Consider the following 56,827-nt stretch of genomic DNA (forward strand, 5'->3'; position numbering starts at 1 on the left):
AAGTACCGCCCGATCTGGGAACCACGTTTCCTGCTCTTCGAGAAGAGCGCCGACCTGCCCCGCATCGCGCTGGCGTCAGCTCATGCGGAGGGTTTCCTGGAGGCCCCGGGGCTGCCGAAGTGGCTCCATCGCCGGCGTCTGCAGGACCAGCGCCGGCGGACGTCAGTCCACCCGAAGAAGCCCCAGTGAGTCACCCATGACCCCCATGAGACATTTTAGTCTCATATGAGATATCGTCAACTCGTGCGTTCTGAACCCGGACCGGGAGATTCTCCCCGCACGGCCGCCGATAGCAACCGCGTCCAGCGCCTTGCCTGGCTTGCTGAGGGGAAGACCATGAGCAATCGTCCCGTAGGCATCCCTCCTGTCTGCACCGGCAGTTCCGGTCCGCACGGCAGGCGGTTGAAGTTCCTGGCCCGCACCGGGGACCCCGTGGCCAAGCTCCTTGCGCCGAACTTCCGGGGTGACGCCTACGCGTTGTACGAGCGGATGCGTCCTCAGGGGCCGGTCCACCGCAGCCGCACAGGAATGCTCGCTGTCCTCTCGTATGACAACGGCAGACAAATTCTTCAGGATCCGCGCTTCTGGCCATGCGACTCACTCGCTCACCCCACCGGCACAGATACGCCCCCGCCTCGGGCGACGACTCGGGCTGACGGTCACTGCCCGACACGGGTGAAACGATACGACCAGGCGTACGCAGCCGCCGCAGACCTCCTGCGGCCTGCACTGCATCAGTCCACCGCCTCGATCGACACCACCGCTGACCAACTGCTGCGTCAGCACACCGATGCCGATTCGGTAGACCTGGTGGACGACTTCGCCTTTCCCTTGGTCGTCGCCTGCCTCAGTGCAGTACTGGGCATCCCATCAACTGCCTCAGCACGCTTCGCCACCATTTGCGACGTCCTCGGCCACCCCGTAGATGGGGCGCCCTCAGCCGACCAGGCAGAGGCGGTGCACGATGCGGACGAGGACCTGGCAGCCCTGGTGATCCGGATGGAACGTGAGCGGCGACAGAGCCCCGGAAGCGACCTGATCAGTCGGCTCACTGCTTCCTACGGCGGAACCCGGACAGGGAATGACCTGGCCGGACTGATGGATCACGTGCAACGGCGTGCCCGTCAGGAGACGCCACGTACGAGTTCGGGGCGGCCGGACGTCACCCCCGGCAAGTCGAGTCTGGAGGAGGTCGCTGCGGTATGCAGGACCCTGATCATTTCCGGCCTGGACACCGCCGTCTGCCTGTTCGGCAACGCGGTAGCCGCGCTCGCGGCTCACCCTGACCAATGGCAGACACTCAGAACATCTCCGCAGCTCGCGGGCAAGGCGGCGGAAGAGGCTCTGCGCTTCGATCCTCCGCACCAGTTCACTCTGCGCGTTCCCTCCGAGCAGGTCGAGGTCGCAGGTCACACGGTGCCACCCCGCAGCGGCATTCTGGTGATGCTCGCTGCGGCACACCGCGACCCCCACCGGTTCCCCGACCCTGCCCGCTTCGACCTGGCGCGGAGTTCCCGGCTTGGTCACCTCGCCGCTGATGGCGCCCAGAAACTCGAGAACGCACTGGCCCAACTGGCAGGAGAGGTCGCGCTCCGGACCCTGGCGAGCCGATTGCCACTCCTGCGTCCGGCAGGGCAGGCGGTCCGCCGCCCCGGGGGAGCCGTCAGCGGCTTCGCCCACCTGCCGATCCGCCCGACTGCATGAGGCGCGTCTCCGCTGTGCGAAACGTTTCGAAGGCCCTTATGTTCCGAAAGGTGCGGACGGGGCCCACAGCAGGCGATCGAATGGGTCGGTGAGGACCTGACCGTTCATGCCGCGCCGTTTGTGCGTGCCCGAGTGAGAGGTCGCTTTCGTTCGATGTCTCATCCTGAGATGGCATGTTCTGTGCCTGCTTCTGAACCCCGTGTCAGCGGCCAGTTCGGAATCCCCACGTACGACCAGTCGTGATGTCACTCTTGGTTACGGACCGGGCTCGACGTCTGACCCGACCGGTCACATGCGGATGGACGCGACCGGTTGTCGGGCCACGTCAGTGCCAGGCACAGGCGATCAGCTGTCCGCGGAGTGGGCGTCGGCAAGGGCCTCACCGAAGAGCCGCCCGGCGAGTTCCATGCAGCGCATCCGGGCAGGAGAGAAGTCATAAGGCATCTTGGTGATCGCTGCGGCGGCACTCATCTCTGCGCCCTCCTCCCTTTTCAGGTCGGCGTCGTAGTTCTCGATGATCTTCTCCTCGGCCGCGTCGAGACCAGCTGCCTCGATGGCCTGATTCAGAATCATTAGGTGAGCGCATCGCTGTACGGCGAGCTCTTCGACGCGCGGGTCGTCGGGTTCGACGCCGCCGTCGAGGGCGGCCTCGGCCGCCTCAAGTCGGTCCTCCTCGGCCCGCAGGTCGGGGTGGGTGGCCAGCACGATGAACGTGCCGGCCTGGATGGCGGCGCCCAGCGGCCCGAAGATCCGTTCTGTGACCAGCAGGGCGTCCAGATCGGAGGGGCGCAACGCGCCCGGGGGCAGGTGGCTGAGCCGGTCCGTGACCAGTTCGCAGAGCAGCCCCAGCGGGCTGCCCACCGCCTGCAGGCGCTGGACAGCCGCGCGCCGACGTTTGATGGCGGCCTCCTGCGCCGCCAAGGTTTCCTCAAGCCTGCTCAGGACCGACTCGATATCCGGGGCTTGGTCCAGAGCTTCGTCTCCAGCTTCGTCCCGGGCTTCGCCGAAGGCGGCCCGGATGCCGTCCAGGCTGATACCGGCATCAGCCATCTTGCGGATCCACAGCAGGCGGATCATGTCGTCATAGCCGTAGCGGCGGCGGCCGTCCCCGCCGCGCTCTGGCTCCGGCAGCAGACCGATCTCGTGGTAGTGGCGGATGGCGCGTGGGGTGATCCCGGCGAACGCGGCGGCATCACCGATCTTGACCTGCCGGGGAGGCGTGAGGGAGGGGTACATCGCAGACAGAGCCTTTCGTGCTGTGGTGCCCCGACCCCACCACATGCCGCTACGGCATGTGCAACAGCCCCATCCAGGTGCCACCGGAGCAGGCCCTAGCTGCCGCCGGGACCGATCAAGAACGACAAACCATCCGAGAACGCAGAGTGACCACCGGCGGCCGGATAGCTCCCCGCCAGGTGGCCGCTGCTGGGGAATTCCCACTGGCCGCCGACACTCCGGAGCGGGCGGCTTCGGTAGCCTGATTCCAAGGTGGGTTCCAGGTCAATTGGTGGCCACCACCTTCAGAACGATCAAGGCAGGTCGGTTCGCCGACCGCCTCGCCAGCCCCTGGGGCTTGTTCTCCATGGACAACATTCCGCCCGTCCCAACCGAGTGCATGCGTCCTGGACGCCCAGAGCATCAAGACCTCCGCCAACGTCCCGGCCACCGGCCAAGGCATCGACGCGGGCAAGGAGATCGCGGGCCGCAAGCGCCATATCGGCGTCGACACCCTCGGCCTCCTCCTCGCGGTCTGGGTCACCGTGGCCAGCGTCTCCGACAACCCCGGCGGTATCCATCCGCTCTCGCGCATCGCCAAGGCCCACCCCAGAATCACCAAGGCATGGGCCGACAGCGGTTATCGAACCAAGGCCATCGACCACGGCGCCACCCTCGGCATCGACGTCGAGGTCACCCGCCGCGACCCGGGCCAGAAGGGCTTCAAGGTCGTTCCGCGGCGCTGGGTCGTCGAGCGGACGTTCGGCTGGCTCATAGTTCACCGCCGCCCGCCCGCGACTACGAAACCCACCCGCACCGCTCCGAAGCGATGATCCGCCTCGCGAGGATCGACCTGATGAGCCGCAGGCCCACACGAGAGTCGACTCCGAACTGGAAGGACTCATAGCCGCCGGGCCACACTGGCCCGCGCGTCCTCGCCCCTCATGGCCTGCGGCCAGCGGTCATCAATGACACCCGCCGCTTCCCGGCAAGCGCCACAGGCGTTCCTACGCTGCGGCAGCCACCCGTAATCGGACGCCGACATGCCGGCTTGCCGGACTTCGCACAGCGTCCTGTCGAAGATGCCGAAGGCGTGGGAAACGTCGAGGGGAAGGCCGTCCGCGACCGCCCTTTCCCAGCGCCTCTCCACGGGCAGATACGGCGGCCGCGCGACCTCGAACCACTCGCCGCCCACATGGGTGGCGGCATGGCACCAGGAACAGGACCAGATCTCCTCGTCCCACACAGTCGGCAGCGCCGGCCACCGCCACATCGCCCGTCCACACACATCGCACTCCACAAGCGGATCTTCACACGCCTCCGGGCGTGACCCCAATCCGCTGACATGGCGACTTACCAACCACCCCGGACGGGATAAAACGCCTCCCGATACGGGGCGTCGGCGACGATCCGGTTGATCAACAGCAGGGTGCCGGCCAGGATCACGCACGCCTTGGTCCGCGCGACGCGCGTCCCCTCGGCCAGGGTGGGGCGCGAGCGCGGCCAGCACGTCGACGGCTTCACACCTGTCTCCCCCACGGGCCCGTCCTTAGCGGGTGAGGATGCCGACGGGCTGGTCGTTTACAGTCCGCCGCCAGACTTCTCGTGCTCGGCCAGGCGTTTGTTGCGGCGGACGGAGGAGAGGAAGGAGGCACCTATCAGGACCACGCCGACGAGACCGGTGATGAGTTCGCTGATCTCGTACTGGATGGTGACGAGGAGGATGACCGACAGTGCGCCGATCGCATAGTGCGCGCCGTGTTCCAGGTAGACGTAGTCGTCGAGGGTGCCCTCGCGCACCAGGTACACGGTGAGGGAGCGGACGTACATGGCGCCGATGCCGAGCCCGAGAGCCATCAGGACGATGTCGTTGGTGACGGCGAACGCGCCGATGACCCCGTCGAAGGAGAACGAGGCGTCCAGGACTTCCAGGTAGAGGAACATGAAGAACGCGGCCTTGCCGGCCAGGACGATCGCCGGGCGGGGCTTTCCGCCTGCGCGTTGGGCTTCTTCGTCTGCCGTCTGCTCGCGTTCTTCCTCCGCTTCGAGTCTGTCCTCGAAGTAACCGGAGAGGCCGTTGACGATCATGTAGGTGATCAGGCCGGCGATGCCGGAGAGAAGGACCGTCTCGGCCTTGTCTACGTGGGCGCCACCGTGCTGGTGGGCGTGGGTGGCGAAGGTGAGGGCGGAGACGAGCAGCACGATCAGGGCGACGCAGGCCGAGAGCATGTCGACCTTGCCGAGCTTGGCCAGCGGGCGTTCGATCCGGCGCAGCCACTGGATGTCCCGGTCCTCGAAGATGAAGTCGAGGAAGATCATCAACAGGAAGATGCCGCCGAAGGCGGCGATCGCCGGATGGGCGTCGGTCACCAGTTCCTGGTAGCGGTCCTTGTCGGTGAGGGCGAGGTCGACGGCTTCGATGGGGCCGAGCTGGGCGCTGACGGCCACGATGACGACGGGGAAGACCAGGCGCATGCCGAAGACGGCGACCAGAATGCCGATGGTGAGGAATGCCTTCTGCCAGAAGGCGTTCATCTTCTTGACGATGCCGGCGTTGACCACGGCGTTGTCGAAGGAGAGTGAGATTTCGAGCACGGAGAGGATCGCCACGATGCCGAAAGCGGCCCACCCTCCGTAGAGGACCGCGGCTGTCAGGCCGAGTGCGGTGACCGCGAACGACCAGCCGAAGGTTTTCAAGAGCACTGGTTACCCCATCGTGGAACTACGGGTCGCCCCGTGCCGTGTGGTCAGGTGTTGTCGGGGAGAAGAGCGATGCCGTCGTCGTCGGCGTGCAGGATGTCGCCCGGACGGAAGGTCACGCCGCCGAAGGCGACGGGGACGTCGATGGCGCCGACGGCGTCCTTGGAGCTCTTGCGGGGAATGGTGCCCAGGGCCTTGATGCCGAGCTGGAGGCCGGCGAGGGCCGTGCTGTCGCGGACGGCACCGTGCAGGATGAGGCCGGCCCAGCCGTTGTCCTGGGCGGCGCCGGCGATGAGGTCGCCGACCAGAGCGGTGCGCAGGGAGCCACGCCCGTCGACGACGAGGATGCTGCCGTGGCCGGGGGTGCGCAGCAGGTCGCGCAGCAGGCCGTTGTCCTCGTGGCAGGAGACGGTGCGAACGGTGCCCGCGAAGCCTCGATGGGCGCCGAACTGGCGGAACTGCAGGTCGCAGACGCGCAGAGCGGTGCCGTACTGGTCGACGAGATCGGCGGTGGGGACGGGGGTGATGGTCTCGGGCATGGGGAGATTCCTTCGCTGGGGGGCTGCCGCGCTCGTTTCTTATCCGGCCGTCAGGGGGATGTGGGTGCGAGCGCGGCAGCCTGCTCCGGGGTGAGAGGGCGGGTGGAGTGTCCCCTCAGGAGGAGGTGCAGTTTGGCGGTCTCTTCGAGTTCCTCGATCGCGTCGGCGGCCTGTTCCAGGGTGGCGGCCGCGATGACGGGACCGTGGTTGGCGAGGAGGAGAGCGTGGTGCGTGCGGGCTGTCCGCTCCGCGAGCGGTTCCAGACTGCTGTCGCCCGGGGGGTGGTACGGCAGCAGCGGCAGGGTCCCGACGCGCATGGCGTAGTACGCGGTCAGCGGCGGCAGGACGTCGGCAGGGTCCACGCCGTCCAGGCACGAGACGGCGGCGGCGTGGGTGGAGTGCAGGTGCACGACAGCGTGGGCGCTCGGCCGGGCCCGGTAGAAAGCAGCGTGCAGAAACGCCTCTTTCGTGGGGGGCGGGCCGTGGAGGTGCTGCCCGGCCAGGTCGGCGCGCGACAGATCGGCTTCCTCAACCGTTCCGAGGCTGGAGCCTGTAGGGGTCAGGAGAAGGTTCCCGTCTGCCAGGCGCACGGACAGGTTGCCGGTGGAGCCGTGGGTGAGGCCGCGGGTGAACAGGGAGCGGGCGGTACGCACCATGAGTGCGCGGGCGGCAGTCTCGTCGGTGTAGGCGCTCACTTGGGTTCCTGGGCCGGGGCGTGGAGGGCGCGGGTGAACAGGTCGGGGGAGCCGAAGTTGCCGGACTTGAGCATGAGTGCGAGGTCGCCGGACGGGGTGTCGGCGTACGTCCACGGCACCCCGGGGTCGGCTTCCTCACCGACGAGCACGGCACGGATGCCGAGTGCGGTGGTGACGGCGCCGGAGGTCTCCCCGCCGGCGACGAGCAGGCGGCGTACTCCGCGTTCCACGAGGTGGGCGGCCAGGGTGCCCAGGAGGTCTTCGACCTGTGCGGCGGCTTCGGCGACACCCAGCTGGGCCTGCACGGCGGCCAGTTCTTCCGGTGACGCGGAGGCGTAGATCAGCACGGGGAGCTCGGGGTCCTGCTCGTCGTACCAGGTCAGCGCCTCGGCGGTGACGTCGCGGCCGGTGGCGGCGGCGAGAACGTCGAGGTGGAGGGAGGGAAGGCCGGCGGCGTAGAACTGGGCGATCTGCTCCAGGGTGCGGGCCGAGCAGCTGCCGGCCAGGACGGCGGCGCGCCCGTCGCGGGGCAGCGGCCCGGCGGCGGCCGGGCCGGTGGCGGGGTAGGCATGCCCGAGTCCCTCGGCCAGGCCCGCGGCCCCGCCCACGACAGGCAGTTCGAGCGCGGCGGCGCCGATCACGGCGAGATCCTCGTCGGTAAGGGCGTCGGCGATGACGTGCTGGACACCGGCCTGCTGATGCGTCACGAGAGCGTCGCGGACGGCCTCGACCCCTTGGCGCACGGTTGCCCAGTCGATCAGGGCGACCTGGTGCGGAGTCTGCGCCGACAGCAGACGCACCAGCGCGGCATCGGTCATGGGGTTGAGGGGGTGGTGTCTCAGCGGCGAGTCGGACAGCAGCTGGTCGTGGACGAAGAGGTGCCCCTGGTAGACGGTGCGGCCGTTGGGCGGTGAGGCCGGGCAGTGCAGGGTGACGGCCGCCCCGGCAGCGTCCATCAGAGCATCGGTGACCGGACCGATGTTGCCGTCGGCAGTGGAGTCGAAGGTGGAGCAGTACTTGAAGTAGACCTGCGCCGCGCCCTCGGCCCACAGCCACCGCTGTGCGCCGAGGGAGTCGGCGACGGCCTCGTCGGCAGGGGTGGAACGGGACTTGAGGGCGACCACGGCGGCGTCGCAGTCAGCGGGCAGTGCGGTGGTGGCGTCCGGGGTGCCGAAGACCAGGGCGGTGCGCAGGCCGGCGCGCCGGAAGGCGGCGGCGACGTCGGTGCCGCCGGTGAAGTCGTCGGCTATGCAGCCGATGCGCAGGGTCATGGTCGGTGGTCTCTCCTCGGGCGTGCTGGTGAGCGTGGGGATCCGGAGCGGGCCGTGGTCGGGAGCAGCCCGCCCCGGAAGTGGTGCCTCAGTTCTGGCCGGCGCCGGCGCTGATGGCCTTGATGACGGCGGCGGTGAACTCGCTGGTGGAGGCAGTGCCGCCGAGGTCGCGGGTGGAGACGCCGGAGGCGATCGCCTCGGCCACACCCTTCTCGATGATCCTCGCGGTGGTGGCGAGGGCCTCGTCGCCGTGCTTGGCGGCGAGCCACTCGAAGAGCATCGCGCCGGAGAGGATCATGGCGACCGGGTTGGCCTTGTTCTCCCCCGCGATGTCGGGGGCGGAGCCGTGCGATGCCTGGGCCATGGCGGTGGTGGCGGAGGAGTTGATGGAGGGGGCGGTGCCGAGCGAGCCGGAGATCTCACCGGCGAGGTCGGAGAGGATGTCGCCGAACATGTTCTCGGTGACGATGACGTCGAAGTCCTGCGCGCGGCGCACCAGGTGGACGGTCATGGCGTCGATGTGGAAGTCGTCGACCGCCACGTCCGGGTAGTCCTGGGCGACTTCCTGGCACACGGTGCGGAACAGGCCGGTGGTGAGCTTGAGGACGTTGGCCTTGTGGACGATGGTCAGCTTCTTGCGGCGCGAGCGAGCGAGGTCGAAGGCGACGCGGGCGACGCGCTCGGTGGCCTGGCGGGTGATGATGCCCAGCATGATCGCCGTGTCGGGGGTGGGCATGAACTCGCCTGTGCCGGCGAAGGTGTTGCGGTCGGCGTAGAAGCCCTCGGTGTTCTCGCGGACGATGACGAGGTCGGCGTTGTCGCAGACGGCCTTGGCGCCGGGGAAGCTCTTGGCGGGGCGGATGTTGGCGAAGAGCTGGAAGTGCTTGCGCAGGGTGCCCGAGGGGTTGAGGGCGGACTTGTGCGGCTCGGGGTAGCTGACGGAGTCGTGCGGTCCCAGGTACCAGCCGTCCAGACCTGCCAGGGCGTCCTTGGTCTCTTCGGGGACCGGGGTGCCGTGGGACTCGATCGCGGTGGCGCCGAGCGGCAGGGGCACCCAGTCGACGGAGACGCCGGCGGCCTGGGCGGCGGCGGTGGCGATCTCTACGGAGGAGGGGACGATCTCGGGGCCGATGCCGTCGCCCTCAAGGACGCCGAGGCGGTAGGTCGTGGTGCTCATGGTGAGGGTTCCTCTCAGAACGGGGTGATGGGAAGTCGGAAGAGACGGGTCAGGACAGCACGGCCGCAGCGTCGGTGAGCGCGGTCCAGGAGCGGGCTGCGGCCCTCGGGCTGTCGCCGTCCTGGGTGTGCTCCAGGGTCAGCCAGCCGGTGAACCCGCCCGTGCGCAGTGCCGTGAGCAGGGCGGGGAGGCGTGGGTCACCGAGGGTCAGAGGGCCTCTGGTGGTGGGTGCGGCGAGCTGCAGACAGCCGGTGACACCGGCGTGGCTGGTGACGGCCCGGACCGGGTCGATGCCCTCGGCGTCGAGGTGGTGGGTGTCCAGGACCAACCCGGCCGGTGGACCGAGGGAGTCGACGACGGCGAGGGCTTCCTCGGGGGTGTGCCACAGGGAGGTGTTGGCGTGCGACTGGGGCTCCAGCAGGAGTCGGCTGCCGTGATCCGACGCCTCCTCGGCCAGTTGCCGCACGGCGTCGTCGACCCAGATGCGCTGCATGTCCTCCAGCCCGGGCAGGAACGTGCCGCGAGTCTGGCCGAGGGTGACCGGGACCCCGAGCTCTCCGGCCAGACGGGCCGCGCCCCGCAGGCGGAACAGGGCGTGACGGCGTACGTCCGGCGACGGGTCGGCGAGCGTCAGCCCGTTCTGGGCGGAGACCGGCCCGGTGCCGATGCCCAGCACCTTCAGGCCGTCGGCCTCGACGGTGCGCCGCAGGGAGTCGGCGTCGCGTGCTGTGGTCTCACGGACCTGGACCTCCACACCGTCGTAACCGAGCTCGGACAGTCGGCGAACGGCATCGGTGAGCGGTCCGTCGTAGCCGAGCGGCATCGGCGTACGGCAGTCGTCGCCGGAGACGGTGTAGGCCAGCGGCCAGGGGAGCCCGGCGGTCACGGGGCGACCGCCGTGTGCTCCTCGGTGACGAGCAGGCCGCGCAGTTCACGGGCGGCGGCGCCGGCCCCGTCCAGTACGGGTACGCCCAGGAGGGCCGCGAGTGCGTCACCTGCCGGGGTGAGCGAGTACTGCGCCAGCAGGACCGCATCCACATCCGCGCCCCCAGCGGCGCGCAGGGCGTCCGCCAGGTGACGTGCGGCCGCCTCGGCGTCGGCCGCCCCGGCCGCCTCTTCGCTCAAGGCCGTCACCAGGTCGAGGGGGCGGCCCGGACGGACTGCCGGGACGAGCGCTTCGAGCTGGGCGACGGCGGCCGGTACGGCGGGCGGAGTGGATGCGACGACGGCGATGCGCCGGTATGGGCCCAGCAGGGCGGCCTTGAACATCGACTCGTCGGACTTCAGGACGGGCACGTCCCACAGGGCACGAGCGGTGTCCACGACCTCCCCGTACGAGGAGCAGGTCAGCAGTAGTGCCTGGGCGCCGCTGTCCATCACGTGTGCGATCAGGCGGAGCATGCGCCTGCGCAGCGCGTCGGTAAGTCCGCCGGCCGCGCGGGCGTCGTCCAACAGGCGGTCGTCCAGCACGTTCCACACCGTGGCCTGCGGAAACTCCCGTGTGAACGCCTCATGGGCGATGCGGTGCGCGGCGGGCACCGCGTGGATCATGGCGACCAGGGGATGGGGTTGATTCACCGGGTTTTTCCTCTTCCGGTAGGCGGGGACCGGTAAGGGTCCCGACCGCGGGCCCGCTCCGGTCGGCGAGTGAACGCGTGGTGGCAGCAGGCACGGGATGGGGGACGGCACGATTCGTTCCGTTGCCGCGCCGCCACTGTATGACCAACCGGTCAACCGGTCAACCGGTTCGTCGCGTGGGGCGCCCCCGGCCGCCTGGACAGCTCGACGGCCCGCGGGGGCCCGTGCTACGCGTCGCGCTGTTCGAGGGCTTCCATCAGGCGGCGGGACGCGCCTTCCATGTGCCGGGCCATCGCCGCCCGGGCGGCGTCGGCGTCACCCCGGGCGACGGCCTCGTAGATCGGGACATGGTCGTCGTAGGCCACCTCACGGGACCGGACGGCGCCCGTGCGCTCCACCCAGCCACGCTGGACCATGGCGCGCATGCCCTTCAGCACGTCCCTCAGCACCGTGTTTCCGGCCAGTTCGCCAAGGGCCGCGTGGAAGGCGGTGTCCGCTTCGGGGAACTCCTCGTCGGGGCACTCCCGCATCGCCGCCAGGCGGGCCCGCAGCAGTTCGACGCCGGCCTCGTCGCGCTCCCGCGCGGCCAGCCCGGCGACGACCACCTCCAGTTCCGCGCGGGCCTGCACCATGTCGCGCGCACCCCGCTCACCCAGGACGAGCCCCAGTTCGAACAGCCGGTAGAGCACGTCGGAGTCGGTGCCGCGGAAGTACGTGCCGCTGGACTGCCGGATCTCCAGGAGACCGAGGAAGCCGAGCGACTTGATCGCCTCGCGCACGGTGGGCCGGTTCACCCCGAGCATCTCGGTCAGCCGGCGCTCCGAGGGGATGCGGTCGCCGGGCTGGACCTCGCCTGACATCAGGTAGTCGATCAGGCGGCGGGATACCTCGGCGGCCAGCGGTTCGCGCGGCTCGACCGTGATTCTGGCGAGTTCGGCCATCGAATTCCTCACTTCGGTATTGACGTGATGGCCGGATTCTAGTTACCTACCGGCAATCCGGTAAACCGGTTGTCCAGATGGGTTGCGGGTCGAGCCGCCCTCCGGCCACCGCACCAGCCGCCCCGGAATCCACAGCCATGCCCAGGCGCACACCTGACACTCGCACCGGGCCACTGCCCGCGAGTCTGTGCGCCCGCCGAACCGCCGTACAGGAGCTTCACCTGCCATGACCGACCCGTCGCCCGAGCCGAGCACGGTTCCGCGGGTGCTGCCGGTCGCCTCCCGAACCGACACGCCCTGACCCACGCGCCGTCCTGCGCCGCCACTACGACCGGCGGCTCTCAGCCCTGCCCCTAGGAGCAACGATGCTCGCCCTGCTCGGCTTCGCAACCCTGGGCAGCTTTATGCTGCTCGTGATGCGGAAGTACCTCTCCGCGTTCACCGCCATCATGCTCACCCCGATCGCCGCCGCGCTCATCGCCGGCAAGGGCGCGAAGCTCGGCGACATGATCATGAACGGCCTGGAGACGGTCGCGCCCACCGCGTCCCTGCTGCTCTTCGCCGTCCTCTACTTCGGCCTGATGATGGAGGTCAAGCTCTTCGAGCCGATCGTCCAGGCCATCATCCGCGCCACCAAGGGCGACCCGGTCCGTATCGTGGTCGGTACCGCCGTGCTGTCCCTGTGCGTGGCCCTGGACGGTGACGGCACCACCAGCTACATGATCGTCTGCTCGGCATTCCTGCCCATCTACCGGCGCCTGGGTATCAATCCGCTCATCCTCGCCACCCTCGCCGCGATGGCGCTGGGCACCATCTCCGGCACCACTCCCTGGGGCGGCGCCGCCACGCGCGGCATCAGCGTCCTGCACCTGAGCGCCACCGAGTACTTCGTCCACATGCTCGCCCCCATGGCCCTCACCAGCCTGGCCATCATCGCCGTCGCCTACTGGCTCGGCCTGCGCGAACGCGGCAAGCTCGACGCCGAGAAGCTCAACACCTACAAGCTGGAGATAGCCTCCGGCGAGGCGTTCGAGCCGGTCAAGGCCGACTGGCGCATGTGGTTCAACGCCGCCCTCACCGTGGTCCTGATGCTCCTCCTCGTCCTGGAGGTCGCCGACCTCCTGGTGCTGTTCATGGTCGCCTTCGTGATCGCCCTCCTGGTCAACATCCGTGTCATCGGCGATCAGCAGGAGCTCATCAAGCGCCAGGCCGCCAACGCCGTCCCGGTGATGATCCTGGTCCTGGCCGCCGGTGTGTTCACCGGCATCATGACCGACTCCGGCATGATCAAGGCCATGGCGGACGCCGCCTTGTCGATCGTTCCCGAGGGCTGGGGCGATGTCATCCCGCTGTTCACCGCCGTCCTCGCGCTGCCGCTCGGCTTCTTCATGTCGAACGACGCGTACTGGTTCGGTGTGGTGCCCGTCCTGGCCGAGTCCGCCGCGCACTACGGCATCCCCGCGAACGAGATCGCCCGCGCCGGCGCCATCGGCCAGATCCTTCACATGATGGGTCCGACCAGCGCGCCGCTGTGGGTCCTGCTCGGGCTCGTCAAGGCGGAGCTGGGTGACTTCCAGAAGCATGCCCTGCGCTGGGGCATCCTCGTGTCCTTCGCCTACATCGCCTTCGCCGTCCTCACCGGCGCCATCAGCGTCACCTGAGCCCGCGCCACCCGGGCGCCGTGGCGCTGGGCAGGTACGGCCGGGCATGACGGCGACGACGGAGCGCGGCAGGCCGCCAACTCCGGTCACCGGCGCGGTCGACCCCGTGCCGGGCACTCCCTGCCACCCGCACCCGCGAAGCGACGGCACGACCGAGCCGCCGCCGAGATCCGCCGCACCGTCGAACACACCGGAGGAGCCTCCCGATGATCGTTTCCACCAGCCCGACGACAGACGTCGAGCTCGCCCGCTACACCCCGCAGTCGCCCCAGGAGGTCAACGACATCCTTGACGCGGCGGCCTCGGCCCAGGCCGCCTGGCGCCGACACGACATCACCGACCGCACCTCTCTGCTGCGCGAGACGGCACGCGTCCTGCGCGAGGGCCGGGACACCTACGCGGCGCTGATCACCGCCGAGATGGGCAAGCCGATCACCGAGGCGCGCGCCGAGATCGAAAAGTGCGCCACGACCTGCGAGTACTACGCCGAGCACGCCCCGGCCCAGCTCGCGGACCGTCCGGTCGAATCCAACGCCACCGAGAGCGCCGTCGTCTACGACCCGCTGGGCGTGGTGTTGGCGGTCATGCCGTGGAACTACCCCTTCTGGCAGTTCTTCCGGTTCGCCGCTCCGGCTCTGGCAGCAGGCAACGGCACTCTGCTCAAGCACGCCAACAACGTGCCGCAGTGCGCCCTCGCCGTCGAGGAGATCGTCCGCAAGGCCGGCGCCCCCGAGGGCTTGTGCCGAACGCTGCTGATCGAGGTCGACCAGGTCGCCGGTCTCATCGCCGACCCGCGTGTGGCGGCGGTCACCCTCACCGGTTCGACCGAGGTCGGTGCGATCGTCGCCGCCCAGGCCGCAGCCGTGCTGAAGAAGCAGGTCCTCGAACTCGGCGGCTCCGACCCGTTCGTCGTCCTCGCCGATGCCGACATCGCTCAGGCCGCGGCCACCGCCGTCAAGGCCCGCTACGTCAACGTCGGCCAGTCCTGTGTCAACGCCAAGCGGTTCATCGTCGAGGAAGCCGTGGCCGACGAGTTCGCGGCGGCATTCACCGCCGCGGCAGCGGCCCTCAAGGTCGGTGACCCGACCGACCCGGACACCGCGATCGGCCCCATGGCCCGCGCCAACCTGCGCAACACCCTGCACGACCAGGTACGGCGCACCATCGACGCCGGTGCCGTCCTCGTCATCGGCGGCAAGGTCCCTGACGGCCCGGGCTGCTACTACCCGCCCACCGTCCTGGACCACGTCCGGCCGGGTATGGCTGCCTTCGACGAGGAGACCTTCGGACCCGTCGCCGCCATCACCCGCGTCACATCCGCCGACGAGGCCATAACCCTGGCCAACCAGACGGAGTACGGTCTCGGCGCCGCCCTGTGGACGAGCGACCTGGACCGCGCCCGGCGACTCGCCCGGGTCCTCGACGCCGGCGCCGTCTTCATCAACGGAATGGTCGCCTCCGACCCGCGTCTGCCCTTCGGCGGCATCAAGAGGTCCGGCTACGGCCGTGAACTGGGCGCCGAGGGCATCCGCGAATTCGTCAACACCAAAACGGTCTGGACAGGCCCGGCCGCACCGACCGCCTGAACGCCCCTTTCTCATACCCCACGGAGGTCCCTGTGAACTGCCCTCCCGACGAGCCCTGCTTCGCTGCCTTCCCTCCCGCCGTTCTGCGGCCCGCCGAGCTGACCTCCTTCAGTCGCGGCGGCGGTGCCCGCACCATCCCGTTGGTCACCCGAGCCGTCGGCGCCGAGGTCTACCTCACCGGCCAGACCCTCTTCGAAGGCGGTGCCGGCATAGCCCTGCACACCCACAACTGCCCGGAGAGCGTGACCATCCTCGAAGGCGACGCCATCGTGGAGATCGACGGCGTCGAACACCACGTGACCCGCTTCGACACCACCTACGTCGCCGCCGGAACCCCCCACCGTTTCCGCAACGCCTCCGCCACCGAGCCCATGCGGATCCTGTGGATCTACGCATCCGTCGACGCCACCCGCACCCTCGTCGAAACCGGTGTCACCGCGCGGGTCGACGCCGAGCACGACAAAGCCGCCGAAAGCCGCGACTGACACCCCGACGACCCGAGAGAGCAGGAAGGGAACACCACACCCGTGATCACCGAGATCGCCCAGATCGAGATCCACCCGGGCCAGGAGAAGGAATTCGAGGCGGCCGTCGCCAAGGCCCTGCCCTTCTTCCTGGCGGCCGACGGCTGCGACGGAGTCGACCTTCATCGCAGTGTCGAACACCCCTCCCGCTACCGGCTGACGGTCCGGTGGGAGACGGTCGAGCACCACACCGTCGCCTTCCGCACCTCCGAGGGCTTCGCCCGCTGGCGGGCCCTCGCAGGACCTCACTTCGCAGCGACGCCACAGGTCGAACACGTGTACTCCGTCCTCGCACCACGACAGACCGACGGCTGCGACTCACGCGGCGTCGTCCATGTTTCCCCGTAGGCCCAGCGGCACCGCTCGGCCTGCCGACCTGGTGCCACACGGCTGGCCACACTCGCCTCGGCTCTGTCCCTGACGAACGGCACGGTTCCGGGCGGCACGGGCGCCCTGACGGCTTACGCCGCCAGGCGTCGGCCAGTTCGGCGGGAAGACGTCGGCCACTGCGGGTGAATACGACGCCGGATGAGCGAGTTGCGCTCCCCCGCGTCCACCCCGGCCTGCTTCACCCGGTCCCGCACCGCGGTCTCGGCCGGCTGGAAGTCTCTGGCGACCTGCCCGACCGAGCGGTCGCCCTGTCGGCACAGACCGACGATCTCGGCCTTGAACTCCGGCGGGAACGAACGTCGAGGCTTCTTCTCGGCACCTGTCTGGGGGGCCGGGTGAACGGCGCCCTGGTGGAGATGGCCTGAGAGCGCCTGCACCCTCCGGGGTGGACCGAGGTCAGCGCCGTCTGTACCGCCCGCGACGCACGCGGGCAAGGTCACGCCGCCCGCCTGATCGGTGCGCTCGCGGCCTGCGGCGAACGAGCCTTCCTGCATGTGGCCGAGGCGAACACCGGCACGATCGCGTTGTACGAGCGGTCGGTTCCGAGCCGGGCGTACCTCCGAGGCCGGCCGTCAGGGGGTGCGGAAGCCCAGGAAGGTCACACGCCTGCGGCACTGCCGTGGCGCCCACCCGCGGGGCCTGACTGCCTTTGCGTCGGCTGGACGCCGAACTGTCCCGTGACTGACTCCGCCGCTTCTGTCAGGGCCTGCGCCCGGGCGTAGCCGGTCGACGGTGTGCGCGATGAGACAGGGGGGCAGACGCGGGCGGGGCGTTCAGGCTGTGGAGGACCGATTCGGCCTTCCCGGACTGCCCGATCGCTTCTTACGCCGAGGGCTGTTGCCTCGTACCCGGAGGAGGACCATGGTTCCCATGCCGTCGGGTGCCAGAGGAGAAGGCACACACCAGGGCCGGAGGCCACACCCCGGCGATCAGGCGCGCGTCCGCGCCGCCTGCGCCTCAAGCCGCTTGCTCGACCCTGGCCCGGCAGCCGAGATCGACGTACAGGCCGCCTTGAAGGAGAAGCTGGGCCAGGGGATGGAGGAGTACCTGACCTTTGCGCCTGCACCGCCCCTGGCACACCGGGCGATCGAGGCGGACCGCTCCATCGGCCTGGTGCTGCCTTGCCGTGTCGTCGTCCGGTCCGAGGGCGAACGCATCACCACATCATGGTCACTCGGACAGGACAGGACGGCTTCAAGCCCGTCGCGGAGGAAGCCACTCGTCGACTGGACGCCGCCTGTCGGCGCTCGACGCCGGCAAAGAGCAGCACAAGGCGCCGCCGCGCATCGGCAGGCGTCAACCCTGCTCGGCACGATCGCTGCTGATCGATGGTTCCCGATGGGTGAGGCGGGGCGAAGGTTCGCGCTCGACGGCCGTGGGACCGCAGACCACTCATCCCACAGAGAAGGCGTCAAAACCCCAGGTCACGGATGCCCGGAAGAGCACGAGCACGCAGAACGCTGCGCGTTCGCTGCACCGTTGCGGAGCCCACAGACCCCCAGAAAACGCGTTTCCCCAGGTCAGAACGATTCTGCCTGGGGATGCTGGGTGGGGCGGGTGGGACTCGAACCCACGGCCGACGGATTATGAGTCCGCTGCTCTAACCGGCTGAGCTACCGCCCCGTTACGGCGTGGCGCGTACAAGTGTGCGCGCCTTCTGCCGCAGCATAGCCGGTCATACGATCTCCTGCTGCGGATGGTCGGCTTCGCATGACCATGAAGACCGCGCTGCGTGCTGCCCGGTTCCGGGCCGTGCGGAATCACCCCGAAAGAGTCACGGGCCGCCCTGCGCGGGCACACGAAAAAGGGCCCCGAAGGACCCTCTTCCGTATCGCTCCCCCGACTGGACTCGAACCAGTAACCCTCCGGTTAACAGCCGAATGCTCTGCCAATTGAGCTACAGGGGATCGCGCTCCCCCGACTGGACTCGAACCAGTAACCTGCCGGTTAACAGCCGGCTGCTCTGCCAATTGAGCTACAGGGGATTGCTGCGTTGCCTCGAAACGTACCTGCCTGGCGGCTGCCGAGCGGCGCGCGTTCGCTGCGACACATACATTAGCGCAACCAGGGGGGTGCTCCGCCAATCGGTATCTCCCGGGGTGATCCCGGCGTGTGCGGGTAGGCGGGCAGCACACGTCGCACGGAGCGAAGGAAGGGTGGCAGCCATGCGGTACCGGCTCACGTTCATCGCCGGAGTGGCGCTCGGTTACGTGCTCGGCACGCGAGCCGGGCGCGAGCGTTACGAGCAGCTCAAGAAGGCCGCGCAGACGCTGGCCGAGAACCCCGCTGTGCGGAACGCGGCGGAGTCCGCCGCGCACGGCGGCCGGGACTTCGCCGGCAAGGCGTACCACTCGGTGAGCGAGAAGGTCGGGGACAAGGTCCCCGTCTCCGTCTCCGACCGGGTGCGCTCGCTGCGGGAGCGCAACGGCCACGGCGCCGCCGACGACTGGGGGACGACGAACACCTGAGGCCGGTTCCGTACCGGGCACCCGCCCGGTACGGAACGGTCCGCGTACACGACTGTCTCCGGGTGCGGCAGAATCGTCTCCATGGGCATAGTGGCCGGCTTGGACAGTTCATCCGCCTTCACGCACATCGTCGTCTGCGACACGGACACCGGTGCGGTGCTGCGGCAGGGGTACGCCGCGCATCCCATCGAGGCCAAGTCCTCGGAGGTGGATCCGCAGGCGTGGCTGCTCTCCCTCGGGGAGGCGGCCTCCGGAGGGCTGCTCGAAGGCGTGCAGGCCATCGGTGTGTCCGCGCAGCAGCACGGGCTGGTTCCACTGGATCACCAGGGCAATCTCGTACGGCCGGCGCTCCTCGGCAACGACCGGCGGGCGCAGGCCGCCGCGGCGGATCTGATCGACGGGCTCGGCGGGCGGCAGTCCTGGGCCGAGGCCGTGGGGGCCGTGCCGCAGGCCGCGCAGCCCGTGGCGAAGCTCCGCTGGCTGGTGCGGTCGGAGCCGGAGAACGCCCAGCGCGTCGCCGCCGTCCTGCAGCCGCACGACTGGCTGGTGTGGCAGCTCCTCGGCCGGCCCGCCCGGCGTACGACCGACCGCGGTGCCGCGTCCGGCACCGGTTACTGGTCGGCGGGGACCGGGTCCTACCGGCCCGATCTCGTGGAACTCGCGCTCGGCCACCAGGCCGCACTGCCCGAGGTCCTCGGCCCGGCCGACGCCGCGGGGACGACTCCGGAGGGCCTGCTGATCTCGGCGGGCACCGGCGAGACGATGGCCGCGGCCTTCGGGCTGGGCGTCGCGGTCGGGGACGCCGTGGTGTCGCTGGGCGCCTCCGGTTCGGTGATGGCCGTGCACCACGAGGCGCTGGCCGACCCCACGGGGATGATCACCTCCTTCGCCGACGCGACCGGGATGCATCTGCCGGTCGTCCACACGTCGAACGCGGTACGCGCGCTGCGCGGCACGGCCGAGATGCTGGGCCTGGAGGGCCTCGACGAGTTGTCCGCGCTGGCGCTGAAGTCGACGCCGGGCTCCTCGGGGCTCGTCCTGCTCCCCTATCTGGAGGGTGAGCGCACCCCGCACCTGCCGCACACCGCGGGCACGCTGAGCGGGCTGCGGCGCGAGTCGATGAAGCCCGAGCACCTGGCGCGGGCGTCCTTCGAGGGGATGCTGTGTTCGCTGGCCGATGCCCTGGACGTGCTGCGGGACCGGGGTGTGGAGGTGCGGCGGGTGTTCCTGCTGGGCGCCGCCGCCGAACTGCCCGCCGTGCGGGAGCTGGCGCCCGCGTTGTTCGGGACCCAGGTCGTCGTGCCGCAGCCCGCCGAGTACGCGGCGCTGGGCGCGGCGCGGCAGGCGGCGTGGGCTCTCGGGGTCGCGGAGGGGAAGCTCGACCCGCGTACTCCCCCGGCCTGGCAGGGCGCGGCCGCGCAGGTGCTGGAGCCGGGTGAGGAGCTCGCCGTGGGCCGCGCGGTACGCCAGCAGTACGGGGCGACGAGGGATCAGATCCACCCCGGGGCGTTCGGCGGGACCGCCTGAGCGGAGCGGTCCCGTGATTTGACCGGGACTTGGACAAATGCGTTGGCAGTCGGGGTGGGGGGTGCCGGAGTATGGACCGGCCTCTGCCCTCGCCGACTCCGAGAGACTCGTGTGCTCATAAAACTCCTGCGGACCTGTCTGGGTCCGTACAGACGTCCCATCGTGCTGCTGGTGCTCCTCCAACTGCTGCAGACCTGCGCGAGCCTCTATCTGCCCAGCCTCAACGCGGACATCATCGACAACGGTGTCGTGAAGGGTGACACGGGTTACATCCTGGAGTTCGGCGGCGTGATGATCGCCGTCAGCGTCGCCCAGATCGTCTGCAACGTCGGGGCGGTCTACTACGGCGCCCGGACGGCTTCCGCCCTGGGACGCGATGTGCGGGCGTCCGTGTTCAACAGGGTGCAGTCGTTCTCCGCCCGCGAGGTGGGGCGGTTCGGGGCGCCCTCGCTGATCACCCGTACGACCAATGACGTGCAGCAGGTCCAGATGCTCGTCCTGATGGCTTTCACCCTGATGGTGTCGGCGCCCATCATGTGTGTCGGCGGCGTCGTCATGGCGCTCGGCCAGGACGTCCCGCTGTCGGCGGTGCTGCTGGCCGTGCTGCCTGTGCTCGGCATCTCGGTGAGCCTTATCGTGCGCAGGATGCGGCCGCTGTTCCGCACGATGCAGGAGCGGCTGGACACGGTGAACCGTGTGCTGCGTGAGCAGATCACCGGCAACCGCGTGATCCGCGCCTTCATCCGTGACCGCTACGAGGAGGAACGCTTCCGCGGCGCCAACACGGAGCTCACGGGCGTCGCGGTGTCGACGGGCCGGCTGATGGCCCTGATGTTCCCGACGGTGATGACCGTGGTGAACCTGTCCTCCATCGCCGTGGTCTGGTTCGGGGCGCACCGCATCGACAGCGGCGGGATGCAGATCGGGGCGCTGACCGCGTTCCTCGCGTATCTGATGCAGATCGTCATGTCGGTGATGATGGCCACCTTCATGTTCATCATGGTGCCGCGCGCCGAGGTCTGCGCCGAGCGCATCCAGGAGGTGCTGGAGACCGAGTCGAGCGTGGTGCCGCCCACGGCCCCGGTCACGAAGCTGCTCAAGCACGGTCATCTGGAGATACGGGGCGCGGAGTTCCGCTTCCCGGGTGCCGAGGAGCCGGTGCTGCGCTCGGTCGATCTCGTGGCGCGGCCCGGGGAGACGACCGCGATCATCGGGTCGACGGGCAGCGGGAAGTCGACGCTGCTCGGGCTCGTACCGCGGCTGTTCGACGCGACGGACGGCGAGGTGCTCGTCGACGGTACGGACGTGCGGACGCTGGATCCGGTCCTGCTGGCGAAGACGGTGAGCCTGGTCCCGCAGAAGCCCTACCTGTTCTCGGGGACGGTCGCGACGAATCTGCGCTACGGCAATCCGGACGCGACCGACGAGGAGCTGTGGCACGCGCTGGAGGTGGCGCAGGCGAAGGACTTCGTGGAGCGGCTGGAGCACGGTCTCGACGCGCCGATCGCCCAGGGCGGCACCAATGTCTCCGGCGGCCAGCGGCAGCGGCTCGCGATCGCGCGGACGCTGGTGCAGCAGCCGGAGATCTATCTCTTCGACGACTCGTTCTCGGCGCTGGACTACGCGACGGACGCCGCGCTGCGCGGTGCGCTGTCCCGCGAGACGGCGGGGGCGACCGTGGTGATCGTGGCGCAGCGGGTGTCCACGATCCGTGACGCCGACCGGATCCTGGTGCTCGACGAGGGCCGGGTCGTCGGGACGGGCAGCCATCACGAGCTGATGAACGGCAACGAAACCTACCGGGAGATCGTGCTCTCCCAGCTGACGGAAGCGGAGGCCGCCTGATGGCAGGGCCGGGCGGACGGATGATGGCAGGGCCCACGGAACGGTCCATGGACTTCAAGGGGTCGGGGAAGCGGCTCCTGAGGCGGTTCAGCAAGGAGAAGTCCTCGCTGTATCTGATGCTGGGCGCGGGAACCCTGAGTGTGGCGCTCTCCGTCGTGGGGCCCAAGATCCTCGGCGGGGCCACCGACCTGATCTTCGCGGGTGTCGTCGGACGGCAGATGCCGGACGGCACGACGAAGGAGCAGGCCATCGACGGCCTGCGCGAGCGGGGCGACGGCGGACTCGCCGACATGCTGACCGGGGTGGACTTCACCCCCGGCGACGGCATCGACTTCGGCGCGGTGGGCCAGGTCCTGCTGGCGGCGCTGGTGGTGTACGTCGGCGCCGGGCTGATGATGCTGGTGTCGACCCGGCTGTCGATCCGGGTGATCAACCGGGTCGTCTTCCAGCTGCGCGAGGATCTGCAGACCAAGCTGGCGCGGCTCCCGCTCTCCTACTTCGACCGGCAGCAGCGCGGTGAGGTGCTGAGCCGGGCGACGAACGACATCGACAACATCTCGCAGACGATGCAGCAGACGATGGGCCAGCTCATCAACTCCCTGCTCACCATCGTCGGCGTAGTGATCATGATGTTCTGGATCTCGCCGCTGCTCGCCCTGGTGGCGCTGGTGACGATCCCGCTGTCCGTCTTCGTCGCGGCCCGGGTGGGCAAGCGGTCGCAGCCGCACTTCGTGGCGCAGTGGAAGGTGACGGGCAGGCTCAACGCGCACATCGAGGAGATGTACACCGGCCACGCCCTGGTGAAGGTCTTCGGGCGGCAGGAGGAGTCCGCGAAGGACTTCGCCGAGCAGAACGACGCGCTGTACGAGGCGGGGTTTAAGGCCCAGTTCAACAGCGGGATCATGCAGCCGCTGATGATGTTCGTGTCGAATCTGAACTACGTGCTGGTCGCGGTCGTCGGCGGTCTGCGGGTGGCGTCGGGCGCGCTGTCGATCGGTGACGTGCAGGCCTTCATCCAGTACTCACGGCAGTTCTCGATGCCGCTGACGCAGGTCGCGTCGATGGCGAACCTGGTGCAGTCGGGCATCGCGTCCGCGGAGCGGGTCTTCGGGCTGCTGGACGCCGAGGAGCAGGAGCCCGACCCGGACCCGGCGGAGCGGCCCCAGGAGCGGCGCGGCAGCGTCTCGCTGGAGAACGTGTCCTTCCGCTACGACCCGGAGAAACCCCTGATCGAGGATCTTTCGCTGAGCGTGGAGCCCGGACACACGGTCGCCATCGTCGGCCCGACCGGCGCCGGCAAGACGACGCTGGTCAACCTGCTGATGCGGTTCTACGAGGTGACGGGCGGCCGGATCGTCCTGGACGGGGTCGACGCGGCGAAGATGTCGCGTGACGAACTCCGCTCGGGCATAGGCATGGTGCTCCAGGACACCTGGCTGTTCGGCGGCACGATCGCGGAGAACATCGCCTACGGCGCGTCGCGCGAGGTCACCCGGGAGGAGATCGAGGAGGCGGCGCGGGCGGCCCACGCCGATCGCTTCGTCCGTACCTTGCCCGACGGTTACGACACGGTGATCGACGACGACGGAGCCGGGGTCAGCGCGGGTGAGAAGCAGCTGATCACGATCGCGCGGGCGTTCCTGTCGGACCCGGTCATCCTGGTGCTCGACGAGGCCACCAGCTCGGTGGACACCCGGACCGAGGTGCTGATCCAGAAGGCGATGGCGCGGCTGGCCCACGGCCGTACGAGCTTCGTGATCGCGCACCGGCTCTCCACCATCCGGGACGCGGACGTGATCCTGGTGATGGAGAACGGCTCGATCGTCGAACAGGGCACGCACGAGGGGCTGCTGGCCGCCGAGGGGGCGTACGCCCGGCTGTACGCCGCGCAGTTCGCGGAGGCGCTGGCCGAGATCGACTGACCGGGGCGGGCCGGCCCGGTCCGGGTGGGCGCGGGCCAGTCCGGCTCGGGCCATGGGGCGCGGGCCGGCCCGGGGCTCAGTCGAGGTAGCCGCGGAGCTGGTCTGCGAAGGCGTGGTCCCGCAGCTTGTCGAGCGTCTTGGACTCGATCTGGCGGATGCGTTCACGTGTCACGCCGAAGATCCTTCCGATCTCCTCGAGCGTGCGGGGCCGCCCGTCGTCGAGCCCGTAGCGAAGCTGGACGACCTTCCTCTCCCGCTCCCCGAGGGTGGAGAGCACCGCCTCCAGGTGTTCGCGCAGCAGGAGGAAGGCCGCGGTCTCCACGGGTGAGGCGGCGTCCCCGTCCTCGATGAGGTCGCCGAAGGCGACGTCATCCTCCTCGCCGACGGGGGCGTGCAGGGAGACGGGTTCCTGGGCGAGGCGCCGGATCTCGACGACCCGTTCGGGCGTCAGGTCGAGCTGGGCCGCGACCTCTTCGGCGGTGGGTTCGTAGCCGCGCTCCTGGAGCAGACGGCGCTGGACGCGCACGACCCGGTTGATCAGTTCGACGACATGTACGGGGACTCTTATGGTCCTGGCCTGGTCGGCCAGCGCGCGGGACATCGCCTGGCGGATCCACCACGTCGCGTACGTCGAGAATTTGTAGCCCCGGGCGTAGTCGAACTTCTCGACCGCCCTGATCAGTCCGAGGTTTCCCTCCTGGACCAGGTCGAGCATGGTCAGGCCCCGGCCCACGTAGCGCTTGGCCACGGAGACCACGAGGCGGAGGTTGGCCTCGATGAGCCGGCGCTTCGCCATCCGCCCCATGACCACGAGCCGGTCCAGATCGACGGCGAGCCGGGAGTCGGGGTCCGGGGTGGAGGCTAGCCGCTCCTCGGCGAAGAGCCCCGCCTCGACACGGCGGGCGAGTTCCACCTCCTCGGCGGCGCTGAGCAGCGGTATCCGCCCGATCTCCCGTAAGTACTGGCGGAAGAGGTCGGAGGTCGGGCCGCCCGGTTCCGGGCGGCTGCGCGGTCCCGACGCCTCCGGGGGCTCCACCGGTTCCTCCAGCACCGCTAGGGGCGCGCCCGCCGTCTCCGGGTGACGTGTGACCCGGTTCTGCGCTGGGATCGCCGGGACATGCTCGGTCGTGGTCGGCACGGTCCGGGTCTGCACGGGGGCGACCTCCAGGTGATCGCTGGCGGACCGCGGGGATGGAGGCCCGCCCCGGGCGGACCGGCCGCGCTCCGACGACTCAGGAACCGTCACCCAGTGTGGGGTACGACACATCGCCGCCACGAGGGGCGTGCGGTGACTTTTTGCGTCCGGAACGTAACGGGCCGCCGCCCCGGCTCAGAGTGCGTCGGCGCCGTGGCTCCGCAGCGACTGCGCGTACTGCTGGAGGACCCAGACCTCGTTCTGCGCGGCGGCCAGATGGTCGGGGGCGACATTGCTGCCGAGGCGGGCGAGGCTGCTCTGCACGTCGTCGATCCTGCGGTCGACGGCGCGGAGGCGGACCTTGACCAGGTGCTGGCCCGCGTACGACTCGTCGATGGTCTTGCCGTGGAAGACCTCGACCGCGAGCTCGGTGACGAGCTTGCGCACCGTGTCGTCGGGCGTCGCGTCGAGCACCTGGACCAGATACTCGCGGGTCTCGGCGACGCCCAGCTCCACGCCGCCCGCCTCCGCGATGCACTGGCGCACGGCGGCGTAGGGCGGGGCGGTGAACTCGTCGACCCCGTAGGCGTCGAACGCCGGGGAGACCAGGGCGGGCTTCTGCAGGGCGAGCTTGAGCAGCTCGCGCTCGGTGCGGTGCGCGGGGCTGCGGAGGTTGAGCGCGGGGCCGGACGGCGCCTTCGGGGCCTGCGTCTGCTGCTGCGGGGGCCCGCCCCGGGAGGGTCCGCCCTGAGCGGGCCCGCGCTCGCCCCGGTCGCGGGCCCAGCGGGCGAGCTGCCCGACGCGCTTGACCACGAACTGGGTGTCCAGGATGCCCAGCAGGCCGGCCAGCTGGACGGCGACCTCGTGCTGCGAGGAGCTGTTCTTGATGCGGGCGACCACGGGCCCCGCCTCGTCGAGCGCGGCGGCCCGGCCCGCCGGGGTCTCCAGGTCGTACCGGCCGACGATCTGGCGGAGCGCGAATTCGAAGAGGGGGGTGCGGGGCTCGACCAGGTCCCGCACGGCGTCGTCGCCCTTGGCGAGCCGCAGGTCGCACGGGTCCATGTTGTCCGGGGCGATCGCGATGTACGTCTCGGCGGCGAACTTCTGGTCGTCCTCGAAGGCGCGCAGGGCCGCCTTCTGGCCCGCCGCGTCACCGTCGAAGGTGAAGATGACCCGGGCGCTGCCGTTGTCCATCAGGAGCCGTCGGAGGATCTTGATGTGGTCGTTGCCGAACGAGGTGCCGCAGGTGGCGATGGCCGTGGTGACCCCGGCGAGGTGGCAGGCCATGACATCGGTGTAGCCCTCGACGACGACGGCGCGGCTCGCCTTGGCGATGTCCTTCTTGGCCAGGTCGATGCCGTACAGCACCTGGGACTTCTTGTAGATCGAGGTCTCGGGGGTGTTGAGGTACTTCGGCCCGTTGTCGTCGTCGCGGAGCTTGCGGGCGCCGAAGCCGACGATGTCGCCCGAGGTGTCGCTGATCGGCCACATCAGCCGGCCGCGGAAGCGGTCGATGGGGCCGCGGCGGCCGTCCTGGGAGAGGCCGGAGCTGATGAGCTCCTTGTCGCTGAAGCCCTTGCCGCGCAGATAGCGGGTGAGGTGGTCCCAGCCCGCCGGGCTGTAGCCGACGCCGAAGTGGGCCGCCGCGTCCTGGTCGAAGCCGCGCGAGGCGAGGAACGCCCGGCCGATCTCCGCCTCCGGGCCGTTCAGCTGCTCGCGGTAGAAGTCCGCGGCGATCTTGTGGGCCTCGACCAGGCGGATGCGCTCGCCACGCTGGTGGGAGGGGTTGTAGCCGCCCTCCTCGTACCTCAGGGTGATGCCCGCCTGGCCGGCGAGGCGTTCGACCGTCTCGGAGAAGGTGAGGTGATCGATCTTCATCACGAAGGCGATCGTGTCGCCGCCCTCCTGGCAGCCGAAGCAGTGGAACAGGCCCTTGCCCGGACTCACCTGGAAGGAGGGGGACTTCTCGTCGTGGAAGGGGCAGAGGCCCTTGAGGTTTCCGCCGCCCGCGTTGCGCAGTTGAAGGTACTCGGACACGACGGCGTCGATCGGGACCGCGTCCCGGACCGCCTTCACGTCGTCGTCATTGATCCTGCCTGCCACGTGTGAAGTCTACGGGTGGGGCCGGACGTCCGGGACCGGCGGCAGCGGGGGTGCGTCCCCCGGGCGCCGGCCCGTCCCGGATGTCCGGGTCGCCGGTCAGAGCAGGGATTCCAGGGGCACCGAGGGGTCGCCCAGGGTGTCCGGATCGACCGGCCCGGCGGCCTTGATCAGCTTCTGGATGCTTTCGGTGACGTCCCACACATTGACGTTCATCCCGGCGAGGACCCGGCGGTCCTTCAGCCAGAAGGCGATGAACTCGCGCTTGCCCGCGTCGCCCCTGATGACGACCTGGTCGTACGAACCGGGCGGGGCCCAACCGGAGTACTCCAGGCCGAGGTCGTACTGGTCGGAGAAGAAGTACGGCACCCGGTCGTACGCCACGTCCTGGCCGAGCATGGCCTTCGCGGCGGCCGGTCCGCTGTTCAGGGCGTTCGCCCAGTGCTCCACGCGGAGCCGGCCGCCGAAGAGCGGATGGTCCACGGACGCGATGTCCCCGGCGGCGTAGATGTGCGGGTCAGAGGTGCGCAGGGAGGCGTCGACGACGACACCGCCGCCCTCCGCCCGGCCCGCCATGTCGAGCCCCGCCGCCTCCGCGAGCGAGGTGCGCGGGGCCGCGCCGATCGCGGCGAGCACGTCGTGGGCGGGGTGCTCCTCGCCGTCGTCGGTACGGGCCGCGAGGACCAGGCCGTCCTGTCCGGTGATCTCGGTGAGGCGGGCGCCGAAGTGGAAGCGGACGCCGTGCTCGGCGTGCAGATCGGTGAAGATCTGACCGACCTCCGGCCCGACGACGTGGTGCAGCGGCGTCGGCGAGGCGGCGACGACGGTGACCTCCGCGCCGTAGCCGCGGGCCGCCGCGGCCACCTCCAGGCCGATCCAGCCGGCTCCGGCGATCACCAGGTGGCCGTTGTCCCGGCCGAGGGCGGCGAGGACGTTGCGCAGCCGGTCGGAGTGGGCCAGACGGCGCAGGTGGTGGACGCCGACGAGGCCGGTGCCCGGAATGTCGAGACGGCGGGGCTCCGCGCCGGTGGCGAGCAGCAGCTTGTCGTAGCGGACGACCGTGTTGTCACCGAGCTGCACGGAGCGGCCCTCCCGGTCGATGGAGGTGACCACCTGGCCGAGGTGGAGCTCGATGTCGGCGCCCGCGTACCAGGCGGTCTCGTGGACGAACACGGAGTCCCGCTCGTCCTTGCCCAGCAGGTACCCCTTGGACAGGGGCGGCCGCTCGTACGGGTGGTCGCGCTCGTCGCCGATGAGGATCACCCGGCCGCTGAAGCCCTCCGCCCGGAGTGTCTCGGCCGCCTTCGCTCCGGCGAGCCCCCCGCCGATGATGACGAACGTCCGATGTGCGTCGACCACTTGATGCCTCCTCGGTACTGTGCTGCGCGGCGCCGCCACCTGCGAGCGTCCCGCACGCAGCGTGATGGCGAAAGAGGGTGTGCCCCGATCAGGTCACCGCCGCCGGCATGTGGCCCGGTCATGGTCCAGTCTGCCCAACACCCGTGAGGCTTCCGTGGAGGGATCGTGCGGAGGCGTCCGTCAGCGCGGCGATCTGGTCGACGAGGACCCTCTTGCGGGCCCTGTCGTCGGCTGCCGCCGCGTACAGGGCGCGGAACTGCGGTTCGAGTCCCTCGGGCGCGCGGGCGGTGAGCGCGGCGGCGAGCTCGGCGATGACGATCCGCTGATCGGCGCGGATGACCTCCTGCTCGGCGCGCTGCATGACGTAACGGTCCGCGACGGCCTTGAGCACGGCGCACTCGTTGCGCACCTCGCGGGGGACGATCAGCCGGGCGCCGTACCTGCCGAGCCGGCCGGGTCCGTACGCGGCATGGGTCGCGGTCTCGGCGGCGAGACAGAATCGGCCGATGAGCTGGCTCGTCGCGTCCTTCAGCCGGGCCTGGGCGACCGCCGTGCCGTCGTAGCCGTGCGGCCACCACTCCTGGGCGGTGAGCCGGTCGAGGGCGTCGGCGAGCTCCTGGGGGTCGGTGTCCGCCGGGACGTACCGTCCGACGGCGACGCCCCAGATCTCCGCGCGCTCCGGCTCGGAGAACAGGCAGCCGGGGTCGATGTGTCCGGCGTGCAGTCCGTCCTCGAAGTCGTGCACCGAGTAGGCGACGTCGTCGGACCAGTCCATGACCTGGGCCTCGAAGCATCTGCCGTCCTGCGGCGCGCCCTCGCGGACCCAGGCGAAGACCGGCAGGTCGTCCTCGTACACCCCGAACTTCGGCGAGTCGGGGTCGGTGGGGTGCGCGCCCCGGGGCCAGGGGTACTTCGTGGCGGCGTCCAGGGCGGCACGGGTCAGATTGAGCCCGACGCTGGCGAGCTCGCCGCTGCGGGGATCGCGGACGAAGCGCTTGGGTTCGAGGCGGGTCAGCAGACGCAGCGACTGCGCGTTGCCCTCGAAGCCGCCGCAGTCCGACGCGAAGTCGTTGAGGGCCTGTTCGCCGTTGTGCCCGAAGGGCGGGTGGCCCATGTCGTGGGAGAGGCAGGCCGCCTCGACGAGGTCGGGGTCGCAGCCGAGCGCGGCGCCGAGCTCCCGGCCGACCTGGGCGCACTCCAGGGAGTGGGTGAGCCGGGTGCGGGGGCTGGCGTCCCAGGACAGTCCGCGGGTGCCCGGAGTGACGACCTGGGTCTTGCCGGCGAGCCTGCGCAGGGCGGCGGAGTGGAGCACGCGGGCGCGGTCCCGCTGGAAGGCCGTACGTCCGGGCCGTTTGTCGGCCTCGGGGTCCCAGCGCTCGGTGTCAGCGATGTTGTAGGGCGTGTCCCTGGGGTCGTGCGTACCGTCCATGTCCCTGAGGTTAGACGGACGGGCTGACAGGGCGGGTCAGGCGCTGGCGAGGAGGTGCGGGCGGGCCGGGGAGCCGCGGGCGGGTGCGGTGCGGGTCAGGGCCTGGTCGTAGCGGTGCAGCAGGAGGCGCGCCATGGCGGGGTGCGCGCCGAGCGGGGCGGCGGCGATGCCCGGGGCGGCGGCGGCCGAGACGGTCGCGAAGCGGCCGGGGGCCGTGAAGTACGAGGCGAGGGCCGCCCGGTGGCGGCCACGGGCGGCGAGTGCGCGCAGGGCGGTGGGCACGTCGGGGGTGGCCGCCGAGGCGTAGGCGGGCACGACGGGCACCCCGCCGAGGCGGTCGCTGAGCATGGCGGCGGTGCGGCGCGCGTCGACGTCCGAGTCGGGGTCGCGTGACCCGGCTGCGGCGAGCACGACGGCGGCGTCGCGGCTCGTGCCGTCCTCGTCACGCCAGCCGGCCTCGGCCAGTCGCTCGTACAGGGCCTCGACGAGCAGCGGATGCGGTCCGAGCGGGGCTGCCACCCGGGTCCGGAGGTGACCCGCGGCCGCCGCGGCGAGGGGCAGGTCGTGCCGGACGTGGTGGCCGCGGCCGAGCAGCAGGGGCACGAGCACGGCGTCCCCGTGCCCGATGCCGTCCAGTGTGTCCGGCAGCAGGGGCTCGTTCAGCTCGATGTGACCGAGCCGGACGTCGAGGGCGGGCCGCAGCTCCCGTACCCGGTCCAGGAGCTCCAGGACGGTGCGCAGAGCCTGCGGGTCCCGGCTGCCGTGCGCGACGGCGACCAGGGTGGGTGCGGATCTCCGGATGCGGTACATGGGCCTGCGGGTTCCGTTCGGGGAGACGAGGCTGAGCTGAGTTCCGAGCTGGGCGGTGATACGGGTCAGGAGTTGCGCCGTGCTGTCGAGGGGCAGGGGCTCACGAGGGTGTTCCGGTGCCGTCTCCGTCATGGACCGATGGTGCCGGGCGGACGTTGCCGGGCCGTTTCGCACCGGTGACGGGTGTTTGCCTCTGCCTCACAGGGTGAGGGCCCCCGCTGTCAGTGGGTGTTCACACCGGCGGGTGAATTCGGATCGGCCGCGAACCTTTCGTCCTCGTCGTTCGTCCCCTTCCTGAGAGATCCGGTACGAGCGCGGGGGGCGCGGGCATGCGGCTGAGGACACCGGGAGGGCTCCGCCCCATGGGGCGCGGGCTGCTGAGGCGGCTTGCCGCGCGGCCGCGGCTGCCGCGGACCCGGCGGGGGCAGCGGCGGCTGGTGCAGGCGGTCATGTTCGTCTGCGCGGTGGCGCTGGCGCCCGCGGCGTGGCTGCACACCGCGGCCGACGCCCGGGTGCGGACGGCGGCCGACGCCCCGGCGCAGGAGGTCGCCGTGGTCTTCGGCGCCGGCCTGCGGGAGGGCCGGCCGTCGCCGTATCTCGCGCACCGGCTGGACACCGCCGCCGAGCTGTACAGGACGGGGAAGGTCCGGGCCCTGCTGGTCACCGGGGACAACAGCCGCGTGGAGTACGACGAACCGGACGCCATGCGCACGTATCTCACGGAGCGCGGGGTGCCGGACGGCCGGATCGTCAGCGACTACGCGGGCTTCGACACCTGGGACTCCTGCGTCCGGGCCAAGAAGATATTCGGGGTCGACCGGGCCGTCCTGGTGAGCCAGGGCTTCCACATACGCCGGGCGATCACCCTGTGCCGCTCGGCGGGGGTCGACGCGTACGGGGTCGGGGCCGACGACGTACACGATGTCACCTGGTACTACGGCGGGGCACGGGAGGTGTTCGCGGCGGGCAAGGCGCTCCTGGACGTGGTCTTCGAGCCGGACCCGCACTTCCTGGGGCCGCCGGAGCCGGGGGTGGCGGAGGCGCTCGCCGGTGACCTCACGGCGGCGGGCGGGGCGGGCTGAGGTGTGCGTACCGGGGGCGTAACCGGACGCACCGGCACTCGTAATACCCGCCTCGCACGCTGGGGGCATGGCCCGCACCGAGACGTCCACCCACTGCCCGTACTGCGCGCTCCAGTGCGGGATGAAGCTTCGACCGGTCACCGACGGCGGGGTGGTCGAGGTCGTGGAGCGTACGGAATTCCCCGTCAACCGGGGAGCCCTGTGCGGCAAGGGGCGCACGGCCCCCGCCGTCCTCGCCGCCGGTGTGCGGCTGACGGGGCCACTCGTGCGCGATGGGGGTGGTGAGCTGGCGCCGGCGAGCTGGGACGAGGCGCTGGAGAGGATCGCGGACGGGCTGCGCGGGACGCGTGCGGAGCACGGTGCGGACGCCGTGGGTGTCTTCGGCGGCGGCGGGCTCACCAACGAGAAGGCGTACGCCCTCGGGAAGTTCGCCCGGGTGGTGCTCGGCACCTCGCAGATCGACTACAACGGCCGCTTCTGCATGTCCTCGGCGGCCGCCGCGCACCAGCGTGCCTTCGGCCTCGACCGGGGGCTGCCGTTCCCGCTGGAGGACATCCCCCGGACCGGGTGCGTGATCCTGGTCGGCTCGAATCTCGCGGAGACGATGCCGCCCGCGCTGCGCTATCTCACCGAGCTGCGGGAGAACGGCGGCCGGCTGATCGTCATCGACCCGCGACGGACGAGGACCGCCGAGCAGGCGGATCTCCATCTGGCACCCCGGCCGGGCACCGACCTCGCCCTCGCGCTGGGCATGCTGCATCTGGTCGTGGCGGACGGGCGGGTGGACGAGGAGTTCGTCCGTGCCCGGACGAGCGGCTGGGACGAGGCCAGGGCGGGTGCGATGGCGCACTGGCCGGAGCTGGTGGAGCGCCTCACCGGGGTGCCGGTGCCGCAGTTGCGCGAGGCCGTGGAGATGTTCTGCGGGGCGGAGAGCGGGATGGTGCTCACCGCACGGGGTCCCGAGCAGCAGTCGAAGGGAACGGACACGGTCGGCGCGTGGATCAACTTCTGCCTGGCCACCGGCCGGGCGGGCCGTCCGCTGTCCGGGTACGGCTGCCTGACCGGCCAGGGCAACGGCCAGGGCGGCCGGGAGCACGGCCAGAAGGCCGACCAGCTGCCCGGCTACCGCAAGCTCACCGATCCGGCCGCGCGCCGCCATGTGGCGGGGATCTGGGGCGTCGACCCCGATGCGCTGCCAGGGCCGGGGCGCAGTGCGTACGAACTGCTGGACGCGCTGGGGCGCGATGTGCGCTCGCTGCTGGTCATGGGGTCCAACCCGGTCGTGTCGGCGCCGCACGCGGGGCACGTCGAGGAACGGCTGAGGTCGCTGAACTTCCTGGCGGTCGCGGACGTGGTGCTGTCGGAGACGGCGGCGCTGGCGGATGTGGTGCTGCCGGTGACGCAGTGGGCGGAGGAGAGCGGGACGACGACCAGCCTGGAGGGCCGGGTGCTGCTGCGGCAGCGCGCGGTCACCCCTCCGGAGGGGGTGCGCAGCGACCTGGAGGTGCTGAACGCGCTGGCCGGCCTCCTGGGGCACGGGAAGGGCTTTCCGGCCGATCCGGAGGAGGTCTTCGACGAGCTGCGGAGGGCCTCGGCCGGCGGTCCGGCCGACTACGCGGGCATCACCTACGCCCGGATCGCGGCGGAGGACGGGGTGTTCTGGCCCTGCCCCGACGAGGAGCACGCCGGGACGCCGAGGCTGTTCCTGGAGCGGTTCGCCACGGACGACGGGCGGGCCCGGTTCGTGCCCGTCACGCACCGGGCAGCCGCGGAGGAGACGGACGCGGAGTACCCGGTGGTGCTGACCACCGGGCGGGTCGTGTCCCAGTACCAGTCGGGGGCGCAGACCCGCCGGGTGGCCGAGTTGAACGCGGCCGCCCCCGGGCCGTTCGTGGAGCTGCATCCCCGGCTCGCCGAGCGGATCGGGGTGGCCGAGGGCGAGGACGTCGCGGTCACCTCGCGGCGGGGGCGTGCGGTGGCGCCGGCGCGGATCACCGTGGGGATCCGGCAGGACACCGTGTTCATGCCGTTCCACTGGCCGGGCGCGGGCCGGGCCAACTCCCTGACGAACCCGGCGCTGGACCCGGTGTCGCGGATGCCGGAGTTCAAGGTGTGCGCCGTGCGGGTGGAGGCGGCCGGCTGAGCCAGTCACCGCCCGGTACGAGTACGCCGCCTGTGCGCAGGGAGCGGGCGACGGCTGCGCCGGCGAGGTAGACCCAGGCGCGCACGGGCTCGACGGAGGCGGGGCCCACGGAGCCGGACCCGACGGACCCGGGCCTCACGGAGCCGGACGCGGACCCGCCGGGCCCGGACCCCACGGAGCCGGACCCGCCGGACGCGGATCCGCCGGAGGCCGGCGCAGCCGGCAGTGGCGCGGTGACTGTCCGGCGGGCCACCCGCTCGTAGAGATTGCGCGGGTGGCCCGGCCCCAGGTAATGCTCCAGCTCGTCCAGGAGCCCGAGCAGTTCCGCGTACGCCCCGGGCGTGGCGGTGACCAGGGTGCCGCGGACGGTGCCGTGGCCCTCGTTCGCGTACGGGTAGCCGGGGCCCTCGTAGAGGAGGGCGCCCGGCAGGACGGCCGGCCGTTCCTCGCGGGTGCGGCCCCGGAGGAACCGGTCGTGGTCGGGCTCCCCGGGTAGCAGCGTGCCGTAGACGAAGAAGGGCAGCCGGGCGCCTGTCACAGCGTCGCGTCGGGCGCCGTCTCCGCGGCCACCCAGGCGAGGTAGCGCTCGCTTCCACGCACGACGGGTGTCGCGATGATCTCGGGCGTCTCGTAGCCGTGGGCCACGACGAGGTGGGCCTCCAGCTCGTCGTAACGCACGGCCGTCGTCTTGAACAGCACCTGCCATTCCTCGGCGGTCTCGACGGCTCCCTGCCACCGGTAGACGGAGGTGACGGGCGCCGGGATCTGGGCGCAGGCGGCGAGCCGCGCGTCCACCGCGCCCCGGGCCAGGGCCTGGGCCTTCTCCTCGCTGTCCGTCGTGGTCAGTACGGTCAGCCATGTGGGCTCGGTCATCCCGGGGTCTCCTCGTTCTCGGCGTCCGTCCCCCGATTGTCGGCGTTCGCGGGCTCAGCCGGCGTACGGATGCCGGGTCCTGGCCTCGCGCAGGGCGCGGCCCCACCAGACCAGCTGGTCGAGCATCCTCTTGGCCGCACCCTCGACCTGGTCCGGGTCCTTGTGTACGCCCCGGTCGTCGAAGAGCGCGCCCGCGTTGTGGAAGGAGACCGTGTCGCGGATGGAGACGGCGTGCAGTTCGGCGAAGACCTGGCGGAGGTGTTCGACGGCCCGCAGGCCGCCGGAGATCCCGCCGTACGACACGAAGGCGACGGGCTTGGCCTGCCATTCGGTGAAGTGCCGGTCGACGAGGTTCTTCAGCGGGGCCGGGTAGGAGTGGTTGTACTCGGGGGTCAGTACGACGAAGGCGTCGGCGTGTGCCAGCCGGGGAGCCACCTCGGCGGCGGAAGCCCCGGCGGCGGGCGGTTCGGTCCTGGCGACATCGATCAGCTCGGTCTCGATGTCCGGGTGGCCGGCGGCCCGCCCCAGGAACCATTCGGCGACGACGGGCCCGAAGCGGCCCTCGCGGTTGCTGCCGAGGATGACGGCGACCTTCAGCGGGGCGTCGGACGGGGTGGGAACAGTGGTGGTGAGGTCCATGCACCGCAGACTCACACCTCAACCATGATTGAGGTCAAGCGCCGTGGCGCGCCACCTAGGCTGGAGGCCATGACGATCTTCGCGCCGGACCTCTACGCCGAGTTCGACGGCCGCCCCGCCACCGGGGACGACCTGCGCATCCCGGCCTTCGCGAGCTACGGCCACTTCACCGCGATGCAGGTCAGGGACCGCACCGTACGAGGTCTCGCGCTGCATCTGGAGCGGCTGGACTCCGCGAACCGGGAGCTGTTCGGCCTGCCCCTGGAGGGAGAGCGCGTGCGCGAACTGATCGGGCACGCGCTCGACGGTGCCGGGAGACACGACGCGTCGGTCCGGGTGCACGGCTTCATGCCGCCGGGAAGCACGGCGCCGGTACCCATGGTGACGGTGCGGGGGCCGGTCCCGGAGGACCGTACGCCGCGCAGCCTGATGTCGGTCCCGTTCGCGCGCTCCCTGCCGCACATCAAGCGCCCCGGCGAGTTCTGCCAGACCTACTACGGGCAGCAGGCCAGGCGGGCGGGGTTCGACGAGGCGCTGCTGACCTCACCGGGCGGCATGGTCACCGAGGGATCGATCACCAACATCGGTTTCTGGGACGGCGCCTCGGTCGTCTGGCCGGACGCCCCGGCGCTGGCCGGCATCACCATGACACTGCTGGAGAGCGGACTCGCAGGGACGGACCGGCCCTCGGTACGGCACGGAGTGACGCTGGACGGGCTGGGTGCGTACCGGGCGGCGTTCGTCACCAACTCGCAGGGCATCGCGCCGGTCCACCGGATCGACGACACACCCTTCGCCGTCGACGAGGACCTGATGACACTGCTCGGCCGGCTGCACGAGGCCGCCCCTCGTGAGGCCGTCTGACCACCCCGGCATGCGGGAGCATGGGGCCATGCAGATCCATATCGAAGCATCGGAACTTCCGGGCCGTACCTGCGGCCCCGACACCGACTTCGCCGGTTTCGACAACATCCACGTCGGCGTGCAGCGCAAGGACCGGCCCGGCGAACTGCTCGGCCTGCACCCGGGCGATGCGGCCCGCGCCTCCTGGACCCTGGACTGCACCGCCGTATCCACCGCGGAGGGTGTCGAGGTGTCGGGACCGTACGTCCAGAACCGGCTCGGGGGGCGCTTCGTCTATCTGTCCTGGGGCACCGTGGACGACTCCGGCCTCTTCACGATGTTCCGCCGCGCCAAGCTGATGATGAGCGACATCGGCACGGAGGTCCTGGAGGCGGCGTCACGGACGGGACACCTCACCGCGCGGCTGCGCCTGACCGACGGCAAGGGGCAGCCGCGGTGCGCCCGCGTGCGCCCGCCGGACATCGAGTGGTCCGCGACGGACCGGAGCGCCCCTCGGGGGGCTGAGCCGCCGGGCAAATGACACCACCCTCACCGGTCCCGGGGGGGGGTGGGCCGGTGAGGGCGGTTGCCGTGGGGCCGGCGAGGGGCTGCCGTCCCGTGGGGGGTAGAGACCGTGTGCCCGGCCAATGGAGACGCATTCGTGTGATCTGCGTCACACTCCTCTCCGGAGTCCGCGTCACCCGATCGGCACCGGGCCGGGCGATCGGCCACCCCCACAGCCGCGACCTGCGCGGGGCCGGCCGGGCGGGCGCGCTCCCCTGGTCCGTACGGGTGAAAGCTGATTCCGCGTCAGCATGCGGGCAGCGGGCGGGGCGCCTTACCTCGGAGGCAGGACACATCCGTCTGCCCGGAGGATTCCCATGCGCAGCCCTGCCCGCCTCGTGACCGGTACCGCCGCCGCGGCCCTCACCGCCGCCGCGCTCGGCCTCGCAGTCCCGTCCGCGCACGCGGCCGACCTCGGCAGACCGGAGCTCACCGCGGTGACGGCCGCGCCCGGCCCGGCGGACTGCGCGGCCGAGGAGGGACCGTCCGCCGTGGACGCGGCCGCCTACTGCGAGAACGGCGGGGCGGCCGACGAGCTGGGGGCGTTCGAGGATCTGGAGGCCGGGGACCCAGGGGCGGCCGACGGTCCGGATCCGCTCGCGGGTCTGGAGACGGCCGAGGATCCGGCAGCGGTTCCGGAGGCCTCCTGGCCGGAGACGGAGGCGGACACCGGGACCGAGGGCGAGGCCGGCACAGGGGCCGGGGACGAGGCCGGAACGCTCCAGCGGCCCGGGACCGGCGCCGGGACAGCACCCGGAACGGGAAACCGGCCCGAACCCGTGCCCCCGCACACCACCGACCCCGGATCCGGGAAGCCGCCCGTGCCTCCGGGGCACAGGCCCACGACCGCGCCCAGCCCCAGCCGGCCCTCCGGCCACGTCGGAACGGGTGTCGGCGGCAGCGCCGCCCCCGACACCGCCCAGCTCGCCGCGGGCGCAGGCCTCGTAGGGGCGGCGGCCGTCGCCGGTGTCCTGCTCCTGCGCCGTCGCCGGGCGGACGGCCCGCATCACTGAGGGCGGCCGGCGAAGGACGGAACCGTGAACAGGACGGCACTCAAGGCAAGGGCCTGGCTGGCGGGCATCACCGCGCTGTGCGGCATATGGCTGGTCCACAACGGCGCGGCCGTCCGGACCGCCGCCCCGCAGCCCTCCACCGCCGATGCCTTCGCTGCGGGCTCCGGACCACGGCCGGGTACCCGGGTCGCGGCACCGCTGCGTCCCGCCGAGCCGGTCAGGATCCGTATCCCGGGCATCGGTGTGGACGCGCCCATGACGGGTCTCGGGCTGGGCGCCGACGGCAGCCTCGACGCACCGCCCGCCGAGGACCGCAACCTCGCGGGCTGGTTCGAGGACGGCACACCGCCCGGCGCCAAGGGCACCGCGATAGTCGCGGGCCATGTCGACAACGCGGCGGGGCCGGCCGTCTTCTACGCCCTCGGGTCCCTGAAGAAGGGAGCCGGGGTCGAGATCGACCGCGGGGACGGGCGTACCGCGGTCTTCTCGGTCGACGCGGTCGAGGTGTACGAGAAGGACGAGTTCCCGGACAAGCGGGTCTACGGCGCCACCGCGCAGGCCTCGCTGCGGCTGATCACCTGCGGCGGCGGTTTCGACCCCGAGACGGGCTACCTGGGCAATGTGGTGGCGTACGCCCACCTCACCGAGGTGCGGTGACCGGGCCGTGCGCCCCGGCCGGCGCCGCCCGCCGCCGGACCGTCCAGGTCAGGACGTCCACTGGTCGAAGCCCAGCTTGGCGACCAGCGAGAACACCACGACCAGCAGCACCCCGCGGACGAAGTCGCTGCCCTTGCTCAGCGCCATCCGCGCCCCGAGCATCCCGCCGGCCAGATTGAATACGGCCATCAGCGCGGCCAGCTGCCACAGGACGGTGCCCTGGTAGGCGAACATCGCCAGCGCCCCGCCGTTGGTGCAGACGTTCACGATCTTCGCGGTCGCGGAGGCGGTGACCAGGTCGAGGTGGAGCACCGCGGTCAGCGCCAGTACCAGGAAGGTGCCCGTGCCCGGCCCGAAGAGCCCGTCGTAGAAACCGATGCCTCCGCCCACCAGCACGATCGCGGTGACGGTACGGGCCCTGGTGACCTTCTTCCCCGTGTCGCCGGCCGCCGCCGTGCCGAACGACGGGCGCAGCATCACGAAGGCCGCGACCGCGAGCAGCACCACCATGATCACCGGACGCAGGACGTCGCTGCTGATGCCCGCGGCGAAGAAGGCGCCCGTCATCGATCCCACGAGCGCCATCAGCCCGATCCGCACGGCGGTGCCCACCCGCACCGGCGCCTTGCGTACGTAGGTCACGGCGGCGCCCGAGGTGCCGACGATGGCGACGGCCTTGTTGGTGCCGAGTACGTGTGCGGCGGGGACGTGCGGGAGGCCCAGCAGCAGTGCGGGCAGGAGGAGCAGCCCGCCGCCGCCCACCACCGCGTCGATCCAGCCGGCCACGGCGGCGGCCAGGCAGAGCAGTACGAGTGTGGTCAGCGTTGTCTCGGGCACGTCCGCGACCTTATAGGTGCCCAGACCATCCAGTCGCCCGGCCCTCACAGAGGGCCTTCGCGCGTGCTGAGCGCAAGGTTCCTCCCGGGAAACAGGAGGGATGCGGTCGGGTAACACCCGCCCCGCACTCTCATGGGCATGAGGACACAGACGGAGAACACGGCACGGGTGGTGGTGATCGGCGCCGGGATGGCGGGCGCGCGGCTCGCCGCCCGGGTCCCCGGTGTCACCGTCATCGGCGAGGAGGCGCACGCACCGTACAACAGGGTGTTGCTGGCCGAGGTGCTCGCCGGCCGGTACGAGCCGGACGTCATCGCGCTGCCGCCCGCCGAGGTGCGGCGCGGGGTGCGGGTCGTGCGGATCGACCGGGCGGACCGGCTGGTGCACTGCGACGACGGCGGTGTCATCGGGTACGAGCGCCTGGTGCTGGCCACCGGTTCCAACCCGGTGCTGCCGCCGCTGCGTGGCCTCGGCCACACGCTGCCTGACGGGGTGCACCCGTTCCGCACCCTCGACGACTGCCTGGCCCTGCGCGCCGCCGTACGCCCCGGTGTGCGCGCCGTCGTCATCGGCGGCGGGCTCCTCGGGGTGTCGGCCGCCCGCGCTCTCGCCGAGTGCGGCGCCCAGGTGGTGCTGGCCCAGCAGGGCGAGCACCTCATGGAGCGGCAGCTGGACGCCGAGGCGGCCGGGATGCTGCGCCGCCACCTGGAGGCCCTCGGCGTCGAGGTGCACACCGAGTGCCGGGTACGAGGACTGCGCTGCACCGACGGGGAGACCCCGGCGGTGCGCGCCGTGGAGATGGCCGACGGCTACGAGCTGGAGGCCGACATCACGGTGCTGGCCTGCGGGGTCCGCCCCCGGGCGGGTCTGGCGCAGGCGGCCGGTCTGGAGGTCCGCAAGGGCATCGTCGTGGACGACGAGCTGCGCACCTCGGACCCGTACATCCACGCCGTGGGCGACTGCGCCGAACACGCCGGGACGGTCTACGGGCTGGCGGGCGCCGCGCTCGAACAGGCCGACGTCCTGACCGAGGTGCTGGCGGGCCGCCCCGCCCGCTACGGGGGCACCAGGGCCCTGACCAGGCTCACCCTGCGCTCCCCCGCCGCAACCCCCGTCACCGCCGGGCCCGCCGGCGGGCTCGACCTGGCCGCCTTCGGCGACTCCCGCCCGATGCCCGGCGACGACGTGATCCGGCTGGCCGACGCCACCCGGGGCGCCTACCGCACGGTCGTCGTCCGGGGCGACCGGCTGGCGGGCGGGGTGCTGTTCGGGGATCTCGCCGCGGTCGGCACCCTCGCCCGGACCTGGCAGGACGACGACGCCCTCCCGGCCGACATGTCCCTGCTCCACCTGCTCACCAACGACGGAGGCTTCTGATGCCGGTGTCCACTCCCCCGACCGCCCCCACCGCGGGCGTGCCGACGATCGTGGTCGTCGGGCACGGCATGGTCGGGCAGCGGTTCCTGGAAGCGCTCGCCGACCGCGGCCTGACCGCCGCCGCGGGCACCGCCCGGGTCGTCGTGCTCTGCGAGGAGCCCCGCCCCGCGTACGACCGGGTGCAGCTGACCTCGTACTTCTCCGGGAAGACACCGGAGGACCTCTCGCTCGTCGAGCCGGACTTCATGGCGCGCCACGGCATCGAGCTGCGCGTCGGTGACCCGGCGGAGAGCGTCGACCGTGAGGCGCGCACCGTCACCGCCCGCTCCGGGGAGACCTTCTCCTACGACACGCTGGTGCTGGCCACCGGCTCGTACCCCTTCGTCCCGCCCGTCCCCGGCAAGGACGCCGAGGGCTGTTTCGTCTACCGCACGATCGAGGACCTCCTCGCGATCGAGGAGTACGCGAAGACCGCGCGGACCGGCGCGGTCGTCGGCGGCGGGCTGCTCGGCCTGGAGGCCGCGGGCGCGCTGAAGGGGCTCGGACTCGACACGCACGTCGTGGAGTTCGCCCCCCGGCTGATGCCGGTGCAGGTCGACGACGGCGGCGGCGCGGCCCTGCTGCGCACCATCGAGAACATGGGCCTCTCCGTCCACACGGGTGTCGGCACCCAGGAGGTCACCTCGGGCGAGGACGGCCGGGTCGACGGCATGTCCCTGTCGGACGGCTCGTCGCTGGAGACCGACCTCGTGGTCTTCTCCGCCGGTGTACGCCCCCGGGACCAGCTGGCCCGCGACTGCGGACTGGCGGTCGGCCCGCGCGGCGGCATCGTCGTCGACGAGGAGTGCCGCACCTCGGACAGCGCCGTCTTCGCGATCGGCGAGTGCGCGCTGGCCTCGGACGGCCGGGTCTACGGGCTGGTGGCACCGGGTTACGAGATGGCGCTGGCGGTCGCCGACGTGATCGCGGGCAACGCCGCCTCGTTCACCGGCGCCGACCTCTCGACGAAGCTGAAGCTGCTCGGTGTGGACGTCGCCTCCTTCGGTGACGCGCACGGCGCGGCCGAGGGCTGCCTCGACGTCGTGTACGCGGACTCCCGCTCGGGCGTCTACAAGAAGCTGGTGATCGGCCAGGACGGCACGCTGCTCGGCGGTGTCCTGGTGGGTGACGCCGACCAGTACGGCACGCTGCGGCCGATGACCGGCACGGTCCTGCCCGTCGCCCCGGAGCAGCTGGTGCTGCCGGCCGGTGCGGGCGGCCCGGTCACCCTCGGCCCGTCCTCGCTGCCCGACGAGGCCGTGATCTGCTCCTGCCACAACGTCACCAAGGGGGCGATCTGCGAGCACACCACACTGCCCGAGGTGAAGAAGTGCACCAAGGCCGGCACGGGCTGCGGGAGTTGCGTCAAGGTCATCGGACAGCTGCTGCCGCAGCCCGAGGACCAGGGGCTGTGCGGCTGCTTCGCGTACACCCGCAGTGAGCTGTACGAGATCGTCCGCACCCTCGGTGTCACGACGTACGCCGGTCTCCTGGACTCGCACGGCCGTGAGGCGGCCCGTGGGGGCGACGGCTGCGAGGTCTGCAAGCCGACGGTCGGATCGATCATCGCCTCGCTCGCCCCGACGGTCGGTGCGAGCGGCTACGTCCTGGACGGCGAGCAGGCGGCCCTCCAGGACACCAACGACCACTTCCTCGCCAACCTCCAGCGCAACGGCTCGTACTCGATCGTGCCGCGCATCCCGGGCGGTGAGATCACCCCGGAGAAGCTGATCGTGATCGGCGAGGTGGCCCGGGACTTCGGCCTCTACACGAAGATCACCGGCGGCCAGCGGATCGACCTGTTCGGTGCCCGCGTCGACCAGTTGCCGCTGATCTGGACACGCCTGGTGGACGCGGGCTTCGAGTCCGGGCACGCGTACGGGAAGTCGCTGCGCACGGTCAAGTCCTGTGTGGGGCAGACCTGGTGCCGCTACGGCGTGCAGGACTCGGTGAGGATGGCGATCGACCTGGAGCTGCGCTACCGGGGCCTGCGCTCGCCGCACAAGCTGAAGTCGGCGGTCTCGGGCTGCGCCCGCGAGTGCGCGGAGGCCCGTGGCAAGGACTTCGGGATCATCGCCACCGCACAGGGCTGGAACCTCTATGTGGGCGGCAACGGCGGCGCGACCCCGCGCCACGCGGACCTGCTCGCCCAGGACCTCTCGGACGCCGAGCTGGTCCGCCTCATCGACCGGTTCCTGATGTTCTACATCCGCACGGCGGACCGCCTGGAGCGCACCTCGACCTGGCTGGACCGCATCGAGGGCGGCCTGGACCACGTGCGCGACGTCGTCGTCCACGACTCGCTCGGCCTCTGCGACGAGCTGGAGCGGCTGATGGCCGACCACGTCCGCGGCTACCGCGACGAGTGGGCCGAGACCATCAACGACCCGGAGCGGCTGCGGCGCTTCGTCACCTTCGTCAACGCCCCCGACGCACCCGACCCCTCGGTCAAGTTCGTCCCGGAGCGCGACCAGGTCAAGCCCGACCTGGACATCCTCGCGGGCCCCGTGCTTGCCATCCGTACTCTTGAAGGGACTCCCTCCTGATGACGACCCAGGCGATGGAAACGGCGCAGGACACCCGGACGATCCAGCTCGCGGACGGGGACGGCTGGCTGACGGTCTGCGACCGCGCGCTGCTGACCCCGGGGCGGGGCGTGGCGGCGCTCCTCCCGGACGGCCGGCAGGTCGCGCTGTTCGTGGACCGTGCGGGCCGGGCGTACGCGATCGACAACCGTGACCCGTTCACCGGTGCGTACGTCCTCTCCCGGGGCCTGGTCGGCTCCGCAGGCGGGCGGCCGTTCGTCGCGTCGCCGCTGCTGAAGCAGCGCTTCGACCTGGAGACGGGCGCCTGCCTGGACGACGACGACGTCACCGTTCCGGTCTTCCCCGTCCGGGGGGACTGACTCCGCTCCGTTCACCAGCCGTTGACGCTCCGTCAACTACACGCCTCTACAGTCCTGACGTTCGACCCGCCGGTCCGTCCGGTCCGGCGGGCCCGCACGTCACCCCGTGGAGTGATCGTGGAACGTCGGACCTTCTTGCGCACAGCGGTGATCGGCAGCTCGGCGGCGGCTTTCGGCGGCACCCTGTGGCGGGGTGCCGCCTTCGCGGATCCGGCCCAGCCGGCCGCGGGCCCCTACGGTGCGCTGCAGGCGGCGAACGGCAACGGCATCCTGCTGCCGAGCGGCTTCACCAGCAGGGTCATCGCCCGCTCCGGGCAGACCGTCCCCGGCACCTCGTACACCTGGCACAGGGCCCCCGACGGCGGTGCCACCTTCACCGACGGCAGCGGCTGGATCTACGTCTCCAACGCGGAGGTGTCCGCGAGCAGCGGCGGCGGGGCGAGCGCGGTGCGCTTCGCCTCCTCCGGGACCGTCACCTCGGCGTACCGGATCCTGTCCGGCACGAACACCAACTGCGCGGGCGGCCGCACCCCTTGGAACACCTGGCTCTCCTGCGAGGAGGTCACCCGCGGCTTCGTGTACGAGACCGACCCGTGGGGGGTGGACGCCGCCGTGCAGCGCCCCGCGATGGGCAGGTTCAAGCACGAGGCGGCGGCCTCGGACCCCGACCACGGCTATGTCTACCTGACCGAGGACGAGACGGACGGGCGCTTCTACCGCTTCCGCCCCACCACCTGGGGCGACCTGTCCTCCGGCACGCTCCAGGTGCTGGTGGCGGGCACCGGCACCTCGGGCCCGGTGACCTGGACGACCGTTCCCGACCCGGACGGATCGCCCACCCAGACCCGCTACCAGGTCTCCGGCGCCAAGGTGTTCAACGGCGGGGAGGGCTGCTTCTACGCGGCGGGCACCTGCTGGTTCACCACCAAGGGCGACAGCCGGGTGTGGGCGTACGACGCGAACACCTCATCGCTCTCGCTCGCCTACGACGACTCGCTGGTGACGGGCGGCGGTGCCCCGCTGACCGGCGTCGACAACGTCACCCGTGCCGCCTCCGGTGACCTGTACGTCGCGGAGGACGGGGGGAACATGGAGATCTGCCTGATCACCCCGGACGACACCGTCGCCCCGTTCCTGCGGATCAGTGGCCAGTCGGGTTCGGAGATCACCGGCCCGGCCTTCTCACCGGACGGCCGGCGGCTCTACTTCTCCTCGCAGCGCGGCACCAGCGGGAGCTCGTCCGGCGGTATCACCTACGAGGTCACGGGGCCGTTCCGCGGCTGAGCCCGCTCGTCGGGGCAGCGGCGTCCACGTCGCTGCCCCGCCCGTCTCTCAGGCCTGGCCACCGTTGGCCACTGCCTCGGGGGACATCCACACGACCTCCCAGATGTGGCCGTCCGGGTCCTGGAACGAACGGCCGTACATGAAGCCCTCGTCCATCGGGTCGTTGGCGGCCGAACCGCCGTTGGCGAGCGCCGCGTCGGCCAGCTCGTCGACCTTCTCGCGGCTGTCCGCGCTCAGGGCCAGGAGGACCTCGGTCGTTCTCGACGCGTCGGCGATCTCCTTCTTGGTGAAGTCCTTGAAGCGCGGCTCGCTGATCAGCATGGCGAAGATCGTGTCGCTGATGACCAGACAGGCCGTCGACTCGTCGCTGAACTGCGGGTTGAAGCCGAAGCCGAGCTTCCCGAAGAAGTTCTTCGTCGTCTCGAGGTCCTTGACCGGCAGGTTCACGAAGATCATCTGAGGCATGGTTCCCACTCTTCCGTCCGGCACCCTGGGTGCTCCCGCGCGCTCCGTACGAGCGCTTACGAGAGGTAGACGACGGCGGTGCCCAGAACTCATCGCTCCGGGCGCGGGCAGTTCTCCGCGCGCCGCGGACCCGCACCCCGAGGGCGCCTCTAGCGTCTCGGACCATGAGCGGATCGACGGGCAGAAGAATCACCGAGAAGCTGTCGGACGACACCCTGCGCGGGGCGACCGGCCGGGACTGGGCGGGCTGGTTCGCCGTACTCGACGCCTGGGACGCCACGCGGCGCAGCCACGCGGAGATCGCCGCGTTCCTCGGCACGGAACACAGGATGGGCGGCTGGTACGCCCAGTCGGTCGCGGTGGGGTACGAGCAGTCGCGCGGTCTGCGCCAGGTCGGGCAGTCCTCCACCGGCGACTGGAACACCTCGGGCAGCCGGACGCTCGCGGCCTCCCCGGAGCGCGTGCTGGACGCCTTCACCGACCCGGGGACGCGTGAGCGCTGGCTGCCGGGCGTGGAGCTGTCCGTGCGCGCCCTGCGCCCCGGGAAGTCGCTGAGCGCCGCCTTCCGGGACGTGTCCGGAGACGCCGGGCGGCTCACTCTGTGGCTCCAGGAACTGCCGGACGGCCGTACGCGCCTCGGGGTGGGCCACGAGAAGCTGGCGGACGCGGAGGCGGTCGCCCGGTACAAGGCGTTCTGGAAGGAACGCCTTGCCGCGCTGAAGGCCCTCCTGGAGGACGGGCCCCGCTGACCCGGTCAGGGCACCGCGAGCGGGGCTCCGCCCCTGAGCAGGGCGGAGCCCAGCGGGGTGAGGGTGTGCAGGACCGAGCTGCCGTGGCGCAGGGTGCGGACCAGGCCGGCCTCGCGCAGCACACAGGCGTGCTGGCTCGCGGAGGCCAGGGACACCCCGGTCCTGCGGGCCAGTTCACTCGTCGTGCAGCCGTTGCCTATGGACCGCAGGACCGCCGAGCGGGTGTGGCCCACGAGCCGGCCTAGCCAGGGGCCGGGTTCGGCGTACGCCGGGGCGCCCGGGTGGGTGACCGGGTAGACGAGGACCGGCGGGAGGCACGGGTCGCGGTAGACGACGGGGGTGCCACGGCAGAAGTACGACGGCTGGAGCAGCAGGCCCCGCCCGTCGAGGCGCAGCTCCCGGTCGACCGGGTAGTCCGCCTCCAGCACGGGGGCCCGCCAGCGGATCATCGGCGGCAGGGTGGCCAGGAGCTCGTCCGCGCCGCCGTCCAGCAGCGCGCGGCCCCGGACGGCGCGGTCGGCCTCGACGCTCGCCCGGATGTGCGGCCAGTACGGCTCGACGGCGGCGCGGTGATAGGCGCGCAGGGTGGAGATGAGCCGCCCCAGCGGCTCCGTACGCCCCTCGGCGAGCGCCTCCGCCAGGGCTCCGCCGGGAGGCCGTCGCGCGCGGGGGGCATTTCCCGTCAGCAGTCCGATTTCCTCCCGGACGCGGTCCGCCGGAGTGTCGCGCAGGGCCTCCATTCCGGCGTCGAGCCCGAGCGGCTCGGCGCCTGCCCCGGCAGGCGTCAGGAAGTCGGGGAAATAGCCACGCGGCGGGACGACCGCGTACAGCAGACGTGCTTCACCATTCAACCGGGTACGGGATTCCTTCCGCCATTTCCCGAAGACCGTGGAACCCCGCCGGTCTCTCAGCCGGTGAAAGCTGAGAACGGTCTCCCACATCGCGTCCGGCCTCGTGGCCATCCGCACACGCGAAAGGTCCACTCCGGACACATGGATACGCAGCACCGATCCCCCACCTGTTGCACCCGCAATTGCCCCCACCGAAGCGTATGCACAGCGTCACAGGAGGTCACCACGGGGTTTCGGCCACAGTTGAAATGTCTCGCCCGTATCGCCGTCGACCGAAAGGCTGTACGACGTCGGGTACGCATCCGGCGTCACCGAAAGAGCGGGTGGGGGCCGTGGGGGGCTTCGCCTGTTCGGCGGCGGTGAGCGACGGTGCGGCTCCGTACCCGGCAGGGGTAAGCGGGTGCGGCCCGGGGGTGGGGATCCCCGGGCCGCACCCGGTCCGTACGCCAGCGGTTTGCGCACCCAACGGTGAAAAGCCGACCACCTTGAATGGTTCGGCTTTCAATTGGTACGCCGTTCAATCGGTTCGCCGCCAATTGGTTCGGTGTTCATCGGTTCCGCGTCCCATTGACGAAGCGGCGGCACCCCCGCACAGGGTGCCGCCGCTTCCGGGAAATCCGGTTTCCGCCGTGGGACCGGTGAGGGTCCGCGATGGTCCGCCGGCGGTATCCGGAGTCGTGGCGGTCGCCGGCCGCCGGGGCTCAGCGGCTGTCGCTGCCCCGCGATTCGGCCGCGGCCCGGCCCGCTTCCAGCCGGGCGACCGGAATGCGGAACGGCGAGCAGGAGACGTAGTCCAGGCCCACCTCGTGGAAGAAGTGCACCGACTCCGGGTCCCCGCCGTGCTCACCGCAGATGCCGAGCTTGAGGTCCGGGCGGGTGGCCCGGCCCGCTTCCACGGCGCTGCGCACGAGGGAGCCCACACCGTCCTTGTCGATCGTCTCGAACGGCGACACCCCGAAGATGCCCTTCTCCAGGTACGCGGTGAAGAACGAGGCCTCCACGTCGTCACGGGAGAAGCCCCACACCGTCTGGGTGAGGTCGTTCGTGCCGAAGGAGAAGAACTCGGCGGCCTCGGCGATCTGACCGGCGGTCAGCGCGGCACGGGGCAGCTCGATCATCGTGCCGATGCTCAGCCTCAGCTGCGTGCCGGTGGCCGCCTCGACCTCGGCGATGACGCCGTCGGCCTCCTCGCGGACGATCTCCAGCTCCTGGACCGTGCCGACGAGCGGAATCATGATCTCGGCGCGCGGATCGCCCTTGGCGTTCTTGCGCTCCGCCGCCGCCTCGGCGATCGCCCGGACCTGCATCGCGAACAGCCCCGGGATGACCAGGCCGAGACGGACACCGCGCAGACCCAGCATCGGGTTCTGCTCGTGCAGCTTGTGCACGGCTTGCAGGAGGCGCAGGTCGTTCTCGTTGGCGTCCTTGCGGGACTCGGCGAGGGCGACCCGCACGGAGAGCTCCGTGATGTCCGGCAGGAACTCGTGCAGCGGCGGGTCGAGCAGCCGTACGGTGACGGGCAGCCCGTCCATCGACTCGAACAGCTCGATGAAGTCGGCCTTCTGGAGCGGCAGCAGCGCGGCCAGCGCGGCCTCGCGCTCGTCGTCGGTGTCCGCGAGGATCAGCTTCTCGACCATCTCGCGGCGCTCACCGAGGAACATGTGCTCGGTGCGGCACAGGCCGATGCCCTGGGCGCCGAAGCGACGGGCCCGTGATGCGTCCTCGGCGTTGTCCGCGTTCGCCCGTACGCGGAGACGGCGCACCCGGTCGGCGTACGCCATGATCCGGTGCACGGCGGCGACGAGCTCGTCGGCGTCGTCGGCGCCCGCGTGCATGCGGCCCTCGAAGTACTCGACGACCGGGGAGGGTACGACCGGTACCTCGCCGAGGTACACCTTGCCGGTGGAGCCGTCCACGGAGACGAGGTCGCCCTCCTCCACGACGGTGTCCCCGACCGTGAGCCGGCGGCGCTTGGTGTCGACCTCGATCTCCTCGGCGCCGCAGACACAGGTCTTGCCCATGCCGCGGGCGACGACGGCGGCGTGCGAGGTCTTGCCGCCGCGCGAGGTCAGGATGCCCTCGGCGGCGATCATGCCGTCGAGGTCGTCGGGGTTGGTCTCCCGGCGGATCAGGATGACCTTCTCACCAGACCTCGACCACTTGACCGCGGTGTAGGAGTCGAAGACGGCCTTGCCGACGGCCGCGCCCGGCGAAGCGGCGATCCCGCGCCCGAGCAGGACGGTGGTGGCCGCGTCGTCGAAGCGGGGGAACATCAGCTGCGCGAGCTGGGCGCCGTTGACCCGCTGCAACGCCTCGGCCTCGTCGATGAGGCCCTGGTCGACGAGCTGGGTGGCGATGCGGAAGGCGGCACCGGCGGTGCGCTTGCCGACCCGGGTCTGGAGCATCCAGAGCTGGCCGCGCTCGATGGTGAACTCGATGTCGCAGAGATCCTTGTAGTGGGTCTCCAGCGTCTCCATGATCTTCATCAGCTGGTCGTACGACGTCTTGTCGATGGACTCCAGCTCGGCGAGCGCCACCGTGTTGCGGATGCCCGCTACGACGTCCTCGCCCTGCGCGTTCTGGAGGTAGTCGCCGTAGACGCCCTGGTGGCCGCTGGCCGGGTCACGTGTGAAGGCGACGCCCGTACCGGAGTCGGGGCCGAGGTTGCCGAAGACCATCGAGCAGATGTTGACGGCCGTGCCGAGATCGCCGGGGATGCGCTCCTGGCGGCGGTAGAGCTTGGCCCGGTCGGTGTTCCACGAGTCGAAGACCGCCTTTATGGCCAGGTCCATCTGATCGCGCGGGTCCTGCGGGAAGTCACGCCCCGCGTCCCGGGTGACGATCTTCTTGAACTCCTTGACCAGCTTCTTGAGGTCGGCGGCGTCCAGGTCCACGTCGACGGTGACGCCCTTGGCCTCCTTCGCGGCCTCCAGCGCCTCCTCGAAGAGATCGCCGTCGACCCCGAGCACGGTCTTGCCGAACATCTGGATGAGGCGGCGGTACGAGTCCCAGGCGAAGCGCTCGTCGCCGGCCTGTGCGGCGAGACCCACGACCGAGGCGTCGGAGAGACCGATGTTGAGGACCGTGTCCATCATGCCGGGCATCGAGAACTTCGCGCCCGAGCGGACGGAGACCAACAGCGGGTCGTCGGCCTGGCCGAGGTTCTTGCCCATCCGCTTCTCGAGCGCGTCGAGGTGCGCACTGACCTCGTCACGCAGCTCGGCCGGCTCGTCACCGCTGTCGAGGTAGACCTTGCATGCCTCGGTGGTGATGGTGAAGCCCGGAGGGACGGGCAGCCCGAGGTTGGTCATCTCGGCGAGGTTGGCACCCTTGCCGCCAAGAAGATCTTTCAGATCCTTGTTGCCCTCGGTGAAGTCGTAGACGAACTTCTGGGGATCTTTGTGTTCCGACACGGGTCTCGACTCCTCGAGGACGCGGTGGCTGCCCTGACGGCGAGGAACATACCCAGATCGAAGGTGTCTGGGTACGGCCACTTGCGCGTCATGAGGGCTCAACCACCCGTCCGCCAGCAGATCGAAAGTGACGCACCGGTACACGGCACGGGATTGATGCGTTCACCTCTTGAAGGCATCACCACGATGAGTGCGCACGCCGGGCCGAATCAACGACGCAGGGTGAGGGATGCTTTGATCGATCAAAGTAAACCCACCTGGCACCCAGTGCCGCCATTTGAGAAGTACAGCTACCAAAAGAGCGCTCATCTGAGCCAAGCACCCCTCAGAGGTGGCGAGAATCACGCCTCTTTCCGCGCTCAGATGTCACCATCCGGACGCTCGCGCGCCGATGAACGGTCACCGACAGGCAATCCATCCCGCACACAGCGTCACCGGTCGCCCCCTCAAAGAGAGCGGTCACACACTCCTGTCGCGAAACAGCGAGGCAACACACCGCATCCCAGCAGAAAAGCCCGCTCATGTGAGCGGGCCTTTCGTGGGGCACTCGGTGCCCCGGCGCGAAGGCGGCACTCAGCCGCCCGAGGTGTCCAGCTCGGCCTCGGCACCCACACCCGCGCAGTCGTACGGGTCCTTGAGCCAGCCGTCCGGCAGCGCCACCCGGTTGTTGCCGGAGGTGCGGCCTCGGGGGCCGTCCGCGCCGTCCGGCCAGGGCTGGTCCAGGTCGAGCTCCTGGAGCTGTCCGCCCAGCTCCTCCAGCGACGAGGTGACCGCGAGCCTCCTGCGCATGTCCGAGCCGACCGCGAAGCCCTTGAGATACCAGGCCACGTGCTTGCGGAAGTCGATCACGCCCCGGCTCTCGTCGCCGATCCACTCCCCCAGCAGCGTCGCGTGGCGCAGCATGACGTCCGCGACCTGGCGCAGGGCGGGCGCCTGCCGCGTCCCCGTGCCCTCGAAGGCGCTGACCAGGTCACCGAAGAGCCAGGGGCGCCCCAGGCAGCCACGGCCGACCACGACGCCGTCGCAGCCCGTCTCACGCATCATCCGCAGGGCGTCGTCGGCGCTCCAGATGTCGCCGTTGCCGAGGACGGGGATCTCGGGGACGTGCTCCTTGAGGCGCGCGATGGCGTCCCAGTCGGCCGTGCCGCCGTAGTGCTGGGCTGTGGTCCTGCCGTGCAGGGCGACCGCCGTGATGCCTTCCTCGACGGCGATGCGGCCCGCGTCGAGATAGGTGGTGTGGTCGTCGTCGATGCCCTTGCGCATCTTGATGGTGACCGGGAGGTCGCCCGCCTGTGCCACGGCCTCGCGGAGGATCGCGCGCAGCAGCGGCCGCTTGTACGGGAGCGCGGAGCCGCCGCCCTTGCGGGTGACCTTGGGGACGGGGCAGCCGAAGTTCAGGTCGATGTGGTCGGCGAGGTCCTCGTCGACGATCATGCGGACCGCCTTGCCGACGGTGACCGGGTCCACCCCGTACAGCTGGATGGAGCGGGGGGTCTCGCTCGCGTCGAAGTGGATGAGCTGCATGGTCTTCTCGTTGCGCTCGACCAGCGCCCGCGTCGTGATCATCTCGCTGACGAACAGCCCCTTGCCGCCCGAGAACTCTCGGCACAGGGTGCGGAAGGGCGCGTTGGTGATGCCGGCCATGGGGGCGAGCACGACCGGCGGCTGCACGGTGTGCGGGCCGATCCGGAGCAGCGGGAGGGCGGGGGCGAGCGTGGTCATGGCCCCATTGTCCCGTACGCGGACCGCGCGCGGACGACCGCCCGCTCAGGCCTCGGCGACGGATCCCGTGAGGGCCGCCGCGCGCGGCTCGGCGAGGGGCTCCGAGGAGGGCCCGGCCTGGGGTTCCGCGAGCACGGACTCCATCAGCCGCTCAAGCCCGAGCCGTGACTCCTCGTCCGAGGGGACGTAGGTCACCATGCGCGGTCCCGCCGAGGGGCCGAGCCACAGGTCGGTGTGGTCGAGCCTGATCAGTCCCACCCGGGCGTTACGGAAGATCTTGGTGCGGTTGGAGGGCCCGACGACCTCGTGCCGGGCCCAGATCTCGCCGAATTCGGGCGAGGCTGCCTCCAGCCGCCGCAGCAGGGCCTTCCAGGCGGGCTCCGCCAGGTGCTCCGCCATGGAGGCGCGGAATTTCGCGGCCATCACCCGGTGCATGGCGGGCAGATCGACGACGGAGGCGCGCCAGTCCTCGTTGGTGTAGGCGAGCAGCATGCAGTTGCGGTCCTCGGGGGCGACTGCGTCCAGATCGCACAGCAGCCGGCCGTAGGTGCGGTTGTACGCGAGGATGTCGTACCGGCTGTTCTGGATGCAGGCCGGGAAGGGCTCCAGGCGCCTGAGCATCTCGTGGAAGGCCGGGGTGATGCCCGTGCAGTCCGAGCCCGGCGCCGGGTCGACGGCCCCGGCGAGGGAGAAGAGGTGGCTGCGTTCGCTGCGGTCGAGCAGCAGGGCGCGGGCCAGGGAGTCGAGGACCTGCGGGGAGACCTGGATGTCGCGGGCCTGTTCCAGCCACGTGTACCAGGTGACGCCGACGGCCGAGAGCTGGGCGACCTCCTCGCGGCGCAGTCCGGGGGTGCGCCTGCGGCGGCCGCGCGGCAGACCGACCTGCTCGGGAGTGATCCGCTCCCGGCGGCTGCGGAGGAATCCGGCGAGCTCGTGCCGCCGGATGTCGGTCTCGGGTGCCTCGGTCGCCACGGTCGTCATGCTCCCAGCGTGCCCAATGCCCCGGCATATTGCCAGGTGCTCCGTGTACCAGGATAAGGAGACTCTGGTACCAGGCTGAGAGCCGGTCCATGGTCGATGGTGTGAGTGAATCCTCTGTACTGACGAACGCATCCGCCACCCGCACGCCGGGGGCGCGGTACGACCATCCCGCGCCGGTGCTCGGCGGGCTCGGGCTGTTCACCGTGCTGCTCGGCGCCGCGCTCCCGCTCATCGACTTCTTCATCGTCAACGTCGCCCTGCCCACCATCGACCACGACCTGGCCGCGGGCCCCGCCCTGCTGGAGCTGGTCGTCGCGGGCTACGGCCTCTCCTACGCCGTGCTGCTCGTCCTCGGCGGACGGCTGGGCGACATGGCCGGACGGCGCAGGCTCTTCCTCGTCGGGATGGCCGCCTTCGGTCTCACCTCCCTCGCCTGCGGACTGGCTCCGGACGCCTGGACCCTCGTGGGGGCCCGGGTGGCGCAGGGCGCCGCCGCCGCCCTGATGCTGCCGCAGGTCCTCGCCACCATCCAGTCGGCCACGGCCGGACACCACAGGGCGCGGGCCATGAGCCTGTACGGGGCCACGGCGGGGCTCTCCATGGTCGCCGGCCAGATCCTCGGCGGCGTCCTGGTCTCCGCGGCCCCGCTGTCCTCGGTCTTCGGTGAGAGCGCCGGCTGGCGCTCGGTGTTCCTGGTGAACGTCCCGGTGGTGGTGGTCGGGCTGATCCTGGCCGCCCGCTCCATGCCCGAGACCCGCTCGGAGCGGCCCGCCCCCGTCGACGTACCGGGCACGCTGCTGCTGGCGGTCTCCCTGGTGACCCTGCTGGCCCCGCTGACGGAAGGGCGGGCGGCGGGCTGGCCGCTCTGGACCTGGGTGTCCCTGGGCCTGTTCCCGTTCGCCGCGGCGGCGTTCTACCGGGTGGAGCGCCGGGCCGACGCCCGGGGGCGGACGCCGCTCGTGCCACCGAGCCTGCTGCGGCTGGAGTCGCTGCGGCGCGGTCTGGTCCTGGTGGTGCCGTTCTCGATCGGCTTCGGCGGGTTCATGTTCGTGATCGCGGTCGCCCTCCAGCAGGGCCTGGAGATGGGTCCGGCCGAGGCGGGGCTGTCCCTGGCGCCGATGGCCGCCGCCTTCTTCGCGGCCTCGCTGGCCGGCCCCCGGCTCGTACGGCGCTTCGGCAGCCGGGTCGTGACGGCCGGCGGGCTGATCCAGGGGGTGGGCGTGACGGTGCTGGCGCTGACCGTGTGGACCTCCTGGCCCGGTCTCGGACTGCTGGGCCTGCTGCCCGGCATGGCGGTCTCGGGTCTGGGGCAGGGGCTGCAGCTCCCCGTCCTGATCCGGATCGTGCTGTCCGACGTGCCGGCCGAGCGGGCGGGGGTGGGCGGCGGCGTGATGACCACGACCCAGCAGGCCGCCCTGGCGCTCGGGGTCGCCACGCTCGGCACGCTGTTCCTCTCGCTGGCATCCGGCTCGGGGATGCGGGACGCCCTGGCCGTGACGCTGCTGGTGCAGCTGGCGGCCGTCGTCCTGACAACCCTGCTGAGCCTGCGGCTGCCCCGCACGGTGAGGTGAGGCCGGACGGACACGGGCCCGGATCACCGAGGTGATCCGGGCCCGCGGTCGTACGGGTGGTGCGAGGAGGTCAGCTGCCGGCCGGGGCGTCCTGCTCCGGGGCGGCCTCGGCTGCGGCGGCGCGCTCACGCATCTTGCGCACCAGCTCCTGCTTCTTGTCCTCGGCGGCCTTGCGGTCGTTGTTGCGCGCGGGGCCCGCGCCCTGCTGTTCGGCGCGGGACAGCTTCTTGCGCTGTCCGCCCACGCCGAGGAGGTTGTTGCGGCTCTTGGCCACGGCGTTCTCCCGTTCTTGAGTTGAGGAAGTGAGGATGACGTGTCGTGTATCGATCCGATGGGCGACGGGCGGTCGGGCCCGTCGCGCGCTCACTCGTAGATCTGGAAGAACGAAGACATGCCGAAAAGGTACCCCGGCCGGAGGGCTCCCTCATCCGGTTTTTTCCGGCCACGCCCCGGGGCCGGCTCAGGCGGTGGGGTCGACCGTGGCCTGATGGGCCTCGGTCAGGTGCTCCTCGGCCTTGAGCCAGGGCAGGAACTGCACCCCCTTGCGCCACCCGCAGGTGTCGCAGGTCAGCTGCCGCTGCATCCCCGACTTCCTTACGTGGACGACGTGTTCACGGCCGTGCTGGTCCCATCTGGTGACCTTGCTCGTGGTCATGGACGGCATGTGGGGCCTCCCTGTGGACGAGTGCGCCCAGTCTGCACGAAGCCCCCGGTTCCGTACGCCGGAACCGGGGGCTTCGTCATGGGGCCGAGGGCGTTCAGCAGCCCAGGAGGCGGGAGCCGAGGTAGCTCTGGATCTGGTCCAGGGAGACGCGCTCCTGCTTCATCGTGTCGCGCTCGCGCACGGTGACCGCGTTGTCGTCGAGGGTGTCGAAGTCGACGGTGACGCAGAACGGCGTGCCGATCTCGTCCTGGCGGCGGTAGCGGCGGCCGATGGCGCCCGCGTCGTCGAACTCGATGTTCCAGTTCTGCCGCAGGTCGGCGGCGAGGCCCTTGGCCTTCGGCGACAGCTGCGGGTTGCGGGACAGCGGGAGGACGGCGACCTTGACCGGCGCGAGGCGCGGGTCGAGACGCATCACGGCGCGCTTCTCCATGACGCCCTTGGCGTTGGGGGCCTCGTCCTCGTTGTACGCGTCGAGGAGGAACGCCAGCAGCGAGCGGCCCACACCGGCCGCGGGCTCGATGACGTACGGCGTGTAGCGCTCGCCCTTCTCCTGGTCGAAGTAGGAGAGGTCCGTGCCGGACGCCTTGGAGTGCGCCGTCAGGTCGTAGTCGGTGCGGTTGGCGACGCCCTCGAGCTCGCCCCACTCGCTGCCGCCGAAGCGGAAGCGGTACTCGATGTCAGCGGTGCGCTTGGAGTAGTGCGAGAGCTTCTCCGCGGGGTGCTCGAACCACCGCATGTTCTCCTCGCGCAGGCCGAGACCGGTGTACCAGTTCCAGCGCTGCTCCATCCAGTACTCCTGCCACTGCTCGTCCTCGCCCGGCTTGACGAAGAACTCCATCTCCATCTGCTCGAACTCGCGCGTGCGGAAGATGAAGTTGCCCGGAGTGATCTCGTTCCGGAAGGACTTGCCCATCTGCGCGATGCCGAACGGCGGCTTCTTGCGCGAGGTCTGCTGCACCTGGCCGAAGTTGGTGAAGATGCCCTGGGCGGTCTCGGGGCGCAGGTAGGCGACCGAACCGGAGTCCTGGGTCGGGCCGAGGTGCGTGGAGAGCAGGCCGGAGAACTGCTTGGGCTCGGTGAAGGTGCCCTTGTTGCCACAGTTGGGGCAGTTGAGGTCGGCCAGGCCGTTCACGGGCGGCTTGCCGTGCTTCTCCTCGTACGCCTCCTCCAGGTGGTCCGCGCGGTAGCGCTTGTGGCAGGAGGTGCACTCGGTGAGCGGGTCGGAGAACGTGGCCACGTGGCCGGACGCGACCCAGACCTCGGGGGCCAGGATGACCGACGAGTCGAGACCGACCACGTCCTCGCGCGAGGTGACCATGTAGCGCCACCACTGACGCTTGAGGTTCTCCTTCAGCTCGACGCCCAGGGGCCCGTAGTCCCAGGCGGCCTTCTGGCCACCGTAGATCTCACTGCAGGGGTAGACGAAGCCACGGCGCTTGCTCAGGCTGACGATGGTGTCGATCTTGTCGGCGGCCACGGTGCTCTCTTCATTACGACGGCGGAACTGGACAGGTGGGCGGCGCGAACGCCTCGGTGAGGAATGACGTACAGACAGGGGCGCGGAGCGCCTCGGTGGGGG

Annotated in this window: 50 protein-coding genes, 3 tRNA genes and 3 pseudogenes (1 of these 56 only partly in view); 25 read left to right on the forward strand and 31 right to left on the reverse strand. The window is 70.9% G+C overall.

Annotated elements, in window-relative coordinates; genetic code table 11:
- Together AB0P41_RS01870 and AB0P41_RS01875 are read left to right on the forward strand one after the other, a co-directional pair.
- On the forward strand, positions 1-189 hold the end of the coding sequence (locus AB0P41_RS01870) for a phosphatidylglycerol lysyltransferase domain-containing protein (RefSeq protein WP_365929463.1). Its footprint begins 1,611 nt before the window's first position; only the last 189 of its 1,800 coding nucleotides appear in the window; its start codon lies off the left edge, out of view; the stop codon is at positions 187-189.
- Between the two features lie 147 nt (positions 190-336).
- Entirely contained in the window at positions 337-1,704 is a 1,368-nt protein-coding gene (locus tag AB0P41_RS01875; RefSeq protein WP_365929465.1) for a cytochrome P450, read from the forward strand.
- 345 nt (positions 1,705-2,049) lie between these two features.
- On the opposite strand, the gene AB0P41_RS01880 is transcribed toward AB0P41_RS01875, so the two are convergent.
- Positions 2,050-2,940 (reverse strand): MerR family transcriptional regulator, encoded by an 891-nt coding sequence (locus tag AB0P41_RS01880; RefSeq protein WP_365929466.1) that lies wholly within the window; start codon positions 2,938-2,940, stop codon positions 2,050-2,052.
- 365 nt (positions 2,941-3,305) lie between these two features.
- Here AB0P41_RS01880 and AB0P41_RS01885 point away from each other — a divergent pair.
- Positions 3,306-3,826 (forward strand): annotated as a pseudogene (locus AB0P41_RS01885) (transposase); the annotation flags it as partial.
- On the opposite strand, the gene AB0P41_RS01890 reads toward AB0P41_RS01885, so the two are convergent.
- The 10 genes from AB0P41_RS01890 to AB0P41_RS01935 all read right to left on the reverse strand — a co-directional run bounded on the left by AB0P41_RS01890 (position 3,821) and on the right by AB0P41_RS01935 (position 11,820).
- A complete protein-coding gene (locus tag AB0P41_RS01890) occupies positions 3,821-4,165 on the reverse strand; it encodes a hypothetical protein (RefSeq protein ID WP_365929468.1) in 345 nt (114 codons plus the stop codon). The pseudogene AB0P41_RS01885 and the gene AB0P41_RS01890 overlap by 6 nt on opposite strands.
- Before the next feature lie 107 nt (positions 4,166-4,272).
- On the reverse strand, positions 4,273-4,458 hold the full coding sequence (locus AB0P41_RS01895; protein ID WP_365929470.1) for a hypothetical protein: 186 nt from the start codon (positions 4,456-4,458) through the stop codon (positions 4,273-4,275).
- A gap of 42 nt (positions 4,459-4,500) precedes the next feature.
- A complete protein-coding gene (locus AB0P41_RS01900) occupies positions 4,501-5,622 on the reverse strand; it encodes a DUF475 domain-containing protein (protein WP_365929472.1) in 1,122 nt (373 codons plus the stop codon).
- Positions 5,623-5,666: 44 nt separating this feature from the next.
- Positions 5,667-6,158, reverse strand: a complete 492-nt coding sequence (gene rraA / locus AB0P41_RS01905; protein WP_356707615.1) for a ribonuclease E activity regulator RraA — start codon at positions 6,156-6,158, stop codon at positions 5,667-5,669.
- A 50-nt stretch (positions 6,159-6,208) separates the two neighbouring features.
- Positions 6,209-6,853, reverse strand: a complete 645-nt coding sequence (gene otnC, locus AB0P41_RS01910; protein ID WP_365929473.1) for a 3-oxo-tetronate 4-phosphate decarboxylase — start codon at positions 6,851-6,853, stop codon at positions 6,209-6,211.
- Entirely contained in the window at positions 6,850-8,124 is a 1,275-nt protein-coding gene (otnK, locus tag AB0P41_RS01915; RefSeq protein ID WP_365929475.1) for a 3-oxo-tetronate kinase, read from the reverse strand. Before otnK ends, otnC begins: the two co-directional genes overlap by 4 nt.
- 88 nt (positions 8,125-8,212) lie before the next feature.
- Positions 8,213-9,301: an isocitrate/isopropylmalate dehydrogenase family protein gene (locus tag AB0P41_RS01920; RefSeq protein WP_356707618.1), complete on the reverse strand. Its 1,089-nt coding sequence runs from the start codon at positions 9,299-9,301 to the stop codon at positions 8,213-8,215.
- Between the two features lie 49 nt (positions 9,302-9,350).
- A complete protein-coding gene (locus AB0P41_RS01925; RefSeq protein ID WP_365929477.1) occupies positions 9,351-10,187 on the reverse strand; it encodes a sugar phosphate isomerase/epimerase in 837 nt (278 codons plus the stop codon).
- Positions 10,184-10,879 carry an aspartate/glutamate racemase family protein gene (locus tag AB0P41_RS01930; RefSeq protein ID WP_356707620.1) on the reverse strand — a complete coding sequence of 232 codons (696 nt, stop codon included), beginning with the start codon at positions 10,877-10,879 and terminating at the stop codon, positions 10,184-10,186. Before AB0P41_RS01930 ends, AB0P41_RS01925 begins: the two co-directional genes overlap by 4 nt.
- 227 nt (positions 10,880-11,106) lie before the next feature.
- Positions 11,107-11,820 (reverse strand): FCD domain-containing protein, encoded by a 714-nt coding sequence (locus AB0P41_RS01935; RefSeq protein WP_356707621.1) that lies wholly within the window; start codon positions 11,818-11,820, stop codon positions 11,107-11,109.
- A 365-nt stretch (positions 11,821-12,185) separates the two neighbouring features.
- Here AB0P41_RS01935 and AB0P41_RS01940 point away from each other — a divergent pair, with 365 nt between their 5' ends.
- The 6 genes and pseudogenes from AB0P41_RS01940 (at position 12,186) to AB0P41_RS01965 (ending at position 17,306) form a co-directional block, all read left to right on the forward strand.
- Positions 12,186-13,481: a citrate:proton symporter gene (locus AB0P41_RS01940; RefSeq protein ID WP_356707622.1), complete on the forward strand. Its 1,296-nt coding sequence runs from the start codon at positions 12,186-12,188 to the stop codon at positions 13,479-13,481.
- 206 nt (positions 13,482-13,687) lie between these two features.
- Entirely contained in the window at positions 13,688-15,067 is a 1,380-nt protein-coding gene (locus tag AB0P41_RS01945) for an NAD-dependent succinate-semialdehyde dehydrogenase (RefSeq protein ID WP_365929480.1), read from the forward strand.
- 32 nt (positions 15,068-15,099) lie between these two features.
- Complete coding sequence (locus AB0P41_RS01950) at positions 15,100-15,552, forward strand: cupin domain-containing protein (protein WP_356707624.1); 453 nt, start codon at positions 15,100-15,102, stop codon at positions 15,550-15,552.
- A 42-nt stretch (positions 15,553-15,594) separates the two neighbouring features.
- Positions 15,595-15,939 carry an antibiotic biosynthesis monooxygenase family protein gene (locus AB0P41_RS01955; RefSeq protein ID WP_356707625.1) on the forward strand — a complete coding sequence of 115 codons (345 nt, stop codon included), beginning with the start codon at positions 15,595-15,597 and terminating at the stop codon, positions 15,937-15,939.
- A gap of 353 nt (positions 15,940-16,292) precedes the next feature.
- Positions 16,293-16,517, forward strand: a pseudogene (locus tag AB0P41_RS01960) (GNAT family N-acetyltransferase); the annotation flags it as partial.
- A gap of 334 nt (positions 16,518-16,851) precedes the next feature.
- Positions 16,852-17,306, forward strand: a pseudogene (locus tag AB0P41_RS01965) (DUF302 domain-containing protein).
- Between the two features lie 224 nt (positions 17,307-17,530).
- Here AB0P41_RS01965 and AB0P41_RS01970 read toward each other — a convergent pair.
- The 3 genes from AB0P41_RS01970 to AB0P41_RS01980 form a co-directional block, all read right to left on the reverse strand.
- Positions 17,531-17,604 (reverse strand) — tRNA-Ile (locus AB0P41_RS01970).
- Between the two features lie 211 nt (positions 17,605-17,815).
- Positions 17,816-17,888, reverse strand: a tRNA-Asn gene (locus AB0P41_RS01975).
- Between the two features lie 5 nt (positions 17,889-17,893).
- Positions 17,894-17,966: transfer RNA gene (locus tag AB0P41_RS01980), tRNA-Asn, on the reverse strand.
- Positions 17,967-18,146: 180 nt separating this feature from the next.
- On the opposite strand from AB0P41_RS01980, the gene AB0P41_RS01985 reads away from it, so the two are divergent.
- From AB0P41_RS01985 to AB0P41_RS02000, 4 genes are all read left to right on the forward strand, one after another.
- Positions 18,147-18,449 (forward strand): YtxH domain-containing protein, encoded by a 303-nt coding sequence (locus AB0P41_RS01985; protein ID WP_365929481.1) that lies wholly within the window; start codon positions 18,147-18,149, stop codon positions 18,447-18,449.
- 81 nt (positions 18,450-18,530) lie between these two features.
- Complete coding sequence (locus tag AB0P41_RS01990) at positions 18,531-19,976, forward strand: FGGY family carbohydrate kinase (RefSeq protein WP_365929483.1); 1,446 nt, start codon at positions 18,531-18,533, stop codon at positions 19,974-19,976.
- 111 nt (positions 19,977-20,087) lie between these two features.
- Positions 20,088-21,821 carry an ABC transporter ATP-binding protein gene (locus AB0P41_RS01995; protein WP_356707628.1) on the forward strand — a complete coding sequence of 578 codons (1,734 nt, stop codon included), beginning with the start codon at positions 20,088-20,090 and terminating at the stop codon, positions 21,819-21,821.
- A complete protein-coding gene (locus AB0P41_RS02000; RefSeq protein WP_356707629.1) occupies positions 21,821-23,743 on the forward strand; it encodes an ABC transporter ATP-binding protein in 1,923 nt (640 codons plus the stop codon). The genes AB0P41_RS01995 and AB0P41_RS02000 overlap by 1 nt, the downstream gene beginning before the upstream one ends.
- A gap of 76 nt (positions 23,744-23,819) precedes the next feature.
- On the opposite strand, the gene AB0P41_RS02005 is transcribed toward AB0P41_RS02000, so the two are convergent.
- From AB0P41_RS02005 to AB0P41_RS02025, 5 genes are all read right to left on the reverse strand, one after another.
- A complete protein-coding gene (locus AB0P41_RS02005; protein ID WP_365929485.1) occupies positions 23,820-24,896 on the reverse strand; it encodes an RNA polymerase sigma factor in 1,077 nt (358 codons plus the stop codon).
- Positions 24,897-25,073: 177 nt separating this feature from the next.
- Positions 25,074-26,981, reverse strand: coding sequence for a DNA primase (dnaG, locus tag AB0P41_RS02010; RefSeq protein WP_365929487.1), 1,908 nt, complete (start codon positions 26,979-26,981; stop codon positions 25,074-25,076).
- A gap of 96 nt (positions 26,982-27,077) precedes the next feature.
- A complete protein-coding gene (locus AB0P41_RS02015; protein ID WP_356707632.1) occupies positions 27,078-28,337 on the reverse strand; it encodes an FAD-dependent oxidoreductase in 1,260 nt (419 codons plus the stop codon).
- A gap of 118 nt (positions 28,338-28,455) precedes the next feature.
- Positions 28,456-29,766, reverse strand: coding sequence for a deoxyguanosinetriphosphate triphosphohydrolase (locus AB0P41_RS02020; RefSeq protein ID WP_365929490.1), 1,311 nt, complete (start codon positions 29,764-29,766; stop codon positions 28,456-28,458).
- Positions 29,767-29,802: 36 nt separating this feature from the next.
- The gene (locus tag AB0P41_RS02025) at positions 29,803-30,708 is read right to left on the reverse strand and encodes a sirohydrochlorin chelatase (protein WP_365929491.1); all 906 of its coding nucleotides are present in this window, start codon (positions 30,706-30,708) and stop codon (positions 29,803-29,805) included.
- Between the two features lie 197 nt (positions 30,709-30,905).
- Here AB0P41_RS02025 and AB0P41_RS02030 point away from each other — a divergent pair, with 197 nt between their 5' ends.
- Together AB0P41_RS02030 and AB0P41_RS02035 are read left to right on the forward strand one after the other, a co-directional pair.
- The gene (locus AB0P41_RS02030; protein ID WP_365929493.1) at positions 30,906-31,658 is read left to right on the forward strand and encodes an ElyC/SanA/YdcF family protein; all 753 of its coding nucleotides are present in this window, start codon (positions 30,906-30,908) and stop codon (positions 31,656-31,658) included.
- Between the two features lie 67 nt (positions 31,659-31,725).
- Entirely contained in the window at positions 31,726-33,801 is a 2,076-nt protein-coding gene (locus AB0P41_RS02035; protein WP_365929494.1) for a molybdopterin oxidoreductase family protein, read from the forward strand.
- Here AB0P41_RS02035 and AB0P41_RS02040 read toward each other — a convergent pair.
- From AB0P41_RS02040 to AB0P41_RS02050, 3 genes are read right to left on the reverse strand one after another with little or no spacing between them, the layout of a single operon-like run.
- A complete protein-coding gene (locus AB0P41_RS02040) occupies positions 33,764-34,339 on the reverse strand; it encodes a gamma-glutamylcyclotransferase (RefSeq protein WP_365929495.1) in 576 nt (191 codons plus the stop codon). The two genes, AB0P41_RS02035 and AB0P41_RS02040, sit on opposite strands and share 38 nt — an antisense overlap.
- The gene (cutA, locus tag AB0P41_RS02045; RefSeq protein ID WP_365929497.1) at positions 34,336-34,674 is read right to left on the reverse strand and encodes a divalent-cation tolerance protein CutA; all 339 of its coding nucleotides are present in this window, start codon (positions 34,672-34,674) and stop codon (positions 34,336-34,338) included. The genes AB0P41_RS02040 and cutA overlap by 4 nt, the downstream gene beginning before the upstream one ends.
- A gap of 54 nt (positions 34,675-34,728) precedes the next feature.
- Positions 34,729-35,313: an NAD(P)H-dependent oxidoreductase gene (locus AB0P41_RS02050; protein ID WP_365929499.1), complete on the reverse strand. Its 585-nt coding sequence runs from the start codon at positions 35,311-35,313 to the stop codon at positions 34,729-34,731.
- A 69-nt stretch (positions 35,314-35,382) separates the two neighbouring features.
- On the opposite strand from AB0P41_RS02050, the gene AB0P41_RS02055 reads away from it, so the two are divergent.
- The 4 genes from AB0P41_RS02055 to AB0P41_RS02070 all read left to right on the forward strand — a co-directional run bounded on the left by AB0P41_RS02055 (position 35,383) and on the right by AB0P41_RS02070 (position 38,390).
- Positions 35,383-36,177: an aminotransferase class IV gene (locus tag AB0P41_RS02055; protein ID WP_365929500.1), complete on the forward strand. Its 795-nt coding sequence runs from the start codon at positions 35,383-35,385 to the stop codon at positions 36,175-36,177.
- Between the two features lie 28 nt (positions 36,178-36,205).
- A complete protein-coding gene (locus tag AB0P41_RS02060; protein WP_356707641.1) occupies positions 36,206-36,697 on the forward strand; it encodes a DUF5990 family protein in 492 nt (163 codons plus the stop codon).
- 340 nt (positions 36,698-37,037) lie between these two features.
- Positions 37,038-37,733: a hypothetical protein gene (locus AB0P41_RS02065; RefSeq protein WP_365929502.1), complete on the forward strand. Its 696-nt coding sequence runs from the start codon at positions 37,038-37,040 to the stop codon at positions 37,731-37,733.
- A 24-nt stretch (positions 37,734-37,757) separates the two neighbouring features.
- A complete protein-coding gene (locus AB0P41_RS02070; protein ID WP_356707643.1) occupies positions 37,758-38,390 on the forward strand; it encodes a class F sortase in 633 nt (210 codons plus the stop codon).
- Between the two features lie 48 nt (positions 38,391-38,438).
- On the opposite strand, the gene AB0P41_RS02075 is transcribed toward AB0P41_RS02070, so the two are convergent.
- Entirely contained in the window at positions 38,439-39,227 is a 789-nt protein-coding gene (locus AB0P41_RS02075; protein ID WP_356707644.1) for a TSUP family transporter, read from the reverse strand.
- A gap of 138 nt (positions 39,228-39,365) precedes the next feature.
- Between AB0P41_RS02075 and AB0P41_RS02080 the strand changes: the two genes are divergently transcribed.
- The 4 genes from AB0P41_RS02080 (at position 39,366) to AB0P41_RS02095 (ending at position 44,832) form a co-directional block, all read left to right on the forward strand.
- Complete coding sequence (locus AB0P41_RS02080; RefSeq protein WP_365929504.1) at positions 39,366-40,604, forward strand: FAD-dependent oxidoreductase; 1,239 nt, start codon at positions 39,366-39,368, stop codon at positions 40,602-40,604.
- Positions 40,604-43,189: a nitrite reductase large subunit NirB gene (nirB, locus tag AB0P41_RS02085; protein WP_365929506.1), complete on the forward strand. Its 2,586-nt coding sequence runs from the start codon at positions 40,604-40,606 to the stop codon at positions 43,187-43,189. The genes AB0P41_RS02080 and nirB overlap by 1 nt, the downstream gene beginning before the upstream one ends.
- Positions 43,189-43,548: a nitrite reductase small subunit NirD gene (nirD, locus tag AB0P41_RS02090; protein WP_356707647.1), complete on the forward strand. Its 360-nt coding sequence runs from the start codon at positions 43,189-43,191 to the stop codon at positions 43,546-43,548. The genes nirB and nirD overlap by 1 nt, the downstream gene beginning before the upstream one ends.
- A 117-nt stretch (positions 43,549-43,665) precedes the next feature.
- Complete coding sequence (locus AB0P41_RS02095; RefSeq protein ID WP_365929509.1) at positions 43,666-44,832, forward strand: alkaline phosphatase PhoX; 1,167 nt, start codon at positions 43,666-43,668, stop codon at positions 44,830-44,832.
- Between the two features lie 48 nt (positions 44,833-44,880).
- Here AB0P41_RS02095 and AB0P41_RS02100 read toward each other — a convergent pair whose 3' ends face one another.
- Positions 44,881-45,297, reverse strand: coding sequence for a VOC family protein (locus AB0P41_RS02100; protein ID WP_365929510.1), 417 nt, complete (start codon positions 45,295-45,297; stop codon positions 44,881-44,883).
- Between the two features lie 164 nt (positions 45,298-45,461).
- Here AB0P41_RS02100 and AB0P41_RS02105 point away from each other — a divergent pair, with 164 nt between their 5' ends.
- Positions 45,462-46,046 carry a DUF4287 domain-containing protein gene (locus tag AB0P41_RS02105; RefSeq protein WP_356707650.1) on the forward strand — a complete coding sequence of 195 codons (585 nt, stop codon included), beginning with the start codon at positions 45,462-45,464 and terminating at the stop codon, positions 46,044-46,046.
- A gap of 5 nt (positions 46,047-46,051) precedes the next feature.
- Here AB0P41_RS02105 and AB0P41_RS02110 read toward each other — a convergent pair whose 3' ends face one another.
- The 4 genes from AB0P41_RS02110 to AB0P41_RS02125 all read right to left on the reverse strand — a co-directional run bounded on the left by AB0P41_RS02110 (position 46,052) and on the right by AB0P41_RS02125 (position 53,013).
- Positions 46,052-47,053: a helix-turn-helix domain-containing protein gene (locus AB0P41_RS02110; RefSeq protein ID WP_365929513.1), complete on the reverse strand. Its 1,002-nt coding sequence runs from the start codon at positions 47,051-47,053 to the stop codon at positions 46,052-46,054.
- Positions 47,054-47,598: 545 nt separating this feature from the next.
- On the reverse strand, positions 47,599-50,310 hold the full coding sequence (gene ppdK / locus AB0P41_RS02115) for a pyruvate, phosphate dikinase (RefSeq protein ID WP_356707652.1): 2,712 nt from the start codon (positions 50,308-50,310) through the stop codon (positions 47,599-47,601).
- 573 nt (positions 50,311-50,883) lie between these two features.
- Positions 50,884-52,032, reverse strand: a complete 1,149-nt coding sequence (gene dusB / locus AB0P41_RS02120) for a tRNA dihydrouridine synthase DusB (RefSeq protein ID WP_356707653.1) — start codon at positions 52,030-52,032, stop codon at positions 50,884-50,886.
- A 45-nt stretch (positions 52,033-52,077) separates the two neighbouring features.
- Positions 52,078-53,013 (reverse strand): helix-turn-helix transcriptional regulator, encoded by a 936-nt coding sequence (locus AB0P41_RS02125; RefSeq protein ID WP_365929516.1) that lies wholly within the window; start codon positions 53,011-53,013, stop codon positions 52,078-52,080.
- Between the two features lie 101 nt (positions 53,014-53,114).
- Here AB0P41_RS02125 and AB0P41_RS02130 point away from each other — a divergent pair, with 101 nt between their 5' ends.
- Positions 53,115-54,584, forward strand: coding sequence for an MFS transporter (locus AB0P41_RS02130; RefSeq protein ID WP_356707655.1), 1,470 nt, complete (start codon positions 53,115-53,117; stop codon positions 54,582-54,584).
- 70 nt (positions 54,585-54,654) lie between these two features.
- Here AB0P41_RS02130 and AB0P41_RS02135 read toward each other — a convergent pair whose 3' ends face one another.
- The 3 genes from AB0P41_RS02135 to AB0P41_RS02145 all read right to left on the reverse strand — a co-directional run bounded on the left by AB0P41_RS02135 (position 54,655) and on the right by AB0P41_RS02145 (position 56,725).
- The gene (locus AB0P41_RS02135) at positions 54,655-54,858 is read right to left on the reverse strand and encodes a DUF6243 family protein (protein WP_356707656.1); all 204 of its coding nucleotides are present in this window, start codon (positions 54,856-54,858) and stop codon (positions 54,655-54,657) included.
- Between the two features lie 186 nt (positions 54,859-55,044).
- A complete protein-coding gene (locus AB0P41_RS02140; protein ID WP_104785524.1) occupies positions 55,045-55,248 on the reverse strand; it encodes a hypothetical protein in 204 nt (67 codons plus the stop codon).
- 94 nt (positions 55,249-55,342) lie between these two features.
- Complete coding sequence (locus tag AB0P41_RS02145) at positions 55,343-56,725, reverse strand: glycine--tRNA ligase (protein ID WP_356707657.1); 1,383 nt, start codon at positions 56,723-56,725, stop codon at positions 55,343-55,345.
- Positions 56,726-56,827: the final 102 nt, after the last annotated feature.

Origin of the sequence: Streptomyces sp. NPDC079167 (assembly GCF_040686735.1) — a bacterium.
Classification (GTDB): Bacteria; Actinomycetota; Actinomycetes; order Streptomycetales; family Streptomycetaceae; genus Streptomyces.

Excerpts from the sequence above, each read along its gene's own strand:
- AB0P41_RS01880 (WP_365929466.1), bottom strand. The coding sequence starts at position 2,940 with ATGTACCCCTCCCTCACGCCTCCCCGGCAGGTCAAGATCGGTGATGCC.
- AB0P41_RS01935 (WP_356707621.1), bottom strand. The coding sequence starts at position 11,820 with ATGGCCGAACTCGCCAGAATCACGGTCGAGCCGCGCGAACCGCTGGCC.
- rraA (WP_356707615.1), bottom strand. The coding sequence starts at position 6,158 with ATGCCCGAGACCATCACCCCCGTCCCCACCGCCGATCTCGTCGACCAG.
- AB0P41_RS02025 (WP_365929491.1), bottom strand. The coding sequence starts at position 30,708 with ATGACGGAGACGGCACCGGAACACCCTCGTGAGCCCCTGCCCCTCGAC.
- AB0P41_RS02065 (WP_365929502.1), top strand. The coding sequence starts at position 37,038 with ATGCGCAGCCCTGCCCGCCTCGTGACCGGTACCGCCGCCGCGGCCCTC.
- dusB (WP_356707653.1), bottom strand. The coding sequence starts at position 52,032 with ATGACCACGCTCGCCCCCGCCCTCCCGCTGCTCCGGATCGGCCCGCAC.
- AB0P41_RS01985 (WP_365929481.1), top strand. The coding sequence starts at position 18,147 with ATGCGGTACCGGCTCACGTTCATCGCCGGAGTGGCGCTCGGTTACGTG.
- AB0P41_RS02050 (WP_365929499.1), bottom strand. The coding sequence starts at position 35,313 with ATGGACCTCACCACCACTGTTCCCACCCCGTCCGACGCCCCGCTGAAG.
- AB0P41_RS01945 (WP_365929480.1), top strand. The coding sequence starts at position 13,688 with ATGATCGTTTCCACCAGCCCGACGACAGACGTCGAGCTCGCCCGCTAC.
- AB0P41_RS01940 (WP_356707622.1), top strand. The coding sequence starts at position 12,186 with ATGCTCGCCCTGCTCGGCTTCGCAACCCTGGGCAGCTTTATGCTGCTC.
- AB0P41_RS01990 (WP_365929483.1), top strand. The coding sequence starts at position 18,531 with ATGGGCATAGTGGCCGGCTTGGACAGTTCATCCGCCTTCACGCACATC.
- cutA (WP_365929497.1), bottom strand. The coding sequence starts at position 34,674 with ATGACCGAGCCCACATGGCTGACCGTACTGACCACGACGGACAGCGAG.
- AB0P41_RS02035 (WP_365929494.1), top strand. The coding sequence starts at position 31,726 with ATGGCCCGCACCGAGACGTCCACCCACTGCCCGTACTGCGCGCTCCAG.
- nirB (WP_365929506.1), top strand. The coding sequence starts at position 40,604 with ATGCCGGTGTCCACTCCCCCGACCGCCCCCACCGCGGGCGTGCCGACG.
- AB0P41_RS02100 (WP_365929510.1), bottom strand. The coding sequence starts at position 45,297 with ATGCCTCAGATGATCTTCGTGAACCTGCCGGTCAAGGACCTCGAGACG.
- AB0P41_RS02080 (WP_365929504.1), top strand. The coding sequence starts at position 39,366 with ATGAGGACACAGACGGAGAACACGGCACGGGTGGTGGTGATCGGCGCC.
- AB0P41_RS02125 (WP_365929516.1), bottom strand. The coding sequence starts at position 53,013 with ATGACGACCGTGGCGACCGAGGCACCCGAGACCGACATCCGGCGGCAC.
- otnK (WP_365929475.1), bottom strand. The coding sequence starts at position 8,124 with ATGACCCTGCGCATCGGCTGCATAGCCGACGACTTCACCGGCGGCACC.
- AB0P41_RS01920 (WP_356707618.1), bottom strand. The coding sequence starts at position 9,301 with ATGAGCACCACGACCTACCGCCTCGGCGTCCTTGAGGGCGACGGCATC.
- AB0P41_RS02055 (WP_365929500.1), top strand. The coding sequence starts at position 35,383 with ATGACGATCTTCGCGCCGGACCTCTACGCCGAGTTCGACGGCCGCCCC.
- AB0P41_RS02020 (WP_365929490.1), bottom strand. The coding sequence starts at position 29,766 with ATGGACGGTACGCACGACCCCAGGGACACGCCCTACAACATCGCTGAC.
- nirD (WP_356707647.1), top strand. The coding sequence starts at position 43,189 with ATGACGACCCAGGCGATGGAAACGGCGCAGGACACCCGGACGATCCAG.
- AB0P41_RS02140 (WP_104785524.1), bottom strand. The coding sequence starts at position 55,248 with ATGCCGTCCATGACCACGAGCAAGGTCACCAGATGGGACCAGCACGGC.
- AB0P41_RS01875 (WP_365929465.1), top strand. The coding sequence starts at position 337 with ATGAGCAATCGTCCCGTAGGCATCCCTCCTGTCTGCACCGGCAGTTCC.
- AB0P41_RS02105 (WP_356707650.1), top strand. The coding sequence starts at position 45,462 with ATGAGCGGATCGACGGGCAGAAGAATCACCGAGAAGCTGTCGGACGAC.
- AB0P41_RS02060 (WP_356707641.1), top strand. The coding sequence starts at position 36,206 with ATGCAGATCCATATCGAAGCATCGGAACTTCCGGGCCGTACCTGCGGC.
- AB0P41_RS02000 (WP_356707629.1), top strand. The coding sequence starts at position 21,821 with ATGGCAGGGCCGGGCGGACGGATGATGGCAGGGCCCACGGAACGGTCC.
- AB0P41_RS02030 (WP_365929493.1), top strand. The coding sequence starts at position 30,906 with ATGCGGCTGAGGACACCGGGAGGGCTCCGCCCCATGGGGCGCGGGCTG.